At 67.9% G+C, this 55262-nt stretch carries 57 protein-coding genes (1 of these 57 running past the window's edge); 36 read left to right on the forward strand and 21 right to left on the reverse strand.

Annotation, left to right across the window (positions count from 1 at the left end; genetic code table 11):
* Window positions 1-75 precede the first annotated feature (75 nt).
* Window positions 76-1167 carry an IS630 family transposase gene (locus HWX76_RS34600; protein WP_176017029.1) on the forward strand — a complete coding sequence of 364 codons (1092 nt, stop codon included), beginning with the start codon at window positions 76-78 and terminating at the stop codon, window positions 1165-1167.
* Here HWX76_RS34600 and HWX76_RS34605 read toward each other — a convergent pair.
* Entirely contained in the window at window positions 1164-1919 is a 756-nt protein-coding gene (locus HWX76_RS34605) for a 2Fe-2S iron-sulfur cluster-binding protein (RefSeq protein ID WP_124630945.1), read from the reverse strand. The genes HWX76_RS34600 and HWX76_RS34605 overlap by 4 nt on opposite strands.
* Window positions 1920-2474: 555 nt before the next feature.
* Between HWX76_RS34605 and HWX76_RS34610 the strand changes: the two genes are divergently transcribed.
* Window positions 2475-2759 carry a hypothetical protein gene (locus tag HWX76_RS34610; protein ID WP_176017030.1) on the forward strand — a complete coding sequence of 95 codons (285 nt, stop codon included), beginning with the start codon at window positions 2475-2477 and terminating at the stop codon, window positions 2757-2759.
* Between the two features lie 32 nt (window positions 2760-2791).
* Here HWX76_RS34610 and HWX76_RS34615 read toward each other — a convergent pair whose 3' ends face one another.
* Together HWX76_RS34615 and HWX76_RS34620 are read right to left on the reverse strand one after the other, a co-directional pair.
* Window positions 2792-2944: a hypothetical protein gene (locus tag HWX76_RS34615; RefSeq protein WP_160300514.1), complete on the reverse strand. Its 153-nt coding sequence runs from the start codon at window positions 2942-2944 to the stop codon at window positions 2792-2794.
* Window positions 2945-3026: 82 nt separating this feature from the next.
* Entirely contained in the window at window positions 3027-3650 is a 624-nt protein-coding gene (locus tag HWX76_RS34620) for an alpha/beta hydrolase (protein WP_124651937.1), read from the reverse strand.
* Window positions 3651-4006: 356 nt separating this feature from the next.
* Here HWX76_RS34620 and HWX76_RS34625 point away from each other — a divergent pair, with 356 nt between their 5' ends.
* The 4 genes from HWX76_RS34625 to HWX76_RS34640 are packed head-to-tail and all read left to right on the forward strand — an operon-like array spanning window position 4007 to window position 6647.
* On the forward strand, window positions 4007-4948 hold the full coding sequence (locus tag HWX76_RS34625; RefSeq protein ID WP_176017031.1) for a glyoxylate/hydroxypyruvate reductase A: 942 nt from the start codon (window positions 4007-4009) through the stop codon (window positions 4946-4948).
* 30 nt (window positions 4949-4978) lie between these two features.
* Window positions 4979-5911: a hydroxymethylglutaryl-CoA lyase gene (locus tag HWX76_RS34630; protein ID WP_089488877.1), complete on the forward strand. Its 933-nt coding sequence runs from the start codon at window positions 4979-4981 to the stop codon at window positions 5909-5911.
* 26 nt (window positions 5912-5937) lie between these two features.
* Window positions 5938-6444 carry a YbaK/EbsC family protein gene (locus HWX76_RS34635; protein WP_089488878.1) on the forward strand — a complete coding sequence of 169 codons (507 nt, stop codon included), beginning with the start codon at window positions 5938-5940 and terminating at the stop codon, window positions 6442-6444.
* Window positions 6441-6647 (forward strand): DUF1289 domain-containing protein, encoded by a 207-nt coding sequence (locus HWX76_RS34640; protein ID WP_006488644.1) that lies wholly within the window; start codon window positions 6441-6443, stop codon window positions 6645-6647. The genes HWX76_RS34635 and HWX76_RS34640 overlap by 4 nt, the downstream gene beginning before the upstream one ends.
* A gap of 254 nt (window positions 6648-6901) precedes the next feature.
* Here the strand turns inward: HWX76_RS34640 and HWX76_RS34645 are convergent, their stop codons facing one another.
* Complete coding sequence (locus HWX76_RS34645) at window positions 6902-7804, reverse strand: DMT family transporter (protein WP_176017032.1); 903 nt, start codon at window positions 7802-7804, stop codon at window positions 6902-6904.
* Window positions 7805-7916: 112 nt separating this feature from the next.
* On the opposite strand from HWX76_RS34645, the gene HWX76_RS34650 reads away from it, so the two are divergent.
* Entirely contained in the window at window positions 7917-8408 is a 492-nt protein-coding gene (locus HWX76_RS34650) for an Lrp/AsnC family transcriptional regulator (protein WP_050014344.1), read from the forward strand.
* Between the two features lie 49 nt (window positions 8409-8457).
* Here HWX76_RS34650 and HWX76_RS34655 read toward each other — a convergent pair whose 3' ends face one another.
* Window positions 8458-9354 (reverse strand): alpha/beta hydrolase, encoded by an 897-nt coding sequence (locus tag HWX76_RS34655; RefSeq protein WP_050014311.1) that lies wholly within the window; start codon window positions 9352-9354, stop codon window positions 8458-8460.
* 239 nt (window positions 9355-9593) lie between these two features.
* Between HWX76_RS34655 and HWX76_RS34660 the strand changes: the two genes are divergently transcribed.
* The gene (locus HWX76_RS34660; RefSeq protein WP_050014310.1) at window positions 9594-10553 is read left to right on the forward strand and encodes a nitronate monooxygenase family protein; all 960 of its coding nucleotides are present in this window, start codon (window positions 9594-9596) and stop codon (window positions 10551-10553) included.
* Window positions 10554-10670: 117 nt separating this feature from the next.
* On the opposite strand, the gene HWX76_RS34665 is transcribed toward HWX76_RS34660, so the two are convergent.
* The 3 genes from HWX76_RS34665 to HWX76_RS34675 all read right to left on the reverse strand — a co-directional run bounded on the left by HWX76_RS34665 (window position 10671) and on the right by HWX76_RS34675 (window position 13743).
* On the reverse strand, window positions 10671-11633 hold the full coding sequence (locus HWX76_RS34665) for a LysR family transcriptional regulator (RefSeq protein WP_050014309.1): 963 nt from the start codon (window positions 11631-11633) through the stop codon (window positions 10671-10673).
* Window positions 11634-11829: 196 nt separating this feature from the next.
* Window positions 11830-12906 (reverse strand): porin, encoded by a 1077-nt coding sequence (locus HWX76_RS34670; RefSeq protein ID WP_176017033.1) that lies wholly within the window; start codon window positions 12904-12906, stop codon window positions 11830-11832.
* Window positions 12907-13251: 345 nt separating this feature from the next.
* Window positions 13252-13743 carry a peptide-binding protein gene (locus HWX76_RS34675; RefSeq protein ID WP_124557608.1) on the reverse strand — a complete coding sequence of 164 codons (492 nt, stop codon included), beginning with the start codon at window positions 13741-13743 and terminating at the stop codon, window positions 13252-13254.
* A gap of 345 nt (window positions 13744-14088) precedes the next feature.
* On the opposite strand from HWX76_RS34675, the gene HWX76_RS34680 reads away from it, so the two are divergent.
* The 6 genes from HWX76_RS34680 (at window position 14089) to HWX76_RS34705 (ending at window position 21081) form a co-directional block, all read left to right on the forward strand.
* Complete coding sequence (locus tag HWX76_RS34680; protein ID WP_050014307.1) at window positions 14089-15120, forward strand: bile acid:sodium symporter family protein; 1032 nt, start codon at window positions 14089-14091, stop codon at window positions 15118-15120.
* 186 nt (window positions 15121-15306) lie between these two features.
* Window positions 15307-17151, forward strand: coding sequence for a phosphodiesterase (locus tag HWX76_RS34685; RefSeq protein ID WP_089488880.1), 1845 nt, complete (start codon window positions 15307-15309; stop codon window positions 17149-17151).
* Between the two features lie 387 nt (window positions 17152-17538).
* Complete coding sequence (locus HWX76_RS34690) at window positions 17539-18558, forward strand: LacI family DNA-binding transcriptional regulator (protein WP_050014304.1); 1020 nt, start codon at window positions 17539-17541, stop codon at window positions 18556-18558.
* Window positions 18555-19835 (forward strand): AGE family epimerase/isomerase, encoded by a 1281-nt coding sequence (locus HWX76_RS34695; RefSeq protein ID WP_124593483.1) that lies wholly within the window; start codon window positions 18555-18557, stop codon window positions 19833-19835. The genes HWX76_RS34690 and HWX76_RS34695 overlap by 4 nt, the downstream gene beginning before the upstream one ends.
* Entirely contained in the window at window positions 19832-20740 is a 909-nt protein-coding gene (locus HWX76_RS34700) for a carbohydrate kinase (protein WP_176017034.1), read from the forward strand. The genes HWX76_RS34695 and HWX76_RS34700 overlap by 4 nt, the downstream gene beginning before the upstream one ends.
* Before the next feature lie 119 nt (window positions 20741-20859).
* Window positions 20860-21081 (forward strand): hypothetical protein, encoded by a 222-nt coding sequence (locus HWX76_RS34705; RefSeq protein WP_027785622.1) that lies wholly within the window; start codon window positions 20860-20862, stop codon window positions 21079-21081.
* 22 nt (window positions 21082-21103) lie between these two features.
* Here HWX76_RS34705 and HWX76_RS34710 read toward each other — a convergent pair whose 3' ends face one another.
* Complete coding sequence (locus tag HWX76_RS34710; protein ID WP_021163761.1) at window positions 21104-21298, reverse strand: DUF2905 domain-containing protein; 195 nt, start codon at window positions 21296-21298, stop codon at window positions 21104-21106.
* A gap of 18 nt (window positions 21299-21316) precedes the next feature.
* Entirely contained in the window at window positions 21317-22507 is a 1191-nt protein-coding gene (locus HWX76_RS34715) for a class I SAM-dependent methyltransferase (protein ID WP_176017035.1), read from the reverse strand.
* A gap of 13 nt (window positions 22508-22520) precedes the next feature.
* Between HWX76_RS34715 and HWX76_RS34720 the strand changes: the two genes are divergently transcribed.
* The 9 genes from HWX76_RS34720 to HWX76_RS34760 all read left to right on the forward strand — a co-directional run bounded on the left by HWX76_RS34720 (window position 22521) and on the right by HWX76_RS34760 (window position 29680).
* Window positions 22521-23264: an SDR family oxidoreductase gene (locus tag HWX76_RS34720; protein ID WP_176017036.1), complete on the forward strand. Its 744-nt coding sequence runs from the start codon at window positions 22521-22523 to the stop codon at window positions 23262-23264.
* A gap of 75 nt (window positions 23265-23339) precedes the next feature.
* Entirely contained in the window at window positions 23340-23744 is a 405-nt protein-coding gene (locus HWX76_RS34725; RefSeq protein ID WP_124593486.1) for a dihydroneopterin aldolase, read from the forward strand.
* Entirely contained in the window at window positions 23741-24736 is a 996-nt protein-coding gene (ttcA, locus tag HWX76_RS34730) for a tRNA 2-thiocytidine(32) synthetase TtcA (protein ID WP_050014299.1), read from the forward strand. Before HWX76_RS34725 ends, ttcA begins: the two co-directional genes overlap by 4 nt.
* A gap of 136 nt (window positions 24737-24872) precedes the next feature.
* A complete protein-coding gene (glmU, locus tag HWX76_RS34735) occupies window positions 24873-26234 on the forward strand; it encodes a bifunctional UDP-N-acetylglucosamine diphosphorylase/glucosamine-1-phosphate N-acetyltransferase GlmU (protein ID WP_124651953.1) in 1362 nt (453 codons plus the stop codon).
* A 54-nt stretch (window positions 26235-26288) separates the two neighbouring features.
* The gene (gene glmS, locus HWX76_RS34740; RefSeq protein ID WP_050014297.1) at window positions 26289-28106 is read left to right on the forward strand and encodes a glutamine--fructose-6-phosphate transaminase (isomerizing); all 1818 of its coding nucleotides are present in this window, start codon (window positions 26289-26291) and stop codon (window positions 28104-28106) included.
* 130 nt (window positions 28107-28236) lie between these two features.
* On the forward strand, window positions 28237-28602 hold the full coding sequence (locus HWX76_RS34745) for a type II toxin-antitoxin system RelE/ParE family toxin (RefSeq protein WP_011546384.1): 366 nt from the start codon (window positions 28237-28239) through the stop codon (window positions 28600-28602).
* Window positions 28595-28915, forward strand: a complete 321-nt coding sequence (locus HWX76_RS34750; RefSeq protein ID WP_050014296.1) for a DNA-binding transcriptional regulator — start codon at window positions 28595-28597, stop codon at window positions 28913-28915. Before HWX76_RS34745 ends, HWX76_RS34750 begins: the two co-directional genes overlap by 8 nt.
* A gap of 70 nt (window positions 28916-28985) precedes the next feature.
* Window positions 28986-29462, forward strand: a complete 477-nt coding sequence (locus HWX76_RS34755) for a hypothetical protein (protein ID WP_124630949.1) — start codon at window positions 28986-28988, stop codon at window positions 29460-29462.
* Window positions 29462-29680 (forward strand): hypothetical protein, encoded by a 219-nt coding sequence (locus HWX76_RS34760; protein ID WP_006477594.1) that lies wholly within the window; start codon window positions 29462-29464, stop codon window positions 29678-29680. The genes HWX76_RS34755 and HWX76_RS34760 overlap by 1 nt, the downstream gene beginning before the upstream one ends.
* Before the next feature lie 128 nt (window positions 29681-29808).
* On the opposite strand, the gene HWX76_RS34765 is transcribed toward HWX76_RS34760, so the two are convergent.
* Window positions 29809-30645: an FTR1 family protein gene (locus HWX76_RS34765; protein ID WP_050014294.1), complete on the reverse strand. Its 837-nt coding sequence runs from the start codon at window positions 30643-30645 to the stop codon at window positions 29809-29811.
* 12 nt (window positions 30646-30657) lie between these two features.
* The gene (locus HWX76_RS34770) at window positions 30658-30990 is read right to left on the reverse strand and encodes a cupredoxin domain-containing protein (RefSeq protein ID WP_006488047.1); all 333 of its coding nucleotides are present in this window, start codon (window positions 30988-30990) and stop codon (window positions 30658-30660) included.
* Between the two features lie 323 nt (window positions 30991-31313).
* On the opposite strand from HWX76_RS34770, the gene HWX76_RS34775 reads away from it, so the two are divergent.
* Complete coding sequence (locus HWX76_RS34775; RefSeq protein ID WP_050014293.1) at window positions 31314-31514, forward strand: heavy-metal-associated domain-containing protein; 201 nt, start codon at window positions 31314-31316, stop codon at window positions 31512-31514.
* A 72-nt stretch (window positions 31515-31586) separates the two neighbouring features.
* On the opposite strand, the gene HWX76_RS34780 is transcribed toward HWX76_RS34775, so the two are convergent.
* A complete protein-coding gene (locus HWX76_RS34780; protein ID WP_124630951.1) occupies window positions 31587-33077 on the reverse strand; it encodes an aldehyde dehydrogenase in 1491 nt (496 codons plus the stop codon).
* Between the two features lie 88 nt (window positions 33078-33165).
* The gene (locus HWX76_RS34785; RefSeq protein ID WP_011546390.1) at window positions 33166-33717 is read right to left on the reverse strand and encodes a cupin domain-containing protein; all 552 of its coding nucleotides are present in this window, start codon (window positions 33715-33717) and stop codon (window positions 33166-33168) included.
* Between the two features lie 455 nt (window positions 33718-34172).
* Between HWX76_RS34785 and HWX76_RS36870 the strand changes: the two genes are divergently transcribed.
* The 11 genes from HWX76_RS36870 to HWX76_RS34835 all read left to right on the forward strand — a co-directional run bounded on the left by HWX76_RS36870 (window position 34173) and on the right by HWX76_RS34835 (window position 47025).
* Complete coding sequence (locus HWX76_RS36870; RefSeq protein WP_006488040.1) at window positions 34173-34355, forward strand: hypothetical protein; 183 nt, start codon at window positions 34173-34175, stop codon at window positions 34353-34355.
* Window positions 34356-34638: 283 nt separating this feature from the next.
* Window positions 34639-35424: a gamma-glutamyl-gamma-aminobutyrate hydrolase family protein gene (locus HWX76_RS34790; RefSeq protein ID WP_050014291.1), complete on the forward strand. Its 786-nt coding sequence runs from the start codon at window positions 34639-34641 to the stop codon at window positions 35422-35424.
* Window positions 35425-35452: 28 nt separating this feature from the next.
* Window positions 35453-36790, forward strand: coding sequence for a glutamine synthetase family protein (locus HWX76_RS34795; protein ID WP_050014290.1), 1338 nt, complete (start codon window positions 35453-35455; stop codon window positions 36788-36790).
* A gap of 35 nt (window positions 36791-36825) precedes the next feature.
* Entirely contained in the window at window positions 36826-38268 is a 1443-nt protein-coding gene (locus HWX76_RS34800) for an aspartate aminotransferase family protein (RefSeq protein ID WP_176017037.1), read from the forward strand.
* A gap of 62 nt (window positions 38269-38330) precedes the next feature.
* Window positions 38331-39446 (forward strand): polyamine ABC transporter substrate-binding protein, encoded by a 1116-nt coding sequence (locus HWX76_RS34805; protein ID WP_050014288.1) that lies wholly within the window; start codon window positions 38331-38333, stop codon window positions 39444-39446.
* Between the two features lie 186 nt (window positions 39447-39632).
* Window positions 39633-40787 (forward strand): polyamine ABC transporter ATP-binding protein, encoded by a 1155-nt coding sequence (gene potA, locus HWX76_RS34810; protein WP_050014287.1) that lies wholly within the window; start codon window positions 39633-39635, stop codon window positions 40785-40787.
* Between the two features lie 10 nt (window positions 40788-40797).
* Complete coding sequence (locus tag HWX76_RS34815; protein WP_050014286.1) at window positions 40798-41784, forward strand: ABC transporter permease subunit; 987 nt, start codon at window positions 40798-40800, stop codon at window positions 41782-41784.
* Entirely contained in the window at window positions 41781-42620 is an 840-nt protein-coding gene (locus HWX76_RS34820; protein ID WP_050014285.1) for an ABC transporter permease subunit, read from the forward strand. Before HWX76_RS34815 ends, HWX76_RS34820 begins: the two co-directional genes overlap by 4 nt.
* Before the next feature lie 113 nt (window positions 42621-42733).
* Window positions 42734-44299 carry a DUF3138 family protein gene (locus HWX76_RS34825; RefSeq protein WP_124631176.1) on the forward strand — a complete coding sequence of 522 codons (1566 nt, stop codon included), beginning with the start codon at window positions 42734-42736 and terminating at the stop codon, window positions 44297-44299.
* Window positions 44300-44393: 94 nt separating this feature from the next.
* Window positions 44394-45698, forward strand: coding sequence for an FAD-binding oxidoreductase (locus tag HWX76_RS34830; RefSeq protein WP_089488888.1), 1305 nt, complete (start codon window positions 44394-44396; stop codon window positions 45696-45698).
* A 25-nt stretch (window positions 45699-45723) separates the two neighbouring features.
* Window positions 45724-47025 (forward strand): FAD-binding oxidoreductase, encoded by a 1302-nt coding sequence (locus HWX76_RS34835; RefSeq protein ID WP_124631174.1) that lies wholly within the window; start codon window positions 45724-45726, stop codon window positions 47023-47025.
* Window positions 47026-47080: 55 nt separating this feature from the next.
* On the opposite strand, the gene gor is transcribed toward HWX76_RS34835, so the two are convergent.
* From gor to HWX76_RS34865, 6 genes are all read right to left on the reverse strand, one after another.
* Entirely contained in the window at window positions 47081-48436 is a 1356-nt protein-coding gene (gene gor, locus HWX76_RS34840; RefSeq protein WP_176017038.1) for a glutathione-disulfide reductase, read from the reverse strand.
* 241 nt (window positions 48437-48677) lie between these two features.
* Window positions 48678-48902, reverse strand: a complete 225-nt coding sequence (locus tag HWX76_RS34845; protein WP_050014343.1) for a hypothetical protein — start codon at window positions 48900-48902, stop codon at window positions 48678-48680.
* Between the two features lie 373 nt (window positions 48903-49275).
* Window positions 49276-50397, reverse strand: a complete 1122-nt coding sequence (locus HWX76_RS34850) for a porin (RefSeq protein WP_050014280.1) — start codon at window positions 50395-50397, stop codon at window positions 49276-49278.
* A gap of 335 nt (window positions 50398-50732) precedes the next feature.
* On the reverse strand, window positions 50733-51479 hold the full coding sequence (locus HWX76_RS34855) for a YoaK family protein (RefSeq protein WP_050014279.1): 747 nt from the start codon (window positions 51477-51479) through the stop codon (window positions 50733-50735).
* Between the two features lie 58 nt (window positions 51480-51537).
* The gene (locus HWX76_RS34860) at window positions 51538-52065 is read right to left on the reverse strand and encodes a chromate transporter (protein WP_050014278.1); all 528 of its coding nucleotides are present in this window, start codon (window positions 52063-52065) and stop codon (window positions 51538-51540) included.
* Window positions 52062-52730: a chromate transporter gene (locus tag HWX76_RS34865; protein WP_176017039.1), complete on the reverse strand. Its 669-nt coding sequence runs from the start codon at window positions 52728-52730 to the stop codon at window positions 52062-52064. The genes HWX76_RS34860 and HWX76_RS34865 overlap by 4 nt, the downstream gene beginning before the upstream one ends.
* A 96-nt stretch (window positions 52731-52826) precedes the next feature.
* On the opposite strand from HWX76_RS34865, the gene HWX76_RS34870 reads away from it, so the two are divergent.
* On the forward strand, window positions 52827-53711 hold the full coding sequence (locus tag HWX76_RS34870; protein ID WP_176017040.1) for a transcriptional regulator GcvA: 885 nt from the start codon (window positions 52827-52829) through the stop codon (window positions 53709-53711).
* Window positions 53712-53830: 119 nt separating this feature from the next.
* Here HWX76_RS34870 and tssF read toward each other — a convergent pair whose 3' ends face one another.
* A protein-coding gene (gene tssF / locus HWX76_RS34875; protein WP_176017041.1) for a type VI secretion system baseplate subunit TssF crosses the window boundary here: on the reverse strand, window positions 53831-55262 show its 3' portion. Its footprint extends 446 nt past the window's final position; 1432 of the gene's 1878 nt are visible here — the last part of the coding sequence; its start codon lies off the right edge, out of view — the gene reads right to left on this strand; it ends in the stop codon at window positions 53831-53833.

Genomic DNA, 55262 nt, shown 5'->3' on the forward strand with positions numbered 1-55262 from the left:
CTAGTGTCCTGTTCCGTTGTTAACCGGTCTATGTTCACGTAGCATGTTGACGTCAACGGAACGGGAGACGTCAGCATGGCGATGGGACGACCGAAGGCGGAACTGGTGCTGAGCGAAGACGAGCGTTCGCAACTGACATCGATAGCGCGTTCTCGCTCGATTTCGGCTGCGCTGGTCTCGCGGGCGCGCATCGTGCTGGCGGCGGCTGACGGCGAGCCCAACAGCGCGATCGCGCAACGCCTGCAACTCACACGTACCACGGTGGGCAAGTGGCGTCTGCGGTTTCTGGAGCAGCGAATCAACGGACTCTACGACGAAGTACGTCCCGGCAAGCCACGCACCATCGACGACGAACGGCTGGCCCAACTGATTCACAAGACCCTGCACACGAAGCCGGCAGATGGATCCACTCACTGGAGCGTGCGCACGATTGCCGCCGAAACCGCCATCTCGCCGACGAGCGTGCACCGCTACTTCAAACTGCTGGGTCTGCAGCCGCACCGAAGTGAAAGCTTCAAGCTCTCGACCGATCAGTTCTTCATCGAGAAACTGCGCGATGTGGTCGGCTTGTACCTCAGTCCGCCGGAGAACGCTCTGGTGCTGTGCGTGGACGAGAAGAGCCAATGTCAGGCGCTCGAGCGCACGCAACCCATGCTGCCGATGGGTTTCGGCTACGTTGAAGGCGTCACTCACGATTACGTCCGTCATGGCACCACGACGCTGTTTGCCGCCCTGAATGTGCTCAATGGCGCCGTGCTCGCTACCTGCAAGCCGCGTCATCGACATCAGGAATTCCTGTCGTTTCTGCGCGAAATCGACAAGGCCGTGCCAGCCGAACTCGACGTGCACTGCATCGTCGACAACTACGGCAGTCACAAGCATCCGAAGGTCAAGGCGTGGCTGGCGGCACGCCCCCGCTGGCATATGCATTTCATTCCCACCTACAGTTCGTGGCTCAACCAGGTCGAACGCTTCTTTGCGCTGATCACCGACAAAGCGATCCGTAGAGGCTCGTTCGGCTCGGTCAAACAACTGGTCAAGCGAATCGATCAATTCGTCTCCCACTACAACGAAAACTGCAAACCCTTCGTCTGGACCGCGTCAGCCGATTCGATCCTCGAAAAGCTGCATCGACTTTGCTCGCGAATCAGCGGAACAGGACACTAGCCGTGCGCCGCATGCGCGGCGCGCACGGCGGCGACGATGTTCGGGTACGCGCCGCAGCGGCACAGGTTGCCGCTCATGCGCTCGCGGATCTCGTCGTCCGACAGCTGCGCGGGACGGCGCCGCACGTCATCCGTGGCGGCGCTCCCGGCCCCCGCCGCGAACTCGTCGAGCAGCGCGGTCGCCGAGCAGAGCTGGCCGGACGTGCAGTAGCCGCACTGGAACGCATCGCATTCGACGAACGCACGCTGCACCGGGCTCAACACGCCGCCGCGCGCCAGCCCTTCGACGGTCGTGATCCGCTCGCCCTGGTGCATCACCACGAGCGTCAGGCACGCGTTGATGCGCCGGCCGTCGACGAGCACCGTGCACGCGCCGCACTGCCCGCGATCGCAGCCCTTCTTCGTACCCGTGAGGCCCGCGTATTCGCGCAGTGCGTCGAGCAGCGTGACGCGCGGTTCGAGCTGCAGCGTGTATGCGCGCCCGTTGATGTCGAGATGCACGGGCCGCGCCGGCACCGTATCGCGGCGGGGCGCGGCCGGCGTGGACGCCGCGTGCGGCGACTGCGGATGAACGTGCGATGCGGCGCTGACGGTCGCGGCAGCCGCCGCGGATTGCAGGAAACGGCGCCGCGCGGCGCTGGACGGCGTATCGTGCGCCAATGGCAGCGGCGCTGAACGGCCGGGCCCGAGCGGCGACGGGGCAGCGTCGCGCGCCGGTTCGGCGGACGGGGAATCGGATCGATCGCTGGACATGGCTTCTGCTCGCTCCGTGGTTGATGGACGCGGGTGTGCGCCGCGTGCCCGGATGGCAGCGCGGTCGGCACGCGCATCGGCAACGAGCAATTCGGGTGCCGCGAAACTGCGGGGGGGCCGCATACAGGTGCAGCGCCGGCCATCGTGCGCGGCGCGCACCGGGCGGCAGACGGACCGAGTTGGCGGTGAGAACGCTTCCATGACGCCACGCTGGCGCACGGCTGGCCGTTCGCTGACGAAGCGGCAATAACGCCCGATTTTTGGGCGCGGCCGGCCGCGCATCGGTCGCAAGTTGCCGATCGCGTTTGCGATGCCGCGCATGGCGCCCGCGTCGCCGTGGCCGGGTCGCGGCGTGGCGCGCCGTGTAAATGCGCGCAGCATCCGCCTCTGCTGGAAAATTCCGCCATGCGTGCCGGTGGATCGCCGCGACGGCATTCGGTCAGCCGGACGAAACCATTTCGCGATCGCGCCGGAATCGCAAACGATTCACCGAAACGTCGCATCGCGGCCGCATACTCGAAAACGTTTCCCGATCAGCCTGCCAGGAGAGAAGTCATGCGTCGCGTTTCCGTCGCCGTCGTTCTGTGTACCGCCGTGTTCGTCGCCGCGTGCAGCGACGACGCACCGCACGACGCCCACGCGACCGACACCGTGCCGCAGGCCGGCGCATCGAGCGGCGCCGCCAGCGCGTTCAACAGCGACGCGACCGCGAATACCGTCGCATCCGAGGCCGCGCCGCTCGCGCCGCCCGTCGTGCATTACCCGCCCGATGACGACGACGATGCGAAGCCCACTGCGAACGCAGCCGCTTCAAGCGCCGCCGCGTCGTCGCCGGGCTGATCCCGCTGCCACGTGATAGGAGTCGGTACTGTTCAGGCAGCGCAGTGGGCGCGCGCGTCGAGCCGCCACTGACATGACGTAACGGTCGGCGACGGCGCGAACGGCACGGTGTCGCGCCGCTTCGCGGGCCACGTCGGGTACGGCCGGCCGAGCGATTCGGACCCGGCCGCGGCCGTCAGGGCCATGAGGCCCGCCTGCGCATTGCAAGCGCGACGGCCCGCCCTACCGCGACAGCCACCGCGCGGCATGCGCCGCGCAACCGGCCCGTCAGACCGCGTGCGCGAGCGCGCGATCGACGAGCGCGGCCTCGAAGCCGTCGTCCGCGTCGCGAAAACGCAGCGGCGCCGCGCAATGCACCAGCGTGTCGATGAAGTATTTCGCGCGCGGCCACGGCCCGTAGCCGGCCGCCGTGTTGATGTGCCCGGCATCGCCGAGGTTCACGAACGCGCTACCCAGGCGCTGCGCGAGCGTGCGCGCATCGCCGAGCGGCATCCACGGATCGGTCTCGCTGCCGATCACGATCGACGGCACCGCGAGCCGGCGTGCGTCGAACGGCCCGGCAAACGTGAATTTCTTCGGGCTCGCCGGCGCGACGAACAGCACGCCCGCGACATCGCCGACGTGCGGCCACTGCGCGAGCGCATGCGCGGTCGCGAGGCAGCCGAAGCTGTGCGCGGCGAGCACGAACGGGCCGCGCTCGCGATCGAGCAGCGCGCGCACCGATTGCGCCCAGCCGGCGAGATCGGGCGCATCCCAGTCGTGCTGCTCGACCCGCAACGCGCGCGGGAACTGCCGCTCGAGCCAGGTCTGCCAGTGGGCGCCTTCGCTGCCGTGCAGGCCCGGGACGGTGACGAGCCGCGGCGGCCACGCCGATTTGCTGCATGCGCGCATGATTGCCCTCGCTTGCTTGAAGACGAGGTTCGATTGTGGCGTCGCGTACGCGGCAGCCGAACCAATATTTTGTGCTTTGCTTTTGCGCGGCGCGGTGACCGGCGGCGGCCCGGCGACTGCGCGACGGCGGCCCAAGCCAGCCGCATGGGCCGCATGGCCCGCACCGACGGCGCAATGTGCGGCGAAACCGTAGAATGTGGGCTTCCCGTCAGCGTCACACGGAACCGGTCCCCGCGCCGACGCGCCGGGCCGTTCGTCAGGAGTCGTCCAATGTCCGCTACGTCCGCCGGCGCGCCGCGCCCGGCTTCGCTCGCCGTTCCCGTGACGCGCCTCGCCGGCGCGCGCGCCGTCACGCAATGAAGATCCTGTTCCATTCACCGCATCAGGAAGCCGGCGCATGGCGCGACGAGATCGCGCGGGCGCTGCCGGAAGCCGAACTGCGCGCGTGGCAGCCGGGCGATACGGCCGCCGCCGACTACGCGCTCGTGTGGCGCGCACCGCGCGAGTTCTTCGCGCCGCGCGACGGCCTGCGCGCGATCTTCAACCTCGGCGCGGGCGTCGATGCGCTGCTCGCGCTCGACCGCGCGCATCCGGGCACGCTGCCCGCACACGTGCCGCTGGTGCGGCTCGAGGATTCGGGCATGGCGCAGCAGATGGTCGAATACGTGACGCACGCGGTGCTGCGCTACCTGCGCCGCTTCGACGAATACGACCTGCAACAGCGCGAACGCCGCTGGCAGCCGCTCGAACCGCATGCGCGCGCGAGCTTCACCGTCGCGGTCCTCGGCCTCGGCGTGCTCGGCGCCGAGGTCGCCCGCGCGCTCGCCGCGCTCGGCCTGCCGGTGCGCGGCTACAGCCGCAGTGCGAAGCAGCTCGACGGCATCGCGACCTTCGCCGGCGACGGCGCGTTCGACGCGTGCATCGACGGCGCGAAGATGCTCGTCAACCTGCTGCCGAGCACGCGCGACACCGACGGCATCCTGTCGGCGCGCGCGTTCGCGCGGCTCGCGCGCGGCGCGTACGTCGTCAACGTCGCGCGCGGCGCGCATCTCGTCGAAGCCGACCTGCTCGACGCGCTCGCGAGCGGCCAGGTCGCCGCGGCCACGCTCGACGTGTTCCAGCACGAGCCGCTGCCTGACGACCATCCGTTCTGGCGCGCGCCGCGCATCACGATCACGCCGCACAGCTCGGCCGAGACGCTGCGCGCGGAAGCCGTCGAGCAGATCGCCGGCAAGATCCGCGCGTTCGAGCGCGGCGCGCCCGTCAGCGGGATCGTCGACTACGCACGCGGCTACTGAATTCCGCCCTACACGAAACCGGAGACAACCATGACGTTCCCCACCGCCGTCAAGATCGTCGAAGTCGGCCCGCGCGACGGCCTGCAGAACGAGAAGACCTTCGTGCCGACCGACGTGAAGATCGCACTCGTCGACCGGCTGTCGCGCGCCGGCTTCCGCAACGTCGAGGCCGCATCGTTCGTGTCGCCGAAATGGGTGCCGCAGATGGCCGACGGCGCCGACGTGATGGCCGGCATCGAGCGCCGCGCGGGCACCGTGTACTCGGTGCTCACGCCGAACCTGAAGGGTTTCGAGAACGCGGTCGCCGCGCGCGCCGACGAGGTCGTGATCTTCGGCGCGGCGAGCGAAGCGTTCTCGCAGCGGAACATCAACTGCAGCATCGCCGAGAGCATCGCGCGCTTCGAGCCCGTCGCGAAGGCCGCGAAGGACGCGGGTCTGCGACTGCGCGGCAGCGTGTCGTGCTCGCTCGGCTGCCCGTATCAAGGCGAGGTGCCGGTCGCGTCGGTCGTCGACGTCGTCGAACGCTTCGCCGCGCTCGGCTGCGACGAGATCGACATCGCCGACACGATCGGCGTCGGCACGCCGAAGCGCACGCGGGAGGTGCTCTCCGCGGTCACGCGCGTGTTCCCGCGTGAACGGCTGTCGGGCCATTTCCACGACACCTACGGCCAGGCGCTCGCGAACATCTACGCGGCGCTGTTCGAAGGGATCGAGATCTTCCACGCGTCGGTCGCGGGCCTCGGCGGCTGCCCGTACGCGAAGGGCGCGACCGGCAACGTCGCGACCGAGGACGTGCTGTACCTGATGCAAGGCCTCGGCATCGAGACCGGCATCGATCTCGCGCAGGTCGTCGCGGCCGGCGACTTCATCTCGAACGCGATCGGCCGCGCGAACGTGTCGCGCGCCGGTCGTGCACTGCTTGCCAGGGCGCAGGGCGCGGCCGACGCCGCGAACTGCGTCTGATCACGCCCTCCCACGGACGCCTCCCCATGACGACACCCGCTTCATTCGATTCCCTCCCCGATTCCGCGCGACGCGTCGCGCTGCTGCTGCGCGAGCGCGGCCATGCGAAAGGCATCGTGATGCTCGCCGAAACCGGCAAGACGTCGGCCGAGGCCGCGGCCGGGCTCGGCTGCTCGGTCGCGCAGATCGCGAAGTCGATCCTGTTTCGCCGGCAGGCCGACGGCGCGCCCGTGCTGGTCGTCGCGAGCGGCGTGAACCGCGTCGATGAAAAGAAGGTCGCCGCGCAGGTCGGCCCGGTCGGCCGCGCGGACGCGAAGTTCGTGCGCGACAACACCGGCTATGCGATCGGCGGCGTCTGCCCGATCGGCCATCTGGTCGAACCCGTCACGCTGATCGACGCCGACCTGCTCGCGCTCGACAGCCTGTGGGCCGCTGCCGGCCATCCGCACGCGGTGTTCAACCTGTCGCCGCACGAACTCGTGTCGCTGACGGGCGCGCCGGTCGCGGACGTCGCGTTGCGGGAGCCCGCATGAGCGACGTGACGATGCCGGTCGCCACGGTCGCGTCGCCGTGCACCGACGTCTGCCGGATCGATCCGCGCACCGACTGGTGCGCGGGCTGCCTGCGCACGCGCGGCGAGATCAAGGGATGGCGTACGTCGGACGACGACGCGCGGCGCGCGCTGCTTGCGCGGCTCGACGCGCGGCGGCGGCTGATCGCGGGCAGCGAGACATAAAAAAAAGCCGTTCAGCCTCACGGGCGAACGGCATCGAGATCGGAATCCTGTGAACGTGATCAACGTCACAGCCCGCATCATACGAGCGACGCGACCGCATCGCATCGGGTGTTTCCCTACAACTTCCTACAGCGCTTTTCGCGCCCGCGCGCGGCGTCCGCGCGACGTCATTCCGCAGGCAAGCTTCACTCGCGACACGCGCATTCGACGCGCCGCGGCGTGAGCGCGCCGCCGCGCCGAATCCTCTGACCGTTTCAGTTGCCGACCGCCGTGCGACGGGCCGGCACGATGCGCCAGCCGAGGTTCACGCCGGCCGCCGCGAGCAGGATCAAGAGCGCGCCGAATACCTGCGTCCACGCGAGCGTCTGCCCGAACGCGATGCGATCGACGGCGATCGCGACGACCGGATAGACGAACGACAGCGCGCCCGTCATCGCGGTCGGCAGCTTCTGGACCGCGCCGTACAGCAGCACGTACATCAGCCCCGTGTTGACGATGCCGAGCACGATCAGGTCGGCCCATTGCCCGGCCGTCGCCGGCAACGTGTCGAAGTGCGCGAACGGCGCGAGCAGCAGGATGCCGAGGCCGACCTGCAGCAGCGCGAGCAGATGCGGCGGCGTGCCCTTCAGGTGCTTCGTGATGATCGACGAGATCGCGTACAGGAACGCCGCGCCGAGCGACAGCGCGACCCCTTCCAGGTATTCGCCGGGCACCGCGAGCACGGCCGGTTCGACGCGCACCACGAATACGAGCCCGGCGAATGCGAGCGCGAGCCACGCGAGCGTCGACGCGGTGATCCGCTCGCGGAACACGATGGCGCCGAGCGCGACGAGCATGAACGGCTGCGTGTTGTAGACGGCGGTCGCCATCGAGATCGACGCGCGCGAATACGCGGCGAACAGCAGCAGCCAGTTCGCGACGATCGCGAGGCTGCCGAGCGTCGTGAGCACGAGCATCCGCGGCGAGAACAGCGAGCGGCGCAGGAAGCCGAACGCCGCACAGACGATCGCGAGCGTCGCCGTGCCGAACACGCAGCGGAAGAACACGACATTGGTCAGCGGCTGCTGCGACGACATCACGAGCCAGCCGATCGTGCCGGACATCAGCATCGCGACGATCATCTCGGCGGCGCCGCGGCGAATTTCATTCGAGGCCATCAGGAACTCCGTTGAAGAGCTTGGATGAGTTCGATTCTAGAAACTTGCTTTCGCTGAAACCACGGCTAAACTGAAGCGAATCAGCCGATTGACCTTCGAAAGCAAAGCGATCATGCCGAAACGCCTTTCCCCGCCCGCCGTCGCGTCGCTCGACGCGACCGACCGTGCAATCGTCGCCGCGCTGGCCGACGACGCCCGCATCGCGACCAGCGAACTCGCGCGGCAGATCGGGCTGTCGGCGCCCGCGACGGCCGACCGCGTGCGCCGGCTGGAAGCGCAAGGCGTGATCGCTGCGTTCACCGTCGAGCTCGACCCGCGTGCGCTCGGCTACACGCTGCAGGCGATCGTCCGCGTGAAGCCGCTGCCGGGCCAACTGCATCTGGTCGAGGAATTGCTGCGGCGGATTCCCGAATTCGTCGAATGCGACAAGGTGACCGGCGACGACTGCTTCATCTGCCGGCTCTACCTGCGCACGATCGAGCACCTCGACGACATCCTGTCGAAGGTGACGGAGCGCGCGGAGACGAGCACCGCGATCGTGAAATCGACGCCCGTGCCGCGCCGCCTGCCGCCGCTCGTCGAGGACGACCACGCGCACCGCTGAGCCGCGGCGCGCACCATCGGGCCGCCGGCGGCGCGCGCCGCCCAGGCCGTCACGCGGCCGCGTCCCGCGCGTCGAAGAACGCGAGCAGTTCGTCGATCAGCGCGACGGGCGCCTCTTCCGGAATGTAGTGCCCGCAGTCGAGCGCGCGGCCGCTGACGTCGCGCGCGACGCGACGCCACTCGTCGAGCGGATCGAAGCAGCGGCCGACGACGCCGTGCTCGCCCCACAGCACGCGCAGCGGGCACGCGATCTTGTTGCCGCGTTCGAGGTCCGCACGATCGTGCTCGAGATCGATCGTCGCCGATGCGCGATAGTCCTCGCACATCGCATGCACGGCGCCGGGCTGCGCGAGCGCCGCCCGGTACGCGTCGAGCGCCTCGGGCGCGAATGGCGCCAGCCCGGCCGACCGGTTGCCCATCACGCGCTCGACGTACGCATCGGTGTGCGCGCCGATCAGCGTCTCGGGCAGCGGCTCGGGCTGGATCAGGAAGAACCAGTGGAAATACGCGGTCGCGAACGCGCGATCGGTTTTCTCGTACATCGCGAGCGTCGGCGCGATGTCGAGCAGCATCATCCGCTCGACGGCCTCCGCGTGATCGAGCGCGAGCCGGTGCGCGACCCGCGCGCCGCGATCGTGCGCGCACACGTGGAACTGCGCGAAGCCGAAATGCCGCATCACGGCGACCTGGTCCGCCGCCATCGCGCGTTTCGAATACGGCGCGTGCCGCGCGTCGCTCGGCGGCCGGCCCGATGCGCCGTAGCCGCGCAGGTCGGTGGCGATCACCGTGAAGTGATTCGCGAGCGTCGCGGCGACGCGATGCCAGATCATGTGGGTCTGCGGATGGCCGTGCAGCAACAACAGCGGCGGACCCGCGCCTCCTTTGACACCGAAAATGTCGGTGTCCTGCACCGTCACGCGAAACGGTGCAAACGCCTCAAACGACATGGTTTGTTTCTCGTTGGTTTGTTATGGCGGCTATTTTATGAGCGCCGGCGCATCTTCACAGCGGCGTAAGCACGCGAAAGCGTAGAAAGAGAACACTCACTCGATTGCCGGCACACCGCGGAGTTTGTTAAGCTCGCGTAGAATCGCACGACCGTTCGTATTAATATGAACGAACGCGTTCCGCCGCTACACTCGAATCATCGTCCGACCGCAACGCCCCCGGAGACTGGAGACATCACATGGCATTGCCCACCGTCCTGCAAAACCTGACGCTGCCCGTCATCGCGTCGCCGATGTTCATCGTCAGCTACCCCGAACTCGTGCTAGCGCAATGCAAGGCGGGCATCGTCGGTTCGTTCCCCGCGCTCAATGCGCGTCCGGCCGAACGACTGGACGAGTGGCTCACGCAGATCCAGGCGGAACTCGCCGACCACAAGGCGAAACATCCCGATGCGGTGATCGGCCCGATCGCGGTCAACCAGATCGTCCACCAGTCGAACGCGCGGCTCGAGCACGACGTGCGCGTGTGCGTCGAGCACAAGGTGCCGATCTTCATCACGAGCCTGCGCGCGCCGGCGCGCGAGATCGTCGACGCGGTGCACGGCTACGGCGGCATCGTGCTGCACGACGTGATCAACCTGCGCCACGCGCAGAAGGCGCTCGAAGCGGGCGTCGACGGGCTGATCCTCGTCGCGGCCGGCGCCGGCGGCCACGCGGGCACGACGTCGCCGTTCGCGCTGGTCGGCGAAGTCCGCAAGATCTTCGACGGCCCGATCGTGCTGTCCGGCTCGATCGCGAACGGCGGCTCGATCCTCGCCGCGCAGGCGATGGGCGCGGACTTCGCGTACATGGGCACGCGTTTCATCGCGACGCAGGAAGCGCACGCGATCGACGACTACAAGCACGCGATCCTGAACGCGAAATCGTCGGACATCATCTACACGAACCTCTTCACGGGCGTGCACGGCAACTACATCCGCGAGAGCATCGAGAAGGCCGGCCTCGATCCGGACGCGCTGCCGGAATCGGACAAGACCAAGATGAATTTCGGCAGCGACAAGACGAAGGCGTGGAAGGACATCTGGGGCGCCGGCCAGGGCGTCGGCCTGATGGACGACCTGCCGAGCGTGGGCGCGCTCGTCGAGCGGCTCAAGCGCGAGTACGACGACGCGAAGGCGCGGCTCGGCATCCCGCGCTGACGGATGCGGCGGCCGTCGCGGCCGCCCTCGACGCGAGCGTCGTCGAGCCAAACGAAAAGCGCGAACCGGCAACCGGTTCGCGCTTTTTCATTGCCCCGCCGCGGCGGACGACGCGGCTCAGACCGCGCGCTTCATCCGCGTGATCGGCAGCACGCGCAGGTGCGATTCGATCGACGGGCACAACGACTGCCCTTCGAAACGCGCGGCCAGGAAATCGACGAAAGAGCGCACCTTCGCGGACACGTGGCGACGGCTCGCGTACACCGCATAGATCGGTGCCTCGTGCGGCGGCACCGAATCGAGCAGCACCGGCACGAGCCGGCCCGATTCGATGTCGTCGCCGACCACTTCGGTGCCGAGCAGCGCGATGCCCGCGCCGGCGAGCACGGCCGCGCGCAGCCCTTCGAGATGGTTCACGATCAGGTTGCCGTTCAGGCTCACGCGCGACGCGGCGGCCGCGTCGATCACCAGCGAATCGAGCATCGTCGAATTCGAATCGCGCCGCAGGTAGTTGTGGTTCGCGAGATCGGCGATCGTCTGCGGCGTGCCGCGCTTGTCGAGATACTCGGGCGACGCGACCAGCAGGATGTGCGCGGTCGCGATCTGGCGTGCGACCAGCGACGACGATTTCAATCCGTTCGGCGCCGCGCGCACCGCGACGTCATAGCCTTCCTCGATCAGGTCGACCACGCGATCGGACAGCGTCATGTCGACGGTCACGTCGGGGAACCGGCCCGCATAATCGGTGACGGCCTGCATCACGTGCCGCAGCCCGAACGCGGACAGCGACGTCACGCGCAGCCTGCCTTGCGGCACCACGCTCGCGGCGCCGACGGCCTGGCCGGCTTCGTCGAGTTCGGACAGCGCCTGCACGAGGCGCTCATAGTATTCGCGTCCCGCCTCGGTCGGCGCGACGCGTCGTGTCGTGCGATGCAGCAACCGCGCGCCGAGCTGCTGCTCGAGGTGCATCACGTGCTTGCTCGCCATCGCCGCCGACATCTGCATGCGCTCCGCCGCGCCGACGAAGCTGCCCACTTCGACGACGTAGCGAAACACATTCATGCTGACGAGGGTATCCATCGAACTAGCTCGCAATCCCGGGGAGTCAACCAATTACGAGATAGGGTAACAAAGGCGGGCAGACATAAAGGTCAAGAAAGGCAAAACGGCGCCGCGGGTGGCGGCGCCGCTTCGGGCCGGAAAGGACGGACGGGAAAACATGCAGCCGGCACGCGCAATTCGCGCGCGCGGCCGGCGCACCGGTCGCGCGCGTGCGTCAGAATTTCGCGCGAATGCCTGCGCCGAACGTGTTGCCGGTCGACAGGCCGCTGATGTGGTCGTTCATGTAGGCCGCGTAGACGTCGGTGCGCTTGGACAGCGGATAGTCGTAGCCGACGGCCCAGGTCTGGCGCGTCTGGTCGAGGCCGCCCGCGTCGCGCGAGTATGCATACGACGCCATCGCGTTGCCCACGCCGATCGGCACCGACACGCCGCCCTGCGCGGTGTTCACGTGCCAGCTGCCCGCGACCTGGTCGTTCTTCGTATACATGTACTGGCCGAACAGCTTCACGAGCTTCAGGTCGTAGGTCGCGCCGACCAGCGCGATGCCCTGGCTATTCATGCCGGTCACGAGCGCGCTCAGGTCCTGCGGGCCGTTGTTGAAGTTCACGTACTGATACACGGCGGTCGCCGCGAACGGGCCGTTCGCGTAGTTGAACTGCGCGCTCCACTTCTTCGAGCGGTTGTCGCCGGCCTGGTTGCCAAGTGCGTACATCGCGCCGAAATTCAGCCCACCGAACGAAGGCGACGTGTATCCCACCGCGTTGTTCCAGCCCGAATCGCCGACGGCGCCCTGGTCGCTCGGATAGGTCGGGAACGTGCCGAGGCCGAGGAACACGTGGTACACCATCGGCGAGAAGGTGTACGAGTCGTAGAACGGGTTGAACAGGATCGTCGACAGGAACAGATGCGTCGTCAGGCGGCCTGCCGTCACCGTGCCGTACGGCGAGCTGATGCCGACGTACGCGTTGCGCGCGAAGAACGTGTCGCCCTGGAAGCGGCCGTACTGGCCGTTCTGCGCGCGGAAGAAGCTCTCCAGCGTGAAGATCGCCTTGTAGCCGTCGCCGAGATCCTCGGCGCCGTGCAGGCCCCAGTACGACGTCGACATCCCGCCGCCCGACACGTTCCACGCACGATCGCCGCCCGGGAACTTGGTGGCGCCGACCCATTCGTCAACCTGCCCGTAGAGCGAGACGCTCGACTGCGCATGGACGGGTGCGGCGGCCGCCACGCAGGCGGCTGCGGCGATCAGCTTGACGGACGTGCGCGACGCGCGACGGGCGAATGCTTTCATGGGATCTCCAGGTTTTGTCGGATAGTCGATAAGTGGCGCGAGCGTTGTTGTTTGGAGCCGCGTGCTTGCGTCGTATGGGGCGCAGCCATCTTTACGGATCATTCGTCCGGTCAAAATTGCGCACACTTATTGCGGGTATAGCGCCGGCATTAACTTCGCGGGATGTATCCATGGCCGGATGCACGGCGGCGGCCCGGCGCGAATGCGGTCGCACCGGCGGGCGGCGGCGCGGCATGCGCGTACCGGGCGCGAAAGATAGCGCAATGCGGCGGGAAAATCAGCGGAAATCTGCGCGCGACTGTGGCGAATTCGCATCAGCCGGCAAGGGGACGTGCGCGGGGGCGCTCAGTTTCGGTAGAACGGGGAGAAAGAAGGCGAGTGCGCAGGCTCTTCCTGCGAGCGGGGCGGCGGCATCGGGCGACCGCCGCGCTCCTCGTTGTAGCGGGCGACGTCGGCGCGGATCGAGCCGGCCCGCAGCGGGACGTTGCCGCCGCCCGGCGGGCGCGGCATCTGGCGGACCTCGGCGCTGATCGGCCGATACGGGCTTTGCGCGGCGTAATGGCCGTAGGACGGCGTCGGGCGCAGCCCCCAGCGGGAGCCGGCGCCGCTCACGCCGCCGGGACGCACGCCGGCAGGCGGCGCAACGCGACGCCAGACCGGACCGCCGCCGGGGCCGCCGGCCGGCCGAGCGTACGCGCGCATGTCGCCGCCGCCGAAGCCGTGGCCACCGAACCCGTGACCGCCATGGGGCGGCTGGGCCAGCGCGAGCGGCATCAGCAGCGCGCCGAGCACGCCTGCCACCCATCGTCCGATCTTCCGTTTCACCCGTTCCGTCATCGTTCCGTGCCCATCGACGCCCGCCGTCGGTTCCTTTCGGCCGACCCAAGGCTTTCAGCAGTAATTTATGAGCGGGCGGAAAGTGTGTCGAGCCAAAAAGTGTTATGTCGCCGGCATCGGTGTAACACCATGTTACTGCTAGGTTTTTTCGCTTCGGCACGCGATCGCGGCAGAACATTCTTCTGCGGTTTCGCGCGTGGCCGGGTCGACGCGGCGGCCCTCATTGCATGCAATCGATTCATCAATCGATTCGCACAATGAATTTGTTTGGTGAATCGCCAACCGGGACAATAACGCGATCCGCGCGCGCGACGCGCGCTTCGCCGTTTCCGAATCGAGTTCCCGATGGCCCGTCCCCGTTTTCTCCCCGACAACTTCACGCTCGCGCTCGTCGGCACCGTCGTGCTCGCGAGCCTGCTGCCCTGCCGCGGCCCGGCCGCCCATGCGTTCAACTGGGCAACCAACATCGCCGTCGGCCTGCTGTTTTTCCTGCACGGCGCGAAACTGTCGCGCGAAGCCGTGATCGCCGGCGCGACCCACTGGCGGCTGCACGCGGTCGTGCTGCTCAGCACGTTCGCGCTGTTCCCGCTGCTCGGCTTCGCGCTGAAACCGGTGCTGCAGCCGCTCGTCACGCCGACGCTGTATGCGGGCGTACTGTTCCTGTGCACGCTGCCGTCGACGGTCCAGTCGTCGATCGCGTTCACGTCGATCGCGAAGGGCAACGTGCCGGCCGCCGTGTGCGCGGCATCGGCGTCGAGCCTGCTCGGGATCTTCGTCACGCCGGCGCTCGTCGGGCTGATGATCACGTCGCAGTCGGCCGCGACCGCGTCGCCGTGGAGCACGGTCGGCAGCATCGTGATGCAGCTGCTCGTGCCGTTCATCGCCGGCCAGTTGCTGCGGCCCGCGATCGGCGGCTGGATCGACCGCAATCGCGGCGTGCTGCGCTTCGTCGACCAGGGCTCGATCCTGCTGGTCGTCTACGTCGCGTTCAGCGAGGCGGTCAACGAGGGGTTGTGGCACCAGATTCCGCCGCGCGCGCTCGGCGGCCTGCTCGTCGTCAACCTCGTGCTGCTCGCGATCGCGCTGCTGCTGACCGCGTTCGTCAGCAAGCGGCTCGGCTTCAACCGCGCCGACCGGATCACGATCATCTTCTGCGGATCGAAGAAGAGCCTCGCGGCCGGCGTGCCGATGGCGAAGGTGATCTTCTCGGCGAACGCGGTCGGCGCGATCGTGCTGCCGCTGATGCTGTTCCACCAGATCCAGCTGATGGCGTGCGCGGCGCTCGCGCAGCGCTGGGGCGCGCGCGACACGAGCGGCGAGCACGACGAAGGCGACACGGCAGCCAGGTCCGGCGCGCTGAGCGCGGGCAAGCGCTGACGCGCGCGGGGGGCGATGGCTGTCGCTGGCCGCCTTCCGCCTTCCGCTTCCCGTTCCAGCCCCCCACCCCGATGCGCGTCCGGCTCGATGCACCGGCAACGCCCGTCGCGTCACGAAATCTTCATTCAATTCTCCGCGAGCGGTGCCGTTAAGCCGATCGTCCCGTCGATTCGGCTGCCCCCGCCCATGCCCGCGCCCTCCTCCGATTCCGCCGCCCCCCGCACCACGCGCCTGATCGCGGAGCGCGCGCTCGCCGCCGTGTTCCAGCCGATCGTCGACCTCGGATCGGGAACGGTCGTCGGTTACGAAGGGCTGATCCGCGGCCCGCGCGGCACCGACCTCGAGCCGCCCGCCGCGCTGTTCGCGCAGGCCGCGCGCGAAGGCGAAACCATCGCGCTCGAACGGGCCGCCGCGCTCACCTGCCTCGACGCGTTCGCGGCGCTCGGCTGCGACGGCAAGCTGTTCCTCAATTTCAGCGCGGGCACGATCCTCACGCTCGCCAGCGAACGCGAGCGCGCACGCCAGTTCCTCGGTCGCGCGCGGATCGGCGCCGAGCGCATCGTGATCGAGCTCACCGAGCAGAACGCGATTCCCGATCTCGCGGACATCGGGCCGGCGGTCGCGACGCTGCGCGACGCCGGCATCCAGTTCGCGCTCGACGACTACGGCACCGCGAACGCGAGCATGAACCTGTGGCTGCGCCTGCACCCGGACGTCGTGAAGATCGACCGCTTCTTCATCCACGACATCGCGCGCGACCCGCTCAAGTTCGAGGCCGTGAAGGCGATGCAGCACTTCGCGCAGGCGAGCGGCGCGAAGCTGATCGCGGAAGGCATCGAGAACGAATGCGACCTGATCGTCGTGCGCGACATGGGCATCTGCTGCGTGCAGGGCTTCCTGCTCGGCCGGCCGCACGCGCAGCCGTCGCGGGTGGTCGCGCCGGCCGCGCGCGACGCGATCCGCGCGCCGCACATCGCGGTGTTTCCCGGCGTGACGCGCGCGGTGCGGCCGGCCGGCACGATCGCCGGGAAGATGCTCGTGCCCGCGCCGGCGCTGCCGCGCGACGCGACCAGCAACGACGTGCTCGACCTGTTCAACCGGATGCCCGATCTGCACGCGGTCGCGCTCGTCGAGCGCGGGCGGCCCGTCGCGCTCGTCAATCGCCGCGGCTTCATCGACCGTTTCGCGCTGCCGTATCACCGCGAGGTGTTCGGGAAAAAGCCGTGCCTGCAGTTCGCGAACGATGCGCCGCTGATGATCGACAACGCAACCACGTTCGAGCAGCTCGCGACGCTGCTCGCGCGTCACGACCAGCGCTATCTCGCGGACGGCTTCGTGATCACCGAACACGGCCGCTATGTCGGCCTCGGCACCGGCGAGAGCCTCGTGCGCACGGTGACCGAGATGCGCATCGAGGCCGCGCGCTACGCGAATCCGCTGACGTTCCTGCCCGGCAACATCCCGATCAGCGCGCACATCGACCGCCTGCTCCAGCGCGACGCCGGCTTTCACGCGTGCTACGTCGACCTGAACCAGTTCAAGCCGTTCAACGACCAGTACGGCTACTGGCAGGGCGACGAAGTGCTGAAGTTCGCCGCGACGGTGCTGGCCGGCGTGTGCGATCCGCAGCGCGACTTTCTGGGCCACGTCGGCGGCGACGATTTCCTCGTGCTGTTCCAGCGCGACGACTGGCGCGAGCGCGCCGCCGACGCGATCGCGCGCTTCAACGACGGCGCGCAGCTGTTCTACACGCAGGCCGACCGCCAGGCGGGCGGGCTGCGCGGCGAGGACCGCCACGGCAATCCGGCGTTCTTCGGGTTCGTGACGATGGCGATCGGCGCGGTCGGCGTGCCGGCCGGCGCGCACGGCGCAAAGCGCTACGGCAGCGACGAGATCGCGTCGGTCGCGGCGCTCGCGAAGCGGCGGGCGAAGCAGCAGCCGGACGGGCTCGCGGTCGTCGATCTCGATGCCGGCCGCGCCGCGCTGCGCGATCGCGGCGAACCGCCGGCCGTGGCGATCGGGGCGGGTTGAACGGCGGGCAGGCGTCGCGGGCGCACGGGAAACGCTCGCGCAACGTGCGGCGGCGCCGATGCCCGGCCGGCGCAAGGTTCAGCTGTTGCGCAACCGCGCCGTTGGTCGCAGGCTGCTGCCACGGCGCGGCGCGCCGTGACGCTCGCCTCGGCCCGTAGTCCGGGGGCCCCCGGCGGCCCCTTTTCGGCGCGCCGTCGGCGCCGCCCCACGCCCGCACACCCACCTTGCCTTTTTCTCGTTTTGTTTAGTATTTTTAGTAACGATGTTTTCGCAGATTAGCGCCTAAAAACCCGTTATTTGCGGGTATTCCCCGGTTAGCCGGCCCGAATTCCGCGAGATTTTTTACTATACAATCGCTTCCACCCTAAACAAACCGGACCCCGAACGATGGGTACGACCATTCGCGACGTGGCGCGGGCGGCTGAGGTCTCGATCGGCACCGTCTCCCGCGCGCTGAAAAACCAGCCCGGCCTGTCCGAAGCCACGCGCGCGCGCATCGTCGAGATCGCGCGACAGCTCGGCTACGATCCCGCCCAGCTGCGGCCGCGCATCCGCCGGCTCACCTTCCTGCTGCACCGCCAGCACAACCGCTTTCCCGCGAGCCCGTTCTTCTCGCATGTGCTGCACGGCGTCGAGGACGCGTGCCGCGAGCGCGGCATCGTGCCGACGTTGCTCACGGTCGGCCCGAACGACGACGTGCTGCGCCAGATGCGCCCGCATGCGCCCGACGCGATCGCGGTCGCCGGCTTCATCGAGCCCGAGACGATCGAGGCGCTCGCCGCCACCGGCCGGCCGCTCGTGCTGATCGACCTGTGGGCGCCCGGCTTACGCTCGGTCAACATCGACAACGCGACGGGTGCGGCGCTCGCGATGCGCCACCTGCTCGCCACCGGCCGCTCGCGGATCGCCTTCATCGGCGGCTCGGCCGCGCACTACAGCATCGCGCAGCGTGCGATCGGCTACCGGCGCGCGTTCTTCGAAGCCGGGCGGCTGTTCGATCCCGCGTACGAAGTAACGATCGACGCGGGGCTCGACCCCGACACGGGTGCCTCGCGTGCGATGGAGCAACTGCTCGACGCGCCCGGCCCGCGCCCCGACGCCGTGTTCGCGTACAACGACGCGGCCGCGCTGGCCGCGCAGCGCGTGTGCATCGCGCGCGGCCTGCGGATTCCGGACGACATCGCGATCGTCGGCTTCGACGACATCCCGGCCGCCGCGCACGCGAACCCGCCGCTCACGACGCTCGCGGTCGACAAGGAAGCGCTCGGCCGCCGCGGCGTCGAACTGCTGCTCGCGGAATCGCCCGAGCGCACCGAGATCTCCCTGCCCGTCGAGCTGATCGTGCGGGCCAGCAGCCAGCCCGCCGGCTCCCCGGCATTCGATACCGCCACGGTCCAAGAATCATGAACATGCCCCCGGTCCACTCCCGCGCCGCCGCGCCGGCCAGCCACGCGCAAGCGGCACCGTTCGTCGCGAGCTTTCGCGACCCGTCGTTCCTGCTGTCGCACATCGAAGACACGCTGCGCTTCTACGCGACGAACGCATTCGACCCGACGGGCGGCTTCTACCATTACTTCCGCGACGACGGCAGCGTCTACAACCGCACGTCGCGTCACCTCGTCAGCACCTGCCGGTTCGTCTTCAACTACGCGATGGCGTACCGCCATTTCGGCGATCCGCGGCATCTCGACTACGCGCGCCACGGGCTGCGTTTCCTGCGCGACGCGCACTGGGACGACGCGCTGCAGGGCTACGACTGGGAACTCGACTGGCGCGACGGCGCGAAGCACGCGACGCTCGACGGCACGCGCCACTGCTACGGGCTCGCGTTCGTGCTGCTCGCGGCCGCGCACGCGACGATGGCCGGCATCGACGAAGCGCGGGCGCTGATCGCGTCGACCTACGAGCTCGCCGAGCACCGCTTCTGGGATGCGGCCGCGGGCCTGTACGCTGACGACGCGACGCCGAACTGGAACGTGTCGACGTATCGCGGCCAGAACGCGAACATGCATATGACGGAAGCGCTGCTCGCCGCGTACGAGGCGACCGGCCACCTGACGTACCTCGATCGCGCGGAAAAGGTCGCGTCCCACATCACGCAGCGCCAGGCCGCGCTGTCGGGCGGGCTCGTGTGGGAGCACTACCATGCGGACTGGTCGATCGACTGGGACTACAACAAGGAAGACAGCTCGAACATCTTCCGTCCGTGGGGCTTCCAGCCCGGGCACCAGACCGAATGGGCGAAGCTGCTGCTGATCCTCGAGCGGCACCGTCCGCTCGACTGGCTCGCGCCGCGCGCGGCCGAGCTGTTCGACGCGGCGCTCACGCACGCGTGGGACACCGATCACGGCGGCCTCTGCTACGGCTTCGGCCCCGACTTCACGATCTGCGACCACAACAAGTATTTCTGGGTGCAGGCGGAAACCTTCGCGGCGGCCGCGATGCTCGGCGCGCGCACCGGCAGCGAGCGCTTCTGGGACTGGTACGACGAGATCTGGCGCTACAGCTGGGCGCATTTCGTCGATCACCGCTACGGCGCGTGGTACCGGATCCTCACCTGCGACAACCGCAAGTACAGCGACGAGAAGAGCCCGGCCGGCAAGACCGACTATCACACGATGGGCGCCTGCTACGACGTGCTCGCGACCCTCGCGCGCCTGCAACGCAGCGAGCCGACGCAATGAACGGCGCCACGTTTCCGGCTTTCGTGTCGGCGGGCGACATCCTGACCGACATGGTGCGCGCGGGCGACGCGCAGTGGACGTCGGTGCCGGGCGGCGCCGGCTGGAACGTCGCGCGCGCGGTCGCGCGGCTCGGCCTACCGAGCGCGCTCGCCGGGTCGATCGGCGAAGACTGCTTCTCCGACGTGCTGTGGCGCACGAGCGAAGCGGCCGGGCTCGACCTGCGCTTCCTGCAGCGCGTCGCGCGGCCGCCGCTGCTCGCGATCGTCCACGAGACGCGGCCGCCCGCATACTTCTTCATCGGCGAAGCGAGCGCCGATCTCGCGTTCGATCCGGCGCGGCTGCCGGCCGGCTGGACCGAGCACGTGCAATGGGCGCATTTCGGCTGCATCAGCCTCGTGCGCGAACCGCTCGCGGGCACGCTGGCCGCACTCGCAGCCGACCTGCACGCACGCGGCGTGAAGATCAGCTTCGATCCGAACTACCGGAACCTGATGACGGCCGCGTTCCGGCCGACGCTGGAGAAGATGGCCGCGCTCGCCGACCTGATCAAGGTGTCCGACGAAGACCTGCGGCACCTCTTCGGCGGCGACGGCCCCGACGCGATCGCGGCGGTGCGCGCGCTGAACCCGCGGGCGGCCGTGCTCGTCACGCGCGGCGCGCAGGCGGCGACGCTCTACGCGGACGGCGACGTGCACGAGGCCAGCCCGCCGCGCGTCGAGGTGGCCGATACCGTCGGCGCGGGCGACGCGTCGATCGGCGGCCTGCTGTTCAGCCTGATGGCCGCGCCGCAGCGCGGCTGGCGCGAACATCTCGCGTTCGCGCTCGCGGCCGGCGCCGCCGCGTGCCGGCACACGGGCGCGCACGCGCCGACGCTCGACGAGGTCGTCGCGCTGCTCGAAGGTTGAACGGACGTTGAAGGAACGACGCAAGCAGGTGACCGGTCTCTGATCGGTCACCGATAAACCGCGTTCACGATGCTGCGCCGCAGTGCTACGATGAAGCGTCCTTTTTGCGGGAGAGCACGATGGACACGAACACGTTCACGAAAGGCATCTACACGGCCAAGGCGCATACCCAGCATGCGGGCAACGGGCAGTTCCAGGGTTACGTGATCCTCGCGCGCGACGACGGGGACGACACCGAGAACATGCGCTACGACGTCCACTCGACGAGCCCCAGCGAGGAAGAAGCGTTCGACGAGGCGAAGGCGCTCGCGCACCGGATCCTCGGCGAGATCGAGCTGTGACGCGCCCCTTTTTCGGCGCGGCTCAGAGCAGCCGCGCCACCATCGATACCAGCATCGTCAGCACCAGCGTCGACATGAACGGGAACGGGTAGCGCCGCCCGCCGAGCGTCAGCGTGACGTCGCCCGGCATCCGCCCGATCCCGAGCTTGCCGAGCCACGGCCAGCAGCGCGTCAGGATCATCACCGCGACGAACGTCGTCAATAGCCAGCGGAGCATGTCAGGGCCCTGGCTCCGTCAGAGCGCGTGCGAGCGGTCGCCGCGCGCGAACGCGTCGAGCGTGCCGTCGATCCCGCGCGAAAACGCGATCACCTTGAACAGCTCGCCCATCTCGGCTTCCGAGATCAGCTTCTGCACCGCGTTCGCGGCCGGCAGGAACGCGCGGACGTCGGACGGATCGATCGCGGCCAGCGCGTCGGTGACGCCTGCGTTCAACAGGAAGCGCGCCTGCGACGTGTAGCCGAGCAGATCGGCGCCGGTCGCGACGCCCGCGTCGTAGATGCCGGTGAATTCGACGTGCGCGGTAATGTCCTGCAGGCCCGGGTACACGAACGGGTCGTCGTGCGCGTGGTGACGGTAGTGGCACATCAGCGTGCCGCGGTCGCGCTGCGGGTGGTAGTACTCGTGCGCGGGAAAACCGTAGTCGACCAGCAGCACCGCACCGCGCGCAAGCATCGTGCAGACGGTGCGCGTGAACGCGAGCGCGGCCTCGTGCGTTTCGGTCACGTAGCCGTCGCCGACGTCGAGCGTCGCGAGCACCGCCGGCAGGCCGGCGGCGCCGACCGGCCGGTCGTCGAACACGAACGCGTGCCGCGCGTCGAGCGCGACGCCGCGCTCGCGCCACGCGCCGTCCACCTTCGCGAAGAGGCGCACCGGCATCGCATCGAGCACCTCGTTGCCGACCACGACCCCGTCGAACCGCTCGGGCAGCGCGTCGAGCCAGCGCACCTTCGCGGTCAGCGCCGGCACCGCGGCTTCGATCGTGTCGCGCTGCCGTTCGCGCAGCTCGCCGGACAGGTCGACGATCAGGTATTCGTCGAGTTCGACGCCCGACGCATCGAGCGCCGCGAGCAGCCCGGCCGCGAGCTTGCCGGTGCCGGCGCCGAATTCCATCACGCGGCGCGTGCCGCTCGCCGCGAGCGCTTCGGCGATGGGGTTCGCGAGCGTCTGCGCGAACAGCGGCGACAGCTCGGGCGCGGTGACGAAGTCGCTGCCATCGTCGGCGCGGCGCCCGAACTTGCGCGCGCCGCCGCTGTAATAACCGAGGCCCGGCGCATACAGCGCGCGTTCCATGAAGCGGTCGAACGGCAGCCAGCCGCCGGCCGCCGCGATCTCGTCGCGCAGTTGCGCGGCGAGGGTTTCGGACTGCGCGAGCGCGTCAGGGCCGGGAGCAGGTAAACTAGCGGGTTCGTGAGCTTTCGGGTTCATCCCGGCATTGTAAATGACCGTTTCAGCCGATACGTCGACCCCACGCGTGGTGCTCGTCACGGGCGCCGTGGGCAGCGCGGCGGACGCCGCGTCGATCGGCCGCGCGCTCGCGACGGGTTTCGCCCGCCGCGGCTGGGACGTCGCGCTGCAGCGCAGCCAACGCGCGCCGCGCGCGGCCGCCGACGCGCTCGTCGCCGAAGTCGCGGCGCTCGGCCGCCGCGGGGTCGTGCTCGACGCCGATCTGGCCGTGGAAGCCGATGCCGCGGGCCTCGTCGCCGCGTGCGGCGAAGCGCTCGGCCGGCCCGCATGTGCGGTGTTCGTCAGCGCCAGCGCCGGCGCCGACGACGCGCACACGGTGGACGCTGCGTCGCTGGCTGCCGCGCTCGCGCGCAACGTGACGGCGCCGCTCGCGCTGGCCCGCGCGCTCGCCGACGCGACGCCCGACGCCGCACGCGGGCACGAAGCGCTGCGCGCATGCGCGATCCACGTACTGGATCAGGCCCTGTTTCATCCGGCGCCGGCGCAGCTGTCGCACGCGCTGATGCAGGCCGCGTTGAACCGCGCGACGTCGGCGCTCGCGCTGGCGCTCGCGCCGAAGGTGCGGGTCGCGGCGCTCGTGCGCGGCCACGCGCCGCACGCGGACGACATCGCGGCGGCCGCCTGCTATCTCGCGAGCGCGCCCGGCGTGACGGGCGCGACGCTGACCGTCGACGGCGGCGAGCACCTGGTGCCGCCGGCCGCCGGCCCGAATGAATGAACCGCGCGGGCGCGGCCTGACCGCCGCCGTCCGCGCCGCTTTGCGTGCGCGCACGCCAATTTGACTGGGACGACCATGTTTTCCGCTCTCCTGCACCCCCGCCTCGCGGATTGCCGCAGGCTCTACCTGCGCGACTACGAGGTGCACATCAACATCGGGGCCTTCGAACACGAGAAGCGCGGCGAGCAGCGCGTCGTCATCAACGTCGACCTGTTCGTGCCGCTTGCGCAGTCGACGCCCGTCGACGACCGGCTGCATGAAGTCGTCGACTACGACCTGATGAAGCAGAGCGTCGCGCAAAGCCTCGCGCGCGGCCACATTCACCTGCAGGAAACGCTGTGCGATTCGATCGCCGCGCACCTGCTGGCGCACGACGCCGTGCGCGCGGTACGCGTCCGTACCGAGAAACCGGACGCCTATCCGGACTGCGACGCCGTCGGCGTCGAAGTCTTTCGCATCAAGGACGAGGAGCGCGCATGAACGCCCCCCACATGAACGACACGGCGGCCGACGCCACGACCGCCGACACCGGCCGCCCCGCGCTGACGCGCCGCGAGCAGAAGGAAGCGTACGAGAACAACAAGCTGTTCAAGCGGATCGTGCGCCAGGTCGGCCAGGCGATCGGCGACTACAACATGATCGAGCAGGGCGACAAGGTGATGGTGTGCCTGTCGGGCGGCAAGGACAGCTACGCGATGCTCGACGTGCTGCTGCGCCTGCGCGAGCGCGCGCCGATCGACTTCGACATCGTCGCGGTGAACCTCGACCAGAAGCAGCCGGGCTTCCCCGAGCACGTGCTGCCCGAATACCTGAAGCAGGTCGGCGTGCCGTTCCACATCGAGAACCAGGACACCTACAGCATCGTCAAGCGGCTCGTGCCGGAAGGCAAGACGACCTGCTCGCTGTGCTCGCGGCTGCGCCGCGGGATCCTGTACCGCGTGGCCGGCGAGCTCGGCGCGACCAAGATCGCGCTCGGCCATCACCGCGACGACATCGTGCAGACGCTGCTGCTGAACATGTTCTACGGCGGCAAGCTGAAGGGAATGCCGCCGAAGCTGCAGTCGGACGACGGCAAGAACATCGTGATCCGCCCGCTCGCGTACGTGAAGGAAACCGATCTCGAGAAATACGCGGAGCTGCGCGAATTCCCGATCATCCCGTGCAACCTGTGCGGCAGCCAGCCGAACCTGAAGCGCGCGGAAATGAAGGCGCTGATCCGCGACTGGGACAAGCGCTTCCCGGGCCGCGTCGACAACATGTTCAACGCGCTCGCAAAGGTCGTGCCGTCGCATCTGATGGACACGACGCTGTACCCGTTCCAGTCGCTGCGCGCGACGGGCGAAGCCGACCCGCAAGGCGACATCGCGTTCGACGAGGAGCCGTGCGCATCGGGCGACGACGCGACGGCGCCGGGCGCCGGCAAACCGATCGCGGCCCGACCGATCTCGATCGTCCAGTTCGACGACCTGTAAGCAGGGACCGAACACCCGCCGAAACCGGCGCCAACGGCGTCGTTTCGGCGGTGTCGCCGCGCCGCGACAGGCCCGGAGCGACAAGGGCCGCATGCTAAAATGGGCGGCTTCGAACTCCCTGACCCAAGCGCGCGCCATGAATATCGTGATTTTGGCGGCAGGCACCGGCAAGCGCATGCGTTCCGCGCTGCCGAAAGTGCTTCACCCCCTGGCCGGCAGGCCGCTCCTCTCCCACGTCATCGACACCGCGCGCACGCTGCAGCCGTCCCGGCTCGTCGTCGTCGTCGGCCACGGCGCCGAGCAGGTCCAGGCGGCCGTCGCCGCGCCCGACGTCCAGTTCGCGGTGCAGGCCGAGCAGCTCGGCACCGGCCACGCGGTGCGCCAGGCGCTGCCGCTCCTCGATCCCGCGCAACCGACGCTCGTGCTGTACGGCGACGTGCCGCTCACGCGCGCGTCGACGCTGCGGCGTCTCGTCGACGCCGCGCACGACGGCCGCTACGGGATCCTGACCGTCACGCTCGACGACCCGACCGGTTACGGCCGCATCGTGCGCGACGCGGCCGGCTTCGTCACGCGCATCGTGGAGCAGAAGGATGCGTCGCCGGACGAGCTGCGGATCGCCGAGATCAACACCGGCATCATCGTCACGCCGACGGCCCAGCTGTCGATGTGGCTCGGCGCGCTGAAGAACGAAAACGCGCAAGGCGAGTACTACCTGACCGACGTCGTCGAACTCGCGATCGAGGCCGGCTTCGAGGTCGTCACGTCGCAGCCCGACGACGAGTGGGAAACGCTCGGCGTGAACAGCAAGGCGCAGCTCGCGGAACTCGAACGCATCCATCAGCGCAACGTCGCCGATGCGCTGCTCGTCGACGGCGTCACGCTCGCCGATCCGGCGCGCGTCGATGTGCGCGGCACGCTGCGCTGCGGCCGCGACGTGTCGATCGACGTGAACTGCGTGTTCGAAGGCAACGTGACGCTCGCCGACGACGTGACGATCGGCGCGAACTGCGTGATCCGCAACGCATCGATCGGCGCGGGTACGCGCATCGACGCGTTCACGCACATCGACGGCGCCGTGCTGGGCGCGCACACCGTGATCGGCCCGTACGCGCGGCTGCGCCCGGGCGCGCAGCTCGCGGACGAAGCGCACGTCGGCAACTTCGTCGAGGTGAAGAACGCGGTGATCGGCCACGGCTCGAAGGCGAACCACCTCACGTACATCGGCGACGCCGACATCGGCGCGCGCGTGAACATCGGCGCCGGCACGATCACCTGCAACTACGACGGCGCGAACAAGTTCCGCACCGTGATCGAGGACGACGTGTTCGTCGGCTCCGACACGCAGCTGGTCGCGCCCGTGCGCGTCGGCCGCGGCGTGACGATCGCGGCCGGCACGACGATCTGGAAGGACGTCGCCGAAGGCGTCCTCGCGTTGAACGAGAAGACGCAGACCGCGAAGAGCGGCTACGTCCGCCCGGTCAAGAAAAAGAGCTGAACCATTTGCGGGCGCCCGCGCGGCGCCCGCTTCGACTGACAGGATTGACCATTCATGTGCGGCATTGTCGGCGCAGTTGCGCAGCGTAATATCGTTCCGGTGCTGATCGAAGGATTGCGGCGCCTCGAATACCGTGGCTACGACTCCTGCGGCGTCGCCGTGCTCGAACCGGGCGCGCCGAAGCGCGCGCGCAGCGTCGCGCGCGTCGCCGATCTCGATGCGCAGGTGCGCGACACGCATCTCGAAGGCACGACCGGCGTCGCGCACACGCGCTGGGCCACGCACGGCGCGCCCGTCACGCACAATGCGCACCCGATCTTCTCGTCGAACGCGCTCGCGCTCGTGCACAACGGCATCATCGAGAACTTCGAGACGCTGCGCGAAACGCTGCGCGCGAAGGGCTACGAATTCGTATCGCAGACCGACACCGAAGTAATCGCGCACCTCGTGCACAGCCTGTATCGCGGCAACCTGTTCGACGCGGTGCGCGAAGCCGTGCAGCAACTGCACGGCGCGTATGCGATCGCGGTGACGCACAAGGACCAGCCGCATACCGTCGTCGGCGCGCGCCAGGGTTCGCCGCTCGTCGTCGGTCACGGCGACGGCGAGAACTTCCTCGCGTCCGACGCGCTCGCGCTGGCCGGCAGCACCGACCGCTTCACGTTCCTCGAGGAAGGCGACGTGTGCGAGCTGTCGCTCGACGGCGTGACGATCGTCGATCGCCACGGCGCCACCGTGCAGCGTGAAACCCGTGTCGTCAGCGCATACGGCGGCGCGGTCGAGCTCGGGCCCTATCGCCACTTCATGCAGAAGGAAATCTTCGAGCAGCCGCGCGCGATCGGCGACACCGTGCCGCAAACCGACGCGTTCGACGCGACGCTGTTCGGCGACGCCGCGCCCGCCGCGTTCGCGGAGATCGACAGCCTGCTGATCCTCGCGTGCGGCACGAGCTACTACTCGGGCCTCACAGCGAAATACTGGCTCGAATCGATCGCGAAGATCCCGACCCAGGTCGAGATCGCCAGCGAATACCGCTACCGCGAGTCGGTGCCGAACCCGCGCCAGCTCGTGCTGGTGATCTCGCAATCGGGCGAGACGGCCGACACGCTCGCGGCACTCAAGCATGCGCAGTCGCTCGGCCACACGCATACGCTCGCGGTGTGCAACGTCGCGACGAGCGCGATGGTGCGCCTGACCGAGATGCAGTTCCTGACGCACGCGGGCACCGAGATCGGCGTCGCGTCGACGAAGGCGTTCACGACGCAGCTCGTCGCGCTGTTCGTGCTGGCCGCGACGCTCGGCAAGCTGCGCGGGCACGTCGACGCCGCGCAGGAAGCGCAATTCGTGAAGGAGCTGCGCCATCTGCCGGCCGCGCTGAACAGCGTGCTCGCGCTCGAGCCGCAGATCATCGCGTGGTCGGAGGAATTCGCGCGCAAGGAAAACGCGCTGTTCCTCGGCCGCGGGCTGCACTATCCGATCGCGCTCGAAGGCGCGCTGAAGCTGAAGGAAATCTCGTACATCCACGCCGAGGCCTATCCGGCCGGCGAACTGAAGCACGGGCCGCTCGCGCTCGTCACGGAAGCGATGCCGGTCGTCACGGTCGCGCCGAACGACACGCTGCTCGAGAAGCTAAAGTCGAACATGCAGGAAGTGCGTGCGCGCGGCGGCGAGCTGTACGTGTTCGCGGATGCGGACACGCAGATCGTCAACGACGACGGCCTGCACGTGATCCGGATGCCGGAGCACTACGGGCAACTGTCGCCGATCCTGCACGTCGTGCCGCTGCAACTGCTCGCGTATCACACCGCGTGCGCGCGCGGCACCGACGTCGACAAGCCGCGCAACCTCGCGAAATCGGTGACGGTGGAGTAATACCCGGCGACGGGATGGCCCCTCGCCGGGCCGTCCCGACCGCGTGCGGGCGCGAAGCAGGCCGTTTGGCCAGGTCGAAATATGTACCACGTAGTGGTATATAATCCTGTGCTAACTCGACCGGCTCGACATGTCTGCTTCCGTACGACGCGTCTTCAAGACGAAGTGGTTTCACAAGGCAGCCGGGAAAGCGGGAATCGCCGATGGCGAGCTCTGCCGCGCGGTGCGGGAACTGGCCCGCGGCCAGGGCGTCGATCTCGGCGGCAACGTGTGGAAGAAGCGTCTGGACGGCAATCGGCAGCGCGGAATCGTGCTGGGCAAGGTCGGGCACACGTGGGTGTTCGTGTTCCTGTTCGCGAAATGCGACCGCGACAACATCGACGCATGCGAACTGCGCGCGTTCAGAAAGCTCGCCGCGGACGTAGGTCGACACACCGACAGCGACATCGCGACGCTGGTCGCACTGAAAGAGCTTGTGGAGATTTGCAATGGCTAAGGGTCGATTCAAGAGCGACGCGACGGAGGCGGTCCACAGCGCCGCGTCGGGGCTGTATCGCGCCAACCTGATCGACAAGAAGACGATGCGGGAATATGACGATCTCTGCATCGAAGCTGCGCCGCAGTTCGATCCGGAAGCGATCGCCCGCATCCGCAAGTCGGTCAACGTCAGCCAGAGCGTGTTCGCGCTCTACCTGAACACGACGACATCGACGATCCGCCAATGGGAACAGGGTGACAAGCGGCCCAGCGGCATCGCCGCGCGCATGCTCCAGATCGTCGAGAAACACGGGCTCGAGGTGTTCTCCTGAGCCGGCTTCTCCGAATGCCCCTGCACGGCCCCGGCTGGACGCGCGCCGCAACGAATATGACGGAGAGACAATGGTAAGACTGTTTGGATGCGGATTGCTGGCGCTGATGTTCGCGTCGACGGGCGGGGCCGCCGAGCACTATGTCGAGGTCTGGAACCCGCCCGAGGCGCGGCACCCGGCGGCGCGTACGCCGGACACCCGTACGCCGGCCGCCCGTACGCCGGCCGCCCGCCCAGACGCCGGCGCGCGCACCGGCAAGCGCGTGGAGAAGCACGCGAGCGCCACGCCGAAAGCCGCTGCGAAAGCGCCCAAGCGCCGCGTCGCGCAGGCCGTGAAAGCCGGCTCGAACCGCCCGGCCGCGACCGACACCCCGGCCGCCCCGCGCCCCGTCGCGCACCCCGCGCCCGGGCGTCTCACGGTGATGCAGCCGGCCGCGCCGGACGCGACGCGCGCGCTCACCTTCTCCGACATCCCGCGTCAATACACGCCGGACGGCAACGTGCTGCAGGTCGGCACGCAAGGCCGCTCCGCGGAGGTGACTCGATAATGGAAGCGCAGACCTACCACGGCTACCAGATCTGGGGCCACGCGATCCTCCAGCAGGACGAGATCATGCAGCCCGAGCGCTTCGCGGCGAGCGGCACGATCACGCAGAACAACCGGCTCGTCGAGGCGTCGGGCGTGCTCGGCGTGTTCGACACCGAAGACGATGCGCGCGACGCAGGGCTCGAATGGGCGCGCGCGTGGATCGACAACCACAGCTGACCGGACGCAACCGCGCGCATCCACGGCGGCCGTCGCCGGAGCCGCGCAGGTGCGGCGCGCACCGCAAATGAAAGAAGGGGCGTCCATGACGCCCCTTCTTTCATTCGAACCCGGAAGTCCGCAAACACTCACGCCGCGGCATGCGGCGGCCTCACCGTCTGCTGCGGCCGGCCGACGAGCCGCGCCAGCACGACGATCGCCACCAGCGTCGCGACGTACGCGGCGATCTGGATGCCCGCCGGACGCGCGGTATAGCCGATCAGCGTATGCAGCGCCTTGCCGACGATGCTCGATTCCTTGAGCAGCCACGACGTATCCCAGACCGCATCGCCCCACGACGGCACGAGGCCGGCGGCCAGCAGGAAGCCGACGCACTGGCTCGCCATGCCCGCGGCAAGCAGCACGATCAGCGCGTTCGTGACGGAGAACAGGCGCTTCAGCGGAATCTGCAGCAGGCCCGCATACATCGCGTAGCCGAGCCCGGCGCCGCCGAGCACGCCGAGCAGCCCGCCGGCGATCATCTGCGGCGTCTGCCCGGGCTCGCCCGCCGCGATCCCGTACAGGAACAGCACGGCCTCGGAGCCCTCGCGCAATACCGCGACGCCGACCACGATCGCGAGCCCGGTCAACGGCCGGCTGCCGGCCGCGACCGCGCGGCCGACCTCGCCCATGTGCAGCGCCATTTCGCGGCCGTGCCGGCTCATCCAGATGCAGTGCCACGCGAGCATCAGCGTCGCGACGAACATCACGCCCGCGTTGAAGACTTCCTGCCCCATGCCGGACGCCCATTGCGAGATCACGTCGGCGAACGCCGCGATCAGGCCGGCGCCGACCACGCCGCCGACCAGCCCGCCGGCGACCCACCAGCCGCGCCGCGGCACGCCCTTCGTGGCGGCCATCACGATCGAGACCACCAGCGCGGCCTCGAGCACTTCACGAAAGACGATCAGGGCAGTAGACAGCATGTCGGTATCGGCTTACTTGACGGTCAGGTGCGTCTTCGACTGCGCTTCGTGATACTCGTCGTGGAACTCGTAGGTGCCGGCCTTCAGCGGCCCGACCAGGATCTCGACCGACTTGCCGGCCGGCACGACCTTCTCCGCCTTGAAGTCGTCGCTCTCGAATTCCGCAGGCGTCGCGTCGAGGTTCTTCACGACAAATTTCACTTTCTTGCCGGCAGGGATCGTCACGCCATCGGGCGAAAACTTGTGGTCCTTCAACGTCAGGTTGACGACGTCGTCGGCAGCGAAGGCAGACGTGGCCGAGGCGCCCAGCAGGGCCAGTGCGAAACCGATAGCGAAACGGGTCATGTTCGTAATGAGCGGAAATATTGAAGAGAATCGATACTAAGATCGATTCGCATTTTCACCTCGGAGTACCCTTACTCGGGTCATGGGAATCATGCGTCGTCGATCCCGTGTACCCGTTGCCGCGCAAGGCTCCGCCGAATTTCGCCGACAATGGGCGGCCGTCAATCGGGAAATATTCGGACTGACGCGCGCACGCGAATGGCTATTCGTCATACTTCAGCATTACAAATGGCTGATGCGATGCGCATCGCCGCACTTGACCTTCCCACCATGGCAAGCTTCATGCTGAATGTACTCGTCAACCATCCACCCCGGAGAACACGATGGAATTCGAAGTCCAGGACATGACCTGCGGCGGCTGCGCCAACGCGATCACGCGCGCGGTAACGGCCGCCGACCCCGCCGCGAAGCTCGACATCGACGTCGCGGCGAAGACCGTCAAGGTCGACTCGGCGCAAGGCGCCGCGCGCGTGCAGTCGATCATCGAAGCCGCCGGCTTCCATCCCGCGCTGCGCACCGCGTAACGCGCGCCGAAGGCCGCGGGCGCAGCGCCGGACGGCGACGCGCCCGCGGCCGCGCCCATGCCCGGCGGCGTGTCAGCGCAGCCGGATCAGCGTCGACTTCAGTTCGGTGTACTTCTCGAGCGCATGCAGCGACTTGTCGCGGCCGTTGCCCGACTGCTTGTAGCCGCCGAACGGGAAGTTCATGTCGCCGCCCTCGTCATAGCAGTTCACCCACACGGTGCCCGCACGCAGCCGGCGCGACACGTCGTGCGCGGTCGTCAGGTTCGACGTCCACACGGCCGCGGCCAGCCCGTATTCGGTGTCGTTCGCGATCCGCACGGCCTCGTCGACGTCGTCGAACACGATCACCGACAGCACCGGCCCGAAGATTTCCTCGCGCGCGATCTTCGCATCGGGCTTCACCTCGAACACCGTCGGCTCCACGTAGAAGCCGCCCGTCTCCTCCTTCACGCGCGCACCGCCGGTGACGAGCCGGCCTTCGCTGCGCCCGGCCTCGATATAGCCGAGCACGCGCTCGAGCTGGATGCCGTCGACGATCGCGCCCATCGACACCGACGGATCGAGCGGGTTGCCGGGCACGTACGCGCGCGCGGCCGCGACGAGCTTCTCGATGAACGCATCCTTGATGTCGCGATGCACGAGCAGCCGCGAGCCGGCCGTGCACATCTCGCCCATGTTGTAGAAGATCGCGCCGGCCGCCGTTTGCGCCGCGCGGTCGAGATCGGGGCAATCGGGCAGCACGATGTTCGGCGACTTGCCGCCGAGTTCGAGCCACGCGCGCTTCAGGTTCGACTGCGCCGCATACTGCATGATCAGCTTGCCGACCGCCGTCGAGCCCGTGAACGCGATGCAGTCGACGTCGCGATGCAGCGCGAGCAGCTTGCCCGGTTCGCCCGCGCCCGGCACGACGTTGAACACGCCGGCCGGCATGCCGGCCTCGAACGCGAGCTGCGCGACGCGGATCGCGGTCAGCGGCGATTTCTCCGACGGCTTCAGCACGACGCTGTTGCCGGCCGCGAGCGCGGGGCCGAATTTCCATGCGGCCATCAGGATCGGGAAGTTCCACGGCACGACGGCGGCCACCACGCCGACCGGCTCGCGCGTGACGAGACCGACGAGATGGTGATCGGCCGGCGCGACCTCGCCGCCGACCTTGTCGATCGCCTCGGCGAACCATTCGACGCAGTACGCGGCGCCCGGCACGTCGACCGTCGTCGTGTCGCCGATCGGCTTGCCCGCGTCGAGCGTCTCGAGCAGCGACAGTTCGTCGAGATGCGCGCGCATCAGCGCGGCCCAGCGCAGCAGCACGGCCTTGCGCGCGCGCGGGTTCAGGCCGGCCCATACGCCCGCGTCGAACGCGCGCCGTGCCGCCGCGACGGCCGCGTTCACGTCCGCTTCGCCGCAATCGGCGACCTTCGCGAGCACGCGGCCATCGATCGGGCTCACGCAGTCGAACGTCTTGCCGTCATGCGCGTCGCGCGACGCGCCATCGATGAATGCGCGCCCTTCGATCTCGAGCGACGCCGCCTTGTGTTGCCAGTCAGCCAAAGTCAACTTTTTCATCAGGATGCCTCAGTGTTTTGACATTCGCGATGCGGCACGTCGCGCGCGTGGCGCGCAGACGGCCCGCAGCGAATGCGGTGACGCGCGGTCAGAAGGTTGCCGGCGAATTGGCCGACACGACCTCGCAGATCAGTTCCGCGCTGGGATTGCGAAAACGATGCGGCAAACGGCTCTCGAAGTAGTAGCCGTCTCCGGGGTCGAGCAGCCACGTCGCGCTATCGACGGTCAGCTCGAGCCGGCCCGACACGACGACGCCGCCCTCGTGCCCCGCGTGCACCAGCATCTCGGGCCCCGTATCGGCCAGCGGCTGGTAGATCTCGCGCAGGATGCACATGTTGCGATCCTTCACGTTCGCGCCGACCAGGTGAAACGCGAGCGACTCGTTGCCGAGGTTCGGCATCTCGTCGCGACGCGACACGACCGCGCGCGATTCGACGAGCTCGAACGTGAAGAATTCCGCGAGACTCATCGGGATGCATTCGAGCAGTTTCTTCAGCGAGCCGACCGACGGGCTCACGCGGCCCTGTTCGATCAGCGAGATCGTGCCGTTGGTGACGCCGGCGCGTTTCGCGAGTTCGCGCTGCGACAGGCCATGCTTGTTGCGCACGAAACGCAGGCGCTCGGCGACTTCGGTGGACATCGATTCGGTTTCGGACACGATAAGTGCGATGACAAAGTGAAACGACGCGGTGGACTGCCGTTGAATATTCTAATCACTTTATGCCGCACATCAGCGGGGAAAACCCTGAAAGGCGTTCGAAATAATGGACGGCGCATCGACTATTCCTTTTGCGAATCTTTTGTTCGCACTGCTCGGGAAAGCCCTGATGCAGGACCGTTAAAAAACATTTGACGCCGTTATTGGCTCGTATATGCTGGCTCTCAGGTCAGCGTCATCAGCCTTTCACAGGCATCGAAAAGCGTTATCGCAACGCAACAATTGATGCTCGTCAATGTGAATGACGCACGGCCGGCACCTTGATTATTTTAAACGCCCAGCGCGTCGAAACGATCGGGTGTTCAATACTTTCAACAAACCAGTCGAGTGTAATCGTGAGAGTCCGTGGCCCTCTGGTGAGGTGGGATCGAGGCGATGTGCGCAGTTTGCGCAGCGCCGTTCCCGCTTCCGATGGCAGTTGCGGCTGGCATAGTCCTCGCCTGCTTCACCTGTCGATCTACACCATCCTGTCCCGTCGTTCCGTTCGGCGCCACAACGCCGTTTCCGCACGCGCATTCGTCGCCGTCGATACCGACGAAGTGGCGTCGCTGCTGCCGTAGCGCCTCTCCTTTCTTCACGTCGTTCGTTTTATCTGTCGATTCGCCAACCGCATCGTCCGTGCGGTGACGGAACGCGTTCGCGCATGCGTTGCCGCGTCGCGTATCGCCATGAAACGAACGGCGGCCTGACCGTCGCGCGCAGCGCGGATCGCCACGCCATCCCGTTGCGCCCATTCACCAGCGGCCCTGCGCCTAGCGCCAGGCCGCGGGGTCGTGTCGCGCCCGCGTTTTGCCGCATTCGGGCCGACGCGCGTCACGTCCCTACGGATTACTGATTGACGTCATGGAAAGGAAACCTCTCGTCGGCATCACCGCCGACCTCACCCAGATCGGCGCGCACGCGTCGCATACGGTCGGCGACAAATACGTCGCCGCGATCGTCGACGGCGCGCAGGCGCTCGCGATGGTGCTGCCGGCCCTTGGCGAACGCCAGTCGGTCGGCGACATCCTCGACACGGTCGATGGCCTGCTGTTTACCGGCAGCTACTCGAACGTCGAACCGCATCGGTACGGCGGCGAGCCGAGCGAGCCCGGCACGAAGCACGACCCCGCACGCGACGCGACGACGCTGCCGCTGCTGCGCGCGGCCATCGTCGCGGGCGTGCCCGTGCTTGCCGTGTGCCGCGGCTTCCAGGAGCTGAACGTCGTCTGCGGCGGCACGCTGCACCAGCGCGTGCACGACGTGCCGGGCTTCGCCGATCACCGCGAGGACGACGACGCGCCGATGGACACGCAATACGGCCCCGCGCACGTCGTGCGCCTGACGCCCGGCGGCAAGCTGCATGCGCTCGCCGGCGGCCGCGACGAAGTGCACGTGAACTCGCTGCACAAGCAGGGCATCGCGCAGCTCGGCTCCGGCCTCGCCGTCGAGGCCGTCGCGCCGGATGGCCTGATCGAGGCCGTGAGCGTCGTCGACGCACCGGCGTTCGCGCTGGCCGTGCAGTGGCATCCGGAATGGCGACACGCGCAGGACCCGCTGTCGAGCGCGATCTTCCGCGCGTTCGGCGATGCGTGCCGCGCCCGCCGCGCCGAACGCACCCGCGCCATGGCCGCCGCCGCGCTCGCCTGAGCGCGCCCACCAGACAACGAGAACAGACATGCAAGACATCGAAGACTTTCTGAAGCAGCACCGGATCACCGAGATCGAGGCGATCATTCCCGACATGGCCGGCATCGCGCGCGGCAAGATCACGCCGCGCAACAAGTTCACGTCCGGCGAATCGATGCGCCTGCCGCAGGCCGTGATGGTGCAGACCGTCACCGGCGACTATCCGGAAGACGGGTCGCTGACCGGCGTGACCGACCCCGACATGGTGTGCGTGCCCGACACGTCGACGATCCGCCTGATCCCGTGGGCCGTCGATCCGACCGCGCAGGTGATCCACGACTGCGTGCACTTCGACGGCTCGCCGGTCGAGATCTCGCCGCGCTACGTGCTGCGCCGCGTGCTGGACCTGTACAAGGCGAAGGGCTGGAAGCCGGTCGTGGCGCCCGAGCTCGAGTTCTATCTGGTCGACATGAACAAGGACCCCGACCTGCCGCTGCGTCCACCGGTCGGCCGCACGGGTCGCCCCGAAACCGGCCGCCAGTCGTATTCGATCGAGGCCGTCAACGAATTCGACCCGCTGTTCGAGGATATCTACGAATACTGCGAAGCGCAGAACCTCGACATCGACACGCTGATCCACGAAGTCGGCGCCGCGCAGATGGAGATCAACTTCATGCACGGCGACGCGCTGTCGCTGGCCGACCAGGTGTTCCTGTTCAAGCGCACGGTGCGCGAGGCCGCGCTGCGTCACAACATGTACGCGACGTTCATGGCCAAGCCGATGGAAGACGAACCGGGTTCGGCGATGCACGTACACCAGAGCATCGTCGACGAGGAAACGGGCCAGAACCTGTTCACGTCGCAGGAAACCGGCGGCGCGACGTCGATGTTCTACAACTATCTCGCGGGGCTGCAGAAGTACACGCCGGCGCTGATGCCGATCTTCGCACCGTACATCAACTCGTATCGCCGCCTGTCGCGCTTCATGGCCGCGCCGATCAACGTGCAGTGGGGCTACGACAACCGCACGGTGGGTTTCCGCATTCCGCACTCGGGCCCGGCCGCGCGCCGCATCGAAAACCGGATTCCGGGCGTCGACTGCAACCCGTACCTCGCGCTCGCGGCGACGCTTGCAGCCGGCTATCTCGGCATGACACAGCGCCTGGAGCCGACCGAGCCGCTGGTGAGCGACGGCTACAGCCTGCCGTACCAGTTGCCGCGCAACCTCGAGGAAGGGCTGACGCTGATGGCCGCGTGCGAGCCGCTCGGCGAGATCCTCGGACCCAAGTTCCTGAAGGCGTATTTCGCGCTGAAGGAAACCGAATACGAAGCGTTCTTCCGCGTGATCAGCTCGTGGGAACGCCGCCATCTGCTGCTGCACGTTTAAGCGCGCATCACCGCATACGGAATCACGGAGGAAACATGACTTACCGCAACGAATCTGCCTGGATCCAGCCGGCCGCGCCGAGTGCCGCGGCCGCCGCGCCGCGCGCGACGCACGCACGCACGACCGCCGAATACCGCGCGCTCGACGCCGCGCACCACATCCACCCGTTCTCCGACATGGGCGCGCTCAACCGCGCCGGCAGTCGCGTGATCGTGAAGGCCGACGGTGTCTACCTGTGGGACTCGGACGGCAACAAGGTGATCGACGGGATGGCTGGCCTGTGGTGCGTAAACGTCGGCTACGGCCGCAAGGAACTCGCCGACGCCGCGTATCGCCAGATCCAGGAACTGCCGTTCTACAACACGTTCTTCAAGACCACGCATCCGCCGGTGATCGAACTGTCGGCGATGCTGGCCGAAGTGACGCCCGCCGGCTTCAACCACTTCTTCTATTGCAACAGCGGCTCGGAAGGCAACGACACCGTGCTGCGTCTCGTGCACCAGTACTGGCGCGTGCAGGGCAAGCCGCAGAAGAAATACGTGATCTCGCGCAAGAACGGCTATCACGGCTCGACGATCGCGGGCGGCACGCTCGGCGGGATGGGCTACATGCACGAGCAGATGCCGTCGAAAGTCGAGCACATCGTGCACATCGACCAGCCGTATTTCTTCGGCGAAGCGCAGCCGGGCGAGACGCCCGAAGCATTCGGCCTCGCACGCGCGCAGCAGCTCGAAGCGAAGATCCTCGAGCTCGGCGCGGAGAACGTCGCGGCATTCATCGGCGAGCCGTTCCAGGGCGCGGGCGGCGTGATCTTCCCGCCCTCGACGTACTGGCCGGAAATCCAGCGGATCTGCCGCAAGTACGACATTCTGCTCGTCGCCGACGAAGTGATCGGCGGGTTCGGGCGCACCGGCGAATGGTTCGCGCACCAGCACTTCGGCTTCGAGCCGGACTTGATCACGATGGCGAAGGGCCTGACGTCGGGCTATGTGCCGATGGGGGCGGTGGGCATTCATGAGCGCGTCGCGCGCCCGATCATCGATAACGGCGAATTCAATCACGGCCTCACGTATTCGGGCCATCCGGTGGCGGCGGCCGTCGCGGTCGCGAACCTGAAGCTGCTGCGCGACGAGGGGATCGTCGAGCGCGTGAAGACCGACACCGGCCCGTACTTCCAGGCGCTGATGCGCGAAACCTTCGCGCGTCATCCGATCGTCGGCGAAGTGCACGGGCACGGGATGGTCGCGAGCCTGCAACTGGCCGAAGCGCCGGCCGAACGCCGCCGCTTCGCGAACGGCGGCGACGTCGGCACGATCTGCCGCGACTTCTGCTTCAACGGCAACCTGATCATGCGGGCGACCGGCGACCGGATGCTGCTGTCGCCGCCGCTCGTGATCTCGCGCCAGGAAATCGATGAACTCGTGTCGAAGGCGAAGAAGGCCGTCGATGCCACCGCCCAGCAACTGGGTATTTCGTAACGGTTTTGCCTACAGGCGTGCGGCGGGCGCCGCACGCCGCCATCACCCAAGGGAATTCCACCATGCGTGCCTGCTTACTTCGCCAAGCCTGTTCCATCGCGGCCCTTGCCGCGGTGGCCGCGTTCACGTCGGTCGCCAGTCCGTCGGCTCATGCCGAGGACCTGAACGTCTACAACTGGTCCGACTACATCGCGCCGGACACGATCCCGAACTTCCAGAAGCAGACGGGTATTCACGTCAAGTACGACAACTACGACAGCGACGACACGCTGCAGGCGAAGCTGCTGGCCGGCAGCTCCGGCTACGACATCGTCGTGCCGACGTCGAACTACATGGCCAAGCAGATCCAGGCCGGCGTGTACCAGAAGCTCGACAAGTCGAAGATTCCGAACCTCGCGAACCTCGACCCGCTGCTGATGAAGATGATCTCGGATGCCGATCCGGGCAACCAGTACGGGGTGCCCTGGGCGTACGGCACGGACGGCATCGGCTACAACGCACAGGCGGTGAAGAAGGCGCTCGGCGACAAGGCGCCGGTCGACAGCTGGGCGCTGGTGTTCGATCCGGCCAACATGGAGAAGCTGAAGAGCTGCGGCGTGTCGTTCCTCGACCAGGCCGTCGACGTGTTCGCTGCCACGCTGCAGTACATGGGCAAGGACCCGAACAGCAAGAACCCCGGCGACTACCAGGCCGCGTTCGAAGTTCTGAAGAAAGTGCGCCCGTACATCACCCAGTTCAACTCGTCCGGCTACATCAACGACCTCGCGAACAACGACGTATGCGTCGTGCTCGGCTGGTCGGGCGACGTCGGCATCGCGCACCGCCGCTCGGCCGAAGCGAAGCGTTCGTACGACATCAAGTTCTCGAATCCGAAGGAAGGCGGCCTGCTGTGGTTCGACGTGATGGTGATCCCGAAGGATGCGCCGCACCCCGAGGCCGCGCTGAAGTGGATCAACTACATTTCCGACCCGAAGGTCAACGCGGCGATCACCAACACGGTGTTCTACCCGACCGCGAACAAAGCCGCGCATCAGTTCGTCACGCCGGCCGTCGCGCAGGACCAGACCGTCTATCCGCCCGAAGACGTGCTGAAGAAGATGGTGCTGATGAAGCCGATGCCGGCCGAGATCCTGCGCCTCGAGAACCGTCTGTGGGCCCAATTGAAGACGGGCCACTGATCGCGATGCCTCACGGCGGCGCAGGCATCGCGGTCCGCCTGCCCGCCTGACATTCGCGGACCTCCGTCCGCCCGCGCGCCACGCGCGCTGTTCCATCCGGCACGAGCCGTTGCTCGCGAGTCGCGTTGCGCGCCTCGCGTGGGGACGCTCGCGCCTGCAATCCGTGAAGAACGAATGGTGACTCCCATGCAATCGATACCCTCTTCCGCTGCTGCACGCCAGACCCAACCGGCCGCCGCACCCCGTACGCAAAACGATGCGTTCGTGCGCATCGAAAACGTCGTGAAGAAATTCGGCGACAGCACGGCCGTCGACAACGTGAACCTGACGATCGCGAAGAACGAGCTGTTCGCGCTGCTCGGCAGTTCGGGCTGCGGCAAGTCCACGCTGCTGCGCATGCTCGCCGGGCTGGAAACGGCGACCTCCGGCAAGATCTTCGTCGACGGCGAGGACCTCGCGTCGCTGCCGCCGTACCGCCGCCCGGTCAACATGATGTTCCAGTCGTATGCGCTGTTCCCGCACATGACGGTCGAATCGAACGTCGCGTTCGGCCTGAAGCAGGAAGGCACGCCGAAAAACGAGATCGGGGAACGCGTGGCCGATGCGCTCGCGCTCGTGCAGATGACCAAGTACGCGAAGCGCAAGCCGCATCAGCTGTCGGGCGGCCAGCAGCAGCGCGTCGCGCTCGCCCGCTCGCTGGTGAAGCGCCCGAAGCTGCTGCTGCTCGACGAGCCGATGTCCGCGCTCGACAAGAAGATCCGCCAGAAAACCCAGCTCGAACTGGTGAACATCATCGAGAAGGTCGACGTGACCTGCGTGATGGTCACGCACGACCAGGAAGAGGCGATGACGATGGCGAGCCGCCTCGCGGTGATGAGCGAAGGCAAGATCGTGCAGATCGGCTCGCCCGGCGAAGTGTACGAATACCCGAACAGCCGCTTCTCGGCCGAATTCATCGGCTCGACCAACCTGTTCGAGGGGCGCGTGGTCGAGGACGAGCCCGATCACATCTTCGTCGAAAGCGACGATCTCGAGAACCGCATGTACGTGAGCCACGGCGTGACCGGCCCGCTCGGGATGCCGGTCGGCATCTCGGTGCGCCCGGAGCGCGTGCACGTGTCGCGCGAGAAGCCGGGCGCGCGGCACAACTGGGCGCGCGGCGTGGTGACCGACATCGCGTACATGGGCAGCTACTCGCTGTACCACGTGCGTCTGCCGAGCGGCAAGACGGTGGTGTCGAATCTGTCGAGCTCGCACCTGATGAACGACGGCGCGCCCGCGTGGAACGACGACGTGTTCGTGTCGTGGTCGCCGGCCAGCGGCGTCGTGCTGACGCAATGAGGACGCGACGATGAGAACCTCCGCTTCCACGCCTTCCGCGCCGGTGTCGACCGGCGCCGCACGCACCGGCGCGGGTCACGCCCGCCGCCGCCGCTTCGCCGCGCTGTCGCGCTTGCTGCCGTCGGGCCGCACCGTCGCGATCGGCGTGCCGTTCCTGTGGCTGGCCGTGTTCTTCGCGCTGCCGTTCGTGCTGGTGCTGAAGATCAGCTTCGCCGACCAGGTGATGGGCATCCCGCCGTACACGTCGCTCGTCGAGTTCAAGGACGGCGTCGTGCACTTCGCGCTGCAGCTGTCGCACTACGCGTTCCTGCTGCAGGACGACCTGTACATCGCGACCTACCTCAGCTCGCTGAAGATGGCTGCCGTGTCGACGGTGCTGTGTTTGCTGATCGGCTATCCGATGGCGTACTACATCGCGCGCTCGGAGCCGAACCGCCGCAACGTGCTGATGATGGCCGTGATGCTGCCGTTCTGGACGTCGTTCCTGATCCGCGTGTACGCATGGATCGGCATCCTGAAGGACGACGGCCTGCTGAACCACACGCTGATCGCGCTCGGCATCATCCACACGCCGCTGCGGCTCTATCACAGCGACGCAGGCGTCTACATCGGAATGGTCTATTCGTACCTGCCGTTCATGGTGATGCCGCTCTATGCGCACCTCGTGAAGATGGACCTGACGCTGCTCGAAGCCGCGTACGACCTGGGCGCGAAACCGTGGGTCGCGTTCACTCGCATCACGCTGCCGCTGTCGAAGAACGGGATCATCGCCGGCAGCCTGCTGGTGTTCATCCCGGCGGTCGGCGAGTACGTGATTCCCGAACTGCTCGGCGGCGCCGACACGCTGATGATCGGCCGCGTGATGTGGGATGAATTCTTCAACAACATGGATTGGCCGATGGCGTCCGCGGTGACGGTCGCGATGGTGCTGCTGTTGCTGGTGCCGATGGCGCTGTTCCAGTACTACCAGGTCAAGGAACTGGAGGACGCGAAATGATCAAGCCGAGCAAACCGCTGTCGACGGGCGTTCTCGCCTTCGGCTTCCTGTTTTTGTACATCCCGATCATCAGCCTCGTCGTGTATTCGTTCAACGAATCGAAGCTGGTGACGGTGTGGTCGGGCTTCTCGCTGAAGTGGTACGCGGCGCTGCTGGACGACGACGAGCTGCTGACCGCCGCGTGGCTGTCGCTGAAGATCGGCCTGTTGACGGCCACCGCGTCGGTCGTGATCGGCACGTGGGCCGGCTTCGTGCTCGCGCGCTTCGGCCGCTTCAAGGGCTTCACGCTGTACACGGGGATGATCAACGCGCCGCTGGTGATTCCGGAGGTGATCCAGGGGATCTCGCTGCTGCTGCTGTTCGTCGCGCTGGAGCAGATGTTCGGCTGGCCGAAGGGGCGCGGGATGGCGACGATCTGGATCGGCCACGTGATGTTGTGCGTGTCGTACGTGGCGATCATCGTGCAGTCGCGCGTGAAGGAGATGAACAAGTCGCTCGAGGAGGCCGCGCTCGATCTCGGCGCGACGCCGCTGAAGGTGTTCTTCGTGGTGACGCTGCCGCTGATCTCGCAGGCGCTGCTGTCGGGGTGGCTGCTGTCGTTCACGCTGTCGATCGACGATCTGGTGCTGTCGGCGTTTCTGTCCGGGCCGGGGTCGACGACGCTGCCGCTGGTGGTGTTCTCGCGCGTGCGGCTGGGCTTGAACCCCGAGATGAATGCGCTGGCGACGCTGTTCATCACGGCGGTGACGATCGGCGTGATCGTCGTGAACCGGATGATGATCGCGCGCGAGCGGCGCCGGATGGCCGACTTGAAGGCCGCGTTCGCGATGGCCTGAACGCTCGACTCCTTCAACGATAACAAGCAGTGCAGACAAGCATGACGCGCTGCCCCAGGGGGGGCGCGCGATTCGATCCCGATTTGACAGGCGCACGACTAGGAGAATCCGCAATGAAGAAGAAACTGATCTGCCTGCTGGTGGCCGGCGCGTTGCCGGGCGTCGCGCTGGCCGGTTCCACCTCCGCCGAAATCAAGGCGCTGCAGGCGCAGGTCGCGGCGCTGCAGAAACAGATGAAGGCGATGCAGGCGCAACTCGCCGCGAAGCCGGGCGGCGCGAGCGGCGACATGGCCGGCGGCGGCAATGCGGTCGCGGTCGCCGCCGATCCGGGCTCGCCGGATTACGGCCGCGCACGCGCCACGCTGACCAACGACGAGGTCAGCGAAATGAAGCAGCAGATCGCGAACCAGCAGCTGAAGGTCGACTCGCTGACCGACGCGGCCACCACGGGCCCGCTCGCCGGCCTGTCGGTCACCGGCTACATCGATCCGACCTACATCTACAACCGCGCGGCCGGCACGTCGTCGTTCCTGTTCGCGAACCACGAGAACGCGTACAACTACTTCAACAGCACGTTCGGCGACCTCTACCTCGACATCAAGAAGACGTTCGGCGTCGGCCCGATGGCGCCGTCGGCCGAAATCACGCTGATGCCGAACCGCGGCAACGGCATCACGCTGCTGCAGAACTCGCGCGGCTCGATCACCGACAACCTGCTGAACACCGCGGTCATCAACGTGCCGGTCACCGCGGAAGCGACGCTCGTCGCCGGTTTGATCCCGAGCTTCGGCGGCTACGAAGTGCAGCAGTCGAACCAGATGCTCACGCTCACGCACAACCTGCTGTACGATTTCTCCGATCCGGGCAGCTACGTCGGTGTCGGCGCGAACTACACGAAGGGCGCCTGGGCGTGGAAGTTCTTCCTCGGCAACGAGCAGTACCGCACCTACGGTTCGGTCACGCAGACGGGCACCAATGCGCTCGGCGACCCGATCACCACGAGCAACAAGGTGCCGACCTTCACCGCGCGCGCGGACTACACGTGGTCGAGCGCGCTCGATCTCGGCGGCTCGTTCAACATCGGGCGGCAGACGCTGTCGAGTGCGATCGATTCGGACGGCGTCGTCCACTACGGCCCGGGCGGCGCGGCGCCGAGCGGGTACGGTTCGTTCTTCTTCGGCGAACTCGACGCGACCTACACGCTCGCCGATATTCAGTACAACGCCGAAGTCGACTACGGCCGGCAGCAGCATGCCGCGTTCAACGGCGGGCTCGCGCAGTGGTACGGGCTGTCGCTGCTCGCGCACCGCAAGTTCAACGCACCGGTGGTCGGCCGCATGGGCGTGACGCTGCGCTACGACCTGCTCGCGAACTCGAAGAACGGCGGCGGCGGCGGCGGCATCGCGCTGAACGGCAACGGGATGGACCCGAGCAACGGCTTCGGCGTCGATGCGGACTGCCTCGCGCAGTCGAAGGCCGGCGGCGGCCTGGGCTTCGAGTGCAAGGGCGCGGTGCGCCAGGACGTCGCGCTCGACCTGCTGTTCTATCCGACCCAGCAGATCACCGTGAAGGTCGAATACCGGCACGACTGGGCGAACAACAAGGTGTTCCTGCGCAACGACGGGTCGTACGGCAAGTCCAACGACCTGCTCGCGACGCAGTTCATCTATTCGTTCTGATGCAGCACGCGCGGGGCGCCGTGCCGCACGCACGGCGTCCCGCGCCGTTTTCCGGCTGCGCGCCGTTCGCAGCCTTGTCGAGGGAGTCAGTTTCATGACGCAGTCTTTCACCCGCCGCGCCGATGCGCTCGCGCGCGACTCGTATTACGAAGCCACGGCCACACGACCCGTGGCCGACGATCCGATCCTCGAGGATGCGATCGACGTCGACGTCTGCGTGATCGGCGCCGGCTTCGCGGGCCTGTCGACGGCGCTCGACTGCCGCACGCGCGGGCTGTCGGTCGCGGTGATCGATGCGCACCGGCCCGGCTGGGGCGCGTCGGGCCGCAACGGCGGCCAGGCGATCACCGGCTTCGCGAAAGACGAGGTGATCGAGAAACAGCTCGGCGCCGACGGTGCGCGCGCCGCGTGGTCGCTGTCGCTCGACGGCGTCGCGCTGATCGCCGAGCGCATCGCGCGCTACGGGATCGACTGCGACTTCACGCGCGGCTACCTGACCGTCGCGACGAAGCCGCGCCGCGTGGACGACCTGCGCGCGTGGATGAATGCCGCGACGTCGCGCTGGGGCCACCCGTCGCTCGCGTGGCTCGATACCGGCGAGATCCACGCGCGCATTGCGTCGACGCGTTATCTGGCCGGCGTGCACGACCCGCTGTCGGGCCACCTGCATCCGCTCAAGTATTGCCTCGGCCTCGCCGATGCCGCGCGCCGCGAAGGCGTCGCGCTGTACGCGCACACGCCCGCGCTCGACGTCGTGCGCGGCGCGCGGCCGGTCGTGCGCACGCCATCCGGCGAAGTGCGCTGCCGCTTCGTCGTGTCGTGCTGCAATGCGGGCCCCGGCGGCGTGCTGCCGGCCGCGACCGCCGCGCGCATCGCGCCGATCGCGTCGTACATCATCGCGACCGAGCCGCTCGGCCGCGCGCATGCCGACGCGCTGATCGCCCGACGCGAAGCCGTGTGCGACAACAACTTCTTCCTCGACTACTTCCGGCTGTCGGCCGACGACCGGATGCTGTTCGGCGGCCGTGCGAATTCGGCCGGCGCGTCGCCCGCCGCGCTCGCCGAAGCGATCCGGCAGCGCATGGTCGGCGTGTTCCCGCAGCTCGGCGACGTGCGCGTCGAGCACGCGTGGGGCGGCTTCGTCGACGTCACGCGCAACCGCGCGCCTGACTTCGGCGCGATCGATCCGAACTTCTTCTACGTCCAGGGCTTCAGCGGGCACGGCGTCGCGCTCACCGGGATCGCCGGACGCGCGGTCGCCGGCGCAATCGCGGGCGACACGCGCGCGTTCGATCTGTTCGCACGCGTGCGTCACCGGCGCTTTCCCGGCGGCGACGCATGGCGGCAACCGGCACTCGAGCTCGGGATGCTGTATCACCGCGTCCGCGAGCTGTTCTGAGCCCTTTCACTCCGCCCTCCTCATCATGCAGACATTCGCCAACCAGCCGCACGTCGCGTCGTACTACGCGGCGACCGTCAACGACACGACCCGCCACGCGCCGCTTGCCGGCACGATCGACGCCGACGTGTGCGTGATCGGCGCGGGCCTCACGGGCCTGTCCGCCGCGCTCAACCTCGCCGAGCGCGGCCATTCGGTGACCGTGCTCGAAGCGTCGCGGGTCGGATGGGCGGCGAGCGGCCGCAACGGCGGCCAGTTGATCGGCGGCTTCGCGTGCGACATCGACACGTTCGCGCAATTCATGCCGGAAGGCGACGTGAAGCGGATCTGGGACATGGGGCTCGAAACGCTGTCGCTCGTGAAGTCGCGCATCGCGCGGCACGACATCGACTGTGCGCTGGTGCCCGGCTACCTGACCGCGGCGAACACCGAGCGCGACGCCGATGCGCTGAAACGCTGGCGCGACGAAGCCGCGAAGCGCTTCGGCTACGACCGCTTCCACTTCGTCGAAGCGGACGAACTCCGCGACTACGTGCAGTCGGCCCGCTATTGCGGCGGCCTGTACGACCCCGACAGTGGCCACCTCCATCCGCTCAACTACACGCTCGGTCTCGCGCGGGCGGCCACCGACGCGGGCGTGCGCATCCACGAGGACAGCTGCGTGACGCACGTGCGCGACGTGTCCGGCGGCCACGTCGTCGAGACGAGCGGCGGCAACGTGCGCGCGCGCTTCGTCGTGCTCGCGTGCAACACCTACGTCGGCACGCTCGCGCCCGCATTGTCGAAGAAGATCATGCCGGTCGGCACCTACGTGATCGCGACCGAACCGCTCGGCGAAGCGCGCGCCGCCGCGCTGATGCCCGCGCGCGCGGCGATCTGCGACAGCCGCTTCGTGCTCGACTATTTCCGGCCGGCGCCCGACACGCGGCTCGTGTGGGGCGGCAAGGTCAGCTATTCGACGCGCGAGCCGCGCGATCTCGCCGCGGCGATGCGCGCGGACATGCTGAAGACGTTCCCGCAGCTCGCGGACGTGAAGGTCGACTATGCGTGGGGCGGCTTCGTCGACATCACGATGAACCGCGCGCCGCATTTCGGCCGCATCACGCCGACGACCTACTTCGCGCAGGGGTTCTCGGGGCACGGCGTGAACACGACCGCGCTCGCGGGCAAGCTGATCGCCGAGGCGATCGACGGACAGGCGAGCCGCTTCGACCTGTTCGACAAGATCCGGCATCGCGACTTCCCGGGCGGCGCGGCGCTGCGCACGCCGGCGCTGGTGCTCGCGATGAGCTGGTATCGGCTGCTGGACGCGTTCGGCGTGCATTGAGCGGCGTACGCCCGCGAAACACGGCCGCGTTGAAAACGCGGCCGCCCGCTTCCCGCTAGTCGCCCACCTTCTGCCGCATCGTCACGAACTCCTCGGCCGCGGTCGGATGAATGCCGATCGTGTCGTCGAACTGCGTCTTCGTCGCGCCCGCGCGAATCGCGATCGCGATGCCCTGAATGATCTCGCCCGCGTCGCGGCCGACCATGTGCGCGCCGATCACGCGCTGGCTGTCGCGCGCGACGACGAGCTTCATCAGCGTGCGCTCGTCGCGGCCCGACAGCGTATGGCGCAGCGCCTTGAACGACGTGCGGTAGATGTCGACGTCGCCCAGCGTGCGGTGCGCATCGGCCTCGGTCAGGCCGACCGTCGCGACCTCCGGCTGGCTGAACACGGCCGACGGCACGTACGCGTGATCGACCGCCACGCGCGAGCCGCCGAACAGCGTGCGCGCGAGCAAGCCGGCATCGCGCGTCGCGACCGGCGTGAGCTGCGGCCGCGACGTGACGTCGCCGATCGCGTGGATCGACGGCACCGACGTCGCCGAATACGCATCGACGGCAATCGCGCCGCGTGCATCGAGCAGGATGCCCGCCTGCTCGAGCCCGATCCCGTCGACGTTCGGCACGCGGCCGGTCGCATAGAGCACCTGATCGTACGGCCCGTGCCGCGCGTCGCCGACATGCACGAACAGCGCGCCGTCGTCCGCGCGCTCGATCGATTCGATCACCGCGCACGGGTGAATCGTGACGCCCTGCTTCGTCATCTCGTCGGTCAGGAACTGGCGCACGTCGTCGTCGAAGCCGCGCAGGATCTTTTCACCGCGATAAAACAGGTCGACGTGGCTGCCAAAGCCGTTGAAGATGCCCGCGAACTCGACCGCGATATAGCCGCCGCCGACCACCGCGATGCGCTTGGGGCACGTCGCGAGCGACAGCGCCTCGCGCGACGTGATCGCATGTTCGATGCCGGGCCGCGGCGGCAACGACGGCCGCGAGCCGGTCGCGATCGCGATGTGGCGCGCGCGGATCGAGCGATCGCCGATCGCGACCGTATGCGCATCGACGAGCGTCGCGCGGCCGGCGTGCATGTCGACGCCCGATTGCCGCAGCAGGCTGATGTAGATGTCGCTCAGCCGGTTGATCTCGCGATCCTTCGCGGCGATCAGCGCGGGCCAGTCGAGCGTGCCGGCGCCGAAGGTCCAGCCGAAGCCCTTCGCGTCGTCGAGTTCATGCGGGTAATGCGATGCGTAGACCAGCAGTTTCTTCGGGATGCAGCCGCGCAGCACGCAGGTGCCGCCGATCTGCTCTTCTTCCGCTATGCCGACGCGTGCGCCGTATGACGCGGACATGCGCGCGAGCCTCACGCCGCCCGAGCCGGCGCCGATGACGAACAGGTCGTAGTCGAAATCCATCGCATTCCCTCATCGCAGTTCGGATGGGGTGACGATAGCAAGATTCGGGGATTCGTGCGGCGCGCGGTGCGTGCCGCGCGTCCAATAAAAAACGGCGAGAGACGTGGCCTCTCGCCGGTCAAACCGGCTGGCGGTTGTGCCATGCGTCACCGATCGACCGCATGCCCGACCTGCCGATTGCGCGGCACCGGTCGGCCCAGGCGCGCGAAGGGCGCGCCCGCGGCCGGACCGGCCGCCATGCTCATGCCTGCGACGTGTCGCTGCCGTCCGTCGCCTGCGTATCGTCCGCCTGCTGCGGCTGCTCGTCCTTCTTCTCGAGCAGGCCTTCGATCGCCTCCGCGCCCTTGAAACCGGCGACGGCCGCGGCCGCCTTGGTCAGCAGGCCCGCATCCGGATCCACCTTTTCCACGCCTTCGACGGCAGCCACTGCGCCGGCGATTTCGCCCACAACGTTCAGGATACCCATCGTCATCCCCTTTCAAGAAAATCGTGAGCGCATCGTCCCACGAAAGAAACCGGCGGACCGCGTTTGTCATCGCCGGATACACAAGTTACGCACAGGCCGCCCGCGCTCGCGGCGCGCGACCGGAACGACGCACGCGCACGCCTGACGGCATGCCACGCGCGATGCACGCAGCGTAGCGGAAAGCCCGCGCGCGGACTGTAAAAGTGTGTTCTGGATCGCCGACGGATCGCTTACGGCGCGGGCCTGGCGCAATGGAGCGTTTGCCGAATAATCGGTTGCGCGTATGAAGGTCGCGTGACGAAAAAAAAGAGGCTCCGCGCGGAGCCTCTTCGATGCGCGCCGGACGAAGCCGGCGCACGCGTTCCGACGTTCGTCAGAAGATATTGCGCAGGCCGATCGCGATGCCCGTCTGGTTGCTGCGGCCAGGCAGCTCGACGTTCGCCGCGCCGTTCGTCTTGTTGAAGTCGACGGTGCCGTAGATTTCGGTGCGCTTGCTCAGCGCGTACTCGGCGATGCCGACGATCGCGTAGCGGTTGCCGCTCGCGAGCGTGCCGTTCGTGGTCATCGCATTGCGCATGTGGTCGTAGTAGAACGCGCCCGTCAGCGTCAGCGGCGCGCTGACCTGCCAGCTCACGCCCGCGAACGGACCGTCGTCGATGCGGCCGGTGCCCTTCGCGACCGGAATCGACTGCTGCGCGAGCAGGCTGTCGACGAAGCCCGTGTCGTCCTTCGAGCGCAGGTAGCCCGCGTAGATCTTCGCCTTGCTGAACGCGTACACGACGTTCGCGTGGTAGATCGTCTGCTTGCGCGCCGAGTTGTCGCTGTTCTGCTGCGCGCCGGCCGCGATGCTGAGCGGGCCCATCACGTACGACAGCGATACGCCCCATGCATTGCCCTTGCCGAGCGAGCCCGGAATCTGGCCCGAGAAGCCGCCGGCGCCGGTCGATTCGTAGTTGGTGCCGGTCGAGTACATCGCCTTCGCCGTCAGGCCCTCGAACTTGCCCGTGTACTTGATCTGGTTGTCCGCATACAGGCCGCCGCCGAGCGCGACCGGCAACCATGCGTTTTCGAGGTAGTTGCCGACGGTCAGAGGATCGTAGGTATCCGCCAGCAGGTCGAACAGCGGCGTCTTCTGGCGGCCGAGCGTCACGGTGCCGTACGGGCTCTGCAGGCCGACGTACGCCGCGCGGTTGAACAGGCGGCCGCTGTCGGCGAATGCGCCGTTCTGCAGGTTCACGCCGCTCTCGAGGTTGAACACGGCCTTCAGGCCGCCACCGAGGTCTTCCGTGCCGTAGATGCCGAAGCGGCTGTTCGTGATCGCGCCGTTGGTCATCGACAGCAGGCCGTCGTTCTTCGCGTTGGCGTTGGTCAGGTAACGGATGCTGGCGTCGGCCACGCCCCACAGCGTGACCGAGCTTTGTGCTGCTGCGTACTGGCTGGCGAAGGCCAGCGCCGCGCCCCCTGCGATGACTGCGAGTCGGGTGGTCTGCTTCATGAGCGTTCCTTTTTTAGGTGTCTCCATTCATGACCGGCCGCGTGCGCAGCCGGGTGGCGATCGCGGCGCGCTCATGGCGCGCGCGACGTGGGGTGAATCATAGGATGAGTACGGAGGCTGAAAGAAATTGAAATGCGCGGCAATCGCGCGATTGTCGTCCGGGAACAACGTTTCCCGCGCGGGGCGTGTTTTCGTGCGGCGGCGGCACGGTGGGCGGCGGCGCCGGGGGGCACGCGCGGCGCTGCAAGGTTCGGCGATGGTGCGGCGTGGTCACGCGGATCGCGGAGAAATCGCCGGTGCGATCGTTGCGGCGGGTTGCGGGTTGCAGCCTGCCGTCAGGCCGTTTGCGTCGCCCCGTCGCTGCTGTCGCCCTGACCACCCTGACCGCCCGCGCCACCCGCACCGCCGTTCCCCGCGCGACGCCACGCACGCCGCACGATTTCCGCGAACGCGCCGACGAGCAGCAGCACGGCGCCCCACAGCGCGATGTCCGGCACGAGCCGCGTCACGAGGCCGCCGACCACCGCGCCGCCCAGGAAACAGAAACTGATCGTCGCGAGCAGCGCCGAGTCGTGCAGCGCGCCCGCGTCGTAGCGCGGAATCAGCCCGACGAACAGCTTCTGCGCGGCGCGCCGCAGGTTGCCGGTCGTCATCACCGACGTGTACGACAGTGCCTCGAGATGGGTGAACGACAGCGTCTGCAGCGTCGCGACGAACGAGATGCCCGGGATCAGCCATGCGCTCGACGCGCCGACGACGCCGCTCGCGGCGACGCCGAGAAACGCGATTTCGACGATCAGGCTCACGAACGCCGTATGCCGCATCCAGCCGCGCTGCGCGGCCAGGGCGAGCAGATGCGCGACGAACACCGCGAGCACGAAGCCGCCGAGCGGCGGCACGTGATGCAGCGCGGCGGCCCATTCGCCGGCCGACAGGTTGATGCCGAGCAGCGCGACGTTGCCGGTCATCGTGTTCGCGAACACGTGGCCGTGGCCAACGTACGTGTACGCGTCGAGGTAGCCGCCGGACAGCGTCAGCAATGCGGCGACAGTGAGATTGCGGCTGGCGCCGTCGAGATCCATCGATCCTCCCGTGAAAAGTCGCGCCAGTATCGCGCACGGGAGGGCGGTTGTGCGCCGTTCACTGCCCGATGCCCGTGAGCCCGATCAGCGCGCCGCCCGCGAGCAGCCACAGCGGATGGATGCGCGTGCGCCACGCGAGCACCGCGCATGCGGCCGTGATGCCCCACTGGATCGCGGTGCGGTTCGACGCCTCGGAAATCAGCACCGCGCTGGCCGCGACGAGCCCGGCCGTCACCGGCATCATCCCCTGCTGCACGTAGCGGCGCCACGGCCGGTCGCGAAAGCGCTCCCACGCATGCAGCGCGAGCACCGTCACGATCGACGACGGCCCGAACTTCGCGACCGACGCGACGAGCAGCCCGGCCCAGCCGGCCACGTGCCAGCCGACCAGCGACACGATCATCATGTTCGGCCCGGGCGCCGCCTGGGCCAGCGCGAACAGCGCGGTGAACTCGTGCGCGCTCATCCAGTGGTGCACGTCGACGACCTGCCGCTGCATCTCCGGCAGGATCGTGTTGCCGCCGCCGAACGCGAGCAGCGACAACTGGCTGAAGATCGTCGCGATGGCGATCAGCGTGTCGCTCATGGCCGGCGCTCCTGTTGCGTGTGGGGCGAGTCGTGCGCATCGTGCGTGTCTCGCGCGGCATCCGGCACCGGCCGCGGCGCGCCGGCCTCGCGGCGGCGCGACGCGAGCCAGATGCTGACGGGCGTCAGCACCAGCATCGTGGTCAGCAGCGGAAGTCGCAGCACCGCGATCGCGACGAATGCGAGCGCCGCAATCGCCGCCGCGGTGCGCGGCGCCCGAAGCAGCGGCTTCGCGACCTTCACGGCCATCGCGACGAGCAACCCGGCCGCCGCCGCCGCGAGCCCCGCGAACAGGTGCTGCACGCGCGGATCGTTCTGCGTCTTCGCGTACAGCACGCCGAGCGCGACGACGACGAGCGTCGGGCCGGCGATCAGCCCGAGAATCCCGGCGAACGCGCCGGCGACGCCGCGAAAGCGCATGCCGACGGCGACCGACAGGTTGATCACGTTGCCGCCCGGCAGGAACTGGCACAGGCCGAGCAGATCGGTGAATTCGTCGGCGGAGAGCCACTTGCGCTCGTCGACGATCGTGCGCCGCGCGAACGGCAACGCGCCGCCGAACGACATCAGGCCGAGCGACAGGAAGCCGGTGAACAGCTCGGCGAGGCCGACGCTGCGGGGGGACTCGGCAGGCGGCGGGAAGGCGGGCGGCAAAGCGGATTGCATGGGGCTCCTCATCAAACGGTGAATCGAGGTTACCGCCGTTCGGGATGCCGGCAAAACGATTTTATCGACGCGCCCTTGTGATCTAAAATCACAAGCATGGCACGCGATCTCCCGCCCTTTTCCGCGCTTCGGGCCTTTGAAGCCGCGGCACGACATGAAAGCTTCAGCGCCGCCGGCGACGAGCTGCATGTGACTCACGGTGCCATCAGCCGGCAGATCGCCGGGTTCGAGGCGTGGCTCGGCAAGCCGGTGTTCCACCGCTACGGCAAGCGCGTGAAGCTCACCGACGAAGGCCGCCGCTACCTGGACACCGTACGCGCGGCGTTCGACAGCATCGCGCACGCGACCGAGCAGTTGCGCAACACGGGCGCGGCGCGCGTGCTGCGCATCAACGCGCTGCCGACCTTCGCGATGAAATGGTTGCTGCCGCGCCTGTCGCGGTTTCAGCGCGACGTGCCGAACGTCGAGCTGAAGCTGTCGACGTCGAACGCGCCGCTCGACACGCTGAACGGCTTCGACGTCGCGATCCGCCGCGGCCCCGGCCACTGGCCGAACTGCACGAGCGGCCACTTCCTCGACGAAAGCGTGATTCCGGTGTGCAGCCCGGCACTGCTCAAGCGCGCGCCGATCACGCGCGCGGACGATCTCGCGCGGCACGTGCTGCTGCATTCGGATACGCGGCCGGAAGGCTGGCGCGACTGGTTCGCGGCGGCGGGTGTCGCGATGAAGGGCCGCAAGCGACAGTCGTTCGACCACTTCTACCTGGCGCTGCAGGCGGCCGTCGACGGGCTGGGCGTCGCGCTCGGCCCGTTGCCGCTGATCGACGACGAACTCGCGAGCGGGCGGCTGGTGATGCCGCTCGACGGGCCGCGTATCGCGACGCGCAGCTACTGGTGGATCGCGCCGGGCGCGCCGGTCGACGATCCGCTCGTCGCGCAGTTCTGTGCGTGGCTGCAGGGGCAGTCGAATACTGGCGCGTAATGCAAGCGATCGGCAGCGTTGCGCCGCCCACCCGGGTCAGACAACATACGGTCGAGCGCTTGGTCAGGGCTGATCCGGATCACCCCGCCGCCTCATGACGAGAATCCCGGCCGATGCGTTCAGATCAGCGGCTGCGTACCGGGCATGGCCGCGCCTCGCGTCAATTCCTGGCCGGTCTGCGCCGAACGGACCACCAGTTGGACATAACTGTTCGTCGGCCCGTACGGCGCGAAGAACCGTTCGAGCAGCTTCGTGAACACGACCAGGCTGACTTCGCGCAGCGCGGTCTCGTCAAGCGACAACATGATTTCGATGCCGCGCACGAACGACGGGAACTGATTATCCAGCGACATCCATTTCATTGCCGGCTTGTAGTCCAGTTCGGTAATCGCGTCGATGCAGCGCAGCGCGAACGGCGTCGTGCGCACCGCGTGGAGCCGCAGGAATGCTTTCAGCCCCGATAACCCGTCCCGCGTCAGGTCCAGCGGATGCGACGCAAGCGTCGACAACACGCGCCACAACGCACCGTGGCCACGCGGCAGATCAGCCGTCAACGTCGGTCGGGTAATCAACTGGATCGGACAATCCAGCGCCTTGCTTTCGAGCAGCAAATCGCCCACCGGATTGCCGATCGACAAGCGCGCCGGCAAGTCGCCGTTTGTCACCGTCGTCACCACATCGATTTGGGGCAGCTTTGGCCGGACCGACTGTCCGTCCAGTCCGACCAGCGACAGCATCATGGATTGACGACCGGGCGATCCCGCATCGCGGTCACGAAACGCAACCCAATAGACCGCCGCCGAATCCGGGCGCGGATCGTGACTCAGCGCCTGATAGGGCCGCACCAGGGTTCTAGGCCGATCACTGTCGAGCGATACGTCCTCGTCTTTGTCCTTCTTCCTTGATAACTCGCCGAGATAGACCGCGTCGACCGAATACACGCCCAGCGGCGAATGTTTCGCCAGTCGCACGGGTTGGACCGGATAGGCGTCCTGCCCCTTCAACACAATGGGCAGGGCCGGTTGAGAAAAGAGATTCACGACGGGCGTACAAAACAGCTTGAACGCCGCCGCGTCCAGCGATGCAAGCGCCAGCGCGGCGACCGAGTCGGCAGGCGTATCGCGCAATACGACGTGCAACGTTAGTTCCCGAGCGTCGGGAGCGCTTGCTGCCCGCCGCACGCGACCGATGTCGAGATCGACGAAATCGAACAGTTCGGGAAACGCGAAGTATTCCAGCAAGTAGCGGTAGGTGGTCGCGGTGCGGCTGGTGGTTCGGTTGTCCGGCAGCAAGCGGTCGTCATCGGCGAAACCGACCGGTTCGAACGGTACCTTCGATATGGCCCGCCAGCGCCCACATTGATCGACCTCGACATACGCGGCCGCCGCGCGCAACAGCAAAGCATCCAGCAGCGACGAGACGAACGGCCGTTCGCCGGAAAGATAGATCCGGACAGGCCCGTCCGGAATAGCCGCCGTGAATGGACCGGCAGCCGACGCGAAGCTGATCGACAGCACGCCGGTTGCGTCTGTCGGCAATCTCACGGCCGAC

This window comes from Burkholderia sp. BCC0398 (assembly GCF_902833245.1).
GTDB classification, from domain to species: Bacteria; Pseudomonadota; Gammaproteobacteria; order Burkholderiales; family Burkholderiaceae; genus Burkholderia; species Burkholderia sola.

Coding starts and splice junctions, on each gene's coding strand:
- HWX76_RS34745 (WP_011546384.1), top strand. CDS start 28,237: ATGTCTGCTTCCGTACGACGCGTCTTCAAGACGAAGTGGTTTCACAAG.
- HWX76_RS34830 (WP_089488888.1), top strand. CDS start 44,394: ATGACGCAGTCTTTCACCCGCCGCGCCGATGCGCTCGCGCGCGACTCG.
- HWX76_RS34865 (WP_176017039.1), bottom strand. CDS start 52,730: ATGCAATCCGCTTTGCCGCCCGCCTTCCCGCCGCCTGCCGAGTCCCCC.
- HWX76_RS34660 (WP_050014310.1), top strand. CDS start 9,594: ATGGCATTGCCCACCGTCCTGCAAAACCTGACGCTGCCCGTCATCGCG.
- HWX76_RS34780 (WP_124630951.1), bottom strand. CDS start 33,077: ATGAAAAAGTTGACTTTGGCTGACTGGCAACACAAGGCGGCGTCGCTC.
- HWX76_RS34870 (WP_176017040.1), top strand. CDS start 52,827: ATGGCACGCGATCTCCCGCCCTTTTCCGCGCTTCGGGCCTTTGAAGCC.
- HWX76_RS34705 (WP_027785622.1), top strand. CDS start 20,860: ATGGACACGAACACGTTCACGAAAGGCATCTACACGGCCAAGGCGCAT.
- glmU (WP_124651953.1), top strand. CDS start 24,873: ATGAATATCGTGATTTTGGCGGCAGGCACCGGCAAGCGCATGCGTTCC.
- HWX76_RS34770 (WP_006488047.1), bottom strand. CDS start 30,990: ATGACCCGTTTCGCTATCGGTTTCGCACTGGCCCTGCTGGGCGCCTCG.
- HWX76_RS34790 (WP_050014291.1), top strand. CDS start 34,639: ATGGAAAGGAAACCTCTCGTCGGCATCACCGCCGACCTCACCCAGATC.
- HWX76_RS34800 (WP_176017037.1), top strand. CDS start 36,826: ATGACTTACCGCAACGAATCTGCCTGGATCCAGCCGGCCGCGCCGAGT.
- HWX76_RS34680 (WP_050014307.1), top strand. CDS start 14,089: ATGGCCCGTCCCCGTTTTCTCCCCGACAACTTCACGCTCGCGCTCGTC.
- HWX76_RS34610 (WP_176017030.1), top strand. CDS start 2,475: ATGCGTCGCGTTTCCGTCGCCGTCGTTCTGTGTACCGCCGTGTTCGTC.
- HWX76_RS34600 (WP_176017029.1), top strand. CDS start 76: ATGGCGATGGGACGACCGAAGGCGGAACTGGTGCTGAGCGAAGACGAG.
- HWX76_RS34720 (WP_176017036.1), top strand. CDS start 22,521: ATGACCGTTTCAGCCGATACGTCGACCCCACGCGTGGTGCTCGTCACG.
- ttcA (WP_050014299.1), top strand. CDS start 23,741: ATGAACGCCCCCCACATGAACGACACGGCGGCCGACGCCACGACCGCC.
- HWX76_RS34855 (WP_050014279.1), bottom strand. CDS start 51,479: ATGGATCTCGACGGCGCCAGCCGCAATCTCACTGTCGCCGCATTGCTG.
- HWX76_RS34820 (WP_050014285.1), top strand. CDS start 41,781: ATGATCAAGCCGAGCAAACCGCTGTCGACGGGCGTTCTCGCCTTCGGC.
- gor (WP_176017038.1), bottom strand. CDS start 48,436: ATGGATTTCGACTACGACCTGTTCGTCATCGGCGCCGGCTCGGGCGGC.
- HWX76_RS34755 (WP_124630949.1), top strand. CDS start 28,986: ATGGTAAGACTGTTTGGATGCGGATTGCTGGCGCTGATGTTCGCGTCG.
- HWX76_RS34665 (WP_050014309.1), bottom strand. CDS start 11,633: ATGGATACCCTCGTCAGCATGAATGTGTTTCGCTACGTCGTCGAAGTG.
- HWX76_RS34625 (WP_176017031.1), top strand. CDS start 4,007: ATGAAGATCCTGTTCCATTCACCGCATCAGGAAGCCGGCGCATGGCGC.
- HWX76_RS34725 (WP_124593486.1), top strand. CDS start 23,340: ATGTTTTCCGCTCTCCTGCACCCCCGCCTCGCGGATTGCCGCAGGCTC.
- potA (WP_050014287.1), top strand. CDS start 39,633: ATGCAATCGATACCCTCTTCCGCTGCTGCACGCCAGACCCAACCGGCC.
- HWX76_RS34605 (WP_124630945.1), bottom strand. CDS start 1,919: ATGTCCAGCGATCGATCCGATTCCCCGTCCGCCGAACCGGCGCGCGAC.
- HWX76_RS34615 (WP_160300514.1), bottom strand. CDS start 2,944: ATGGCCCTGACGGCCGCGGCCGGGTCCGAATCGCTCGGCCGGCCGTAC.
- HWX76_RS34690 (WP_050014304.1), top strand. CDS start 17,539: ATGGGTACGACCATTCGCGACGTGGCGCGGGCGGCTGAGGTCTCGATC.
- HWX76_RS34795 (WP_050014290.1), top strand. CDS start 35,453: ATGCAAGACATCGAAGACTTTCTGAAGCAGCACCGGATCACCGAGATC.
- HWX76_RS34695 (WP_124593483.1), top strand. CDS start 18,555: ATGAACATGCCCCCGGTCCACTCCCGCGCCGCCGCGCCGGCCAGCCAC.
- HWX76_RS34645 (WP_176017032.1), bottom strand. CDS start 7,804: ATGGCCTCGAATGAAATTCGCCGCGGCGCCGCCGAGATGATCGTCGCG.
- HWX76_RS34835 (WP_124631174.1), top strand. CDS start 45,724: ATGCAGACATTCGCCAACCAGCCGCACGTCGCGTCGTACTACGCGGCG.
- HWX76_RS34670 (WP_176017033.1), bottom strand. CDS start 12,906: ATGAAAGCATTCGCCCGTCGCGCGTCGCGCACGTCCGTCAAGCTGATC.
- HWX76_RS34650 (WP_050014344.1), top strand. CDS start 7,917: ATGCCGAAACGCCTTTCCCCGCCCGCCGTCGCGTCGCTCGACGCGACC.
- HWX76_RS34685 (WP_089488880.1), top strand. CDS start 15,307: ATGCCCGCGCCCTCCTCCGATTCCGCCGCCCCCCGCACCACGCGCCTG.
- HWX76_RS34715 (WP_176017035.1), bottom strand. CDS start 22,507: ATGAACCCGAAAGCTCACGAACCCGCTAGTTTACCTGCTCCCGGCCCT.
- HWX76_RS34775 (WP_050014293.1), top strand. CDS start 31,314: ATGGAATTCGAAGTCCAGGACATGACCTGCGGCGGCTGCGCCAACGCG.
- HWX76_RS34815 (WP_050014286.1), top strand. CDS start 40,798: ATGAGAACCTCCGCTTCCACGCCTTCCGCGCCGGTGTCGACCGGCGCC.
- HWX76_RS34860 (WP_050014278.1), bottom strand. CDS start 52,065: ATGAGCGACACGCTGATCGCCATCGCGACGATCTTCAGCCAGTTGTCG.
- HWX76_RS34765 (WP_050014294.1), bottom strand. CDS start 30,645: ATGCTGTCTACTGCCCTGATCGTCTTTCGTGAAGTGCTCGAGGCCGCG.
- HWX76_RS34825 (WP_124631176.1), top strand. CDS start 42,734: ATGAAGAAGAAACTGATCTGCCTGCTGGTGGCCGGCGCGTTGCCGGGC.
- HWX76_RS34640 (WP_006488644.1), top strand. CDS start 6,441: ATGAGCGACGTGACGATGCCGGTCGCCACGGTCGCGTCGCCGTGCACC.
- HWX76_RS34635 (WP_089488878.1), top strand. CDS start 5,938: ATGACGACACCCGCTTCATTCGATTCCCTCCCCGATTCCGCGCGACGC.
- HWX76_RS34805 (WP_050014288.1), top strand. CDS start 38,331: ATGCGTGCCTGCTTACTTCGCCAAGCCTGTTCCATCGCGGCCCTTGCC.
- glmS (WP_050014297.1), top strand. CDS start 26,289: ATGTGCGGCATTGTCGGCGCAGTTGCGCAGCGTAATATCGTTCCGGTG.
- HWX76_RS34710 (WP_021163761.1), bottom strand. CDS start 21,298: ATGCTCCGCTGGCTATTGACGACGTTCGTCGCGGTGATGATCCTGACG.
- HWX76_RS34700 (WP_176017034.1), top strand. CDS start 19,832: ATGAACGGCGCCACGTTTCCGGCTTTCGTGTCGGCGGGCGACATCCTG.
- HWX76_RS34760 (WP_006477594.1), top strand. CDS start 29,462: ATGGAAGCGCAGACCTACCACGGCTACCAGATCTGGGGCCACGCGATC.
- HWX76_RS34620 (WP_124651937.1), bottom strand. CDS start 3,650: ATGCGCGCATGCAGCAAATCGGCGTGGCCGCCGCGGCTCGTCACCGTC.
- HWX76_RS34750 (WP_050014296.1), top strand. CDS start 28,595: ATGGCTAAGGGTCGATTCAAGAGCGACGCGACGGAGGCGGTCCACAGC.
- HWX76_RS34630 (WP_089488877.1), top strand. CDS start 4,979: ATGACGTTCCCCACCGCCGTCAAGATCGTCGAAGTCGGCCCGCGCGAC.
- HWX76_RS34850 (WP_050014280.1), bottom strand. CDS start 50,397: ATGAAGCAGACCACCCGACTCGCAGTCATCGCAGGGGGCGCGGCGCTG.
- HWX76_RS34675 (WP_124557608.1), bottom strand. CDS start 13,743: ATGACGGAACGGGTGAAACGGAAGATCGGACGATGGGTGGCAGGCGTG.
- HWX76_RS34845 (WP_050014343.1), bottom strand. CDS start 48,902: ATGGGTATCCTGAACGTTGTGGGCGAAATCGCCGGCGCAGTGGCTGCC.
- HWX76_RS34785 (WP_011546390.1), bottom strand. CDS start 33,717: ATGTCCACCGAAGTCGCCGAGCGCCTGCGTTTCGTGCGCAACAAGCAT.
- HWX76_RS34655 (WP_050014311.1), bottom strand. CDS start 9,354: ATGTCGTTTGAGGCGTTTGCACCGTTTCGCGTGACGGTGCAGGACACC.